The organism is Streptomyces daqingensis (assembly GCF_014645895.1).
Lineage (GTDB): Bacteria > Actinomycetota > Actinomycetes > Streptomycetales > Streptomycetaceae > Streptomyces > Streptomyces daqingensis.
The window spans coordinates 282,081-324,646 of sequence record NZ_BMMP01000007.1; the positions used below are offsets into that span (position 1 = coordinate 282,081).

39 protein-coding genes and 1 tRNA gene are annotated in these 42,566 nt (G+C 70.1%); 11 read left to right on the forward strand and 29 right to left on the reverse strand.

Annotated elements, in window-relative coordinates; translation table 11 throughout:
• The first annotated feature begins 78 nt into the window (after positions 1–78).
• Both IEY56_RS12920 and IEY56_RS12925 read left to right on the forward strand, forming a co-directional pair.
• Positions 79–735 (forward strand): TIGR03086 family metal-binding protein, encoded by a 657-nt coding sequence (locus IEY56_RS12920; RefSeq protein WP_268241327.1) that lies wholly within the window; start codon positions 79–81, stop codon positions 733–735.
• Positions 728–2,107: an FAD-binding oxidoreductase gene (locus IEY56_RS12925; protein WP_189037288.1), complete on the forward strand. Its 1,380-nt coding sequence runs from the start codon at positions 728–730 to the stop codon at positions 2,105–2,107. Before IEY56_RS12920 ends, IEY56_RS12925 begins: the two co-directional genes overlap by 8 nt.
• 226 nt (positions 2,108–2,333) lie before the next feature.
• Here the strand turns inward: IEY56_RS12925 and efeB are convergent, their stop codons facing one another.
• From efeB to IEY56_RS12955, 6 genes are all read right to left on the reverse strand, one after another.
• The gene (gene efeB, locus IEY56_RS12930; protein WP_189037289.1) at positions 2,334–3,602 is read right to left on the reverse strand and encodes an iron uptake transporter deferrochelatase/peroxidase subunit; all 1,269 of its coding nucleotides are present in this window, start codon (positions 3,600–3,602) and stop codon (positions 2,334–2,336) included.
• A 243-nt stretch (positions 3,603–3,845) separates the two neighbouring features.
• On the reverse strand, positions 3,846–6,143 hold the full coding sequence (locus tag IEY56_RS12935; RefSeq protein WP_229711833.1) for a copper resistance CopC/CopD family protein: 2,298 nt from the start codon (positions 6,141–6,143) through the stop codon (positions 3,846–3,848).
• An 11-nt stretch (positions 6,144–6,154) separates the two neighbouring features.
• Positions 6,155–6,634: a copper chaperone PCu(A)C gene (locus IEY56_RS28430; protein WP_373292076.1), complete on the reverse strand. Its 480-nt coding sequence runs from the start codon at positions 6,632–6,634 to the stop codon at positions 6,155–6,157.
• 56 nt (positions 6,635–6,690) lie between these two features.
• Positions 6,691–7,365 (reverse strand): SCO family protein, encoded by a 675-nt coding sequence (locus IEY56_RS12945; RefSeq protein WP_189037290.1) that lies wholly within the window; start codon positions 7,363–7,365, stop codon positions 6,691–6,693.
• Between the two features lie 245 nt (positions 7,366–7,610).
• Positions 7,611–8,333, reverse strand: coding sequence for a YcnI family copper-binding membrane protein (locus IEY56_RS12950; protein WP_189037291.1), 723 nt, complete (start codon positions 8,331–8,333; stop codon positions 7,611–7,613).
• A 112-nt stretch (positions 8,334–8,445) separates the two neighbouring features.
• The gene (locus IEY56_RS12955) at positions 8,446–9,300 is read right to left on the reverse strand and encodes a hypothetical protein (protein WP_229711835.1); all 855 of its coding nucleotides are present in this window, start codon (positions 9,298–9,300) and stop codon (positions 8,446–8,448) included.
• 327 nt (positions 9,301–9,627) lie between these two features.
• Between IEY56_RS12955 and IEY56_RS12960 the strand changes: the two genes are divergently transcribed.
• On the forward strand, positions 9,628–10,128 hold the full coding sequence (locus IEY56_RS12960; protein WP_189037293.1) for an ATP-binding protein: 501 nt from the start codon (positions 9,628–9,630) through the stop codon (positions 10,126–10,128).
• Between the two features lie 67 nt (positions 10,129–10,195).
• Here IEY56_RS12960 and IEY56_RS12965 read toward each other — a convergent pair whose 3' ends face one another.
• The 3 genes from IEY56_RS12965 to IEY56_RS12975 form a co-directional block, all read right to left on the reverse strand.
• The gene (locus IEY56_RS12965; RefSeq protein WP_189037346.1) at positions 10,196–11,197 is read right to left on the reverse strand and encodes a PP2C family protein-serine/threonine phosphatase; all 1,002 of its coding nucleotides are present in this window, start codon (positions 11,195–11,197) and stop codon (positions 10,196–10,198) included.
• Positions 11,198–11,442: 245 nt separating this feature from the next.
• Complete coding sequence (locus IEY56_RS12970; RefSeq protein WP_189037347.1) at positions 11,443–12,918, reverse strand: aminopeptidase P family protein; 1,476 nt, start codon at positions 12,916–12,918, stop codon at positions 11,443–11,445.
• 179 nt (positions 12,919–13,097) lie between these two features.
• Positions 13,098–14,582: a PP2C family protein-serine/threonine phosphatase gene (locus tag IEY56_RS12975; RefSeq protein WP_308424135.1), complete on the reverse strand. Its 1,485-nt coding sequence runs from the start codon at positions 14,580–14,582 to the stop codon at positions 13,098–13,100.
• Between the two features lie 617 nt (positions 14,583–15,199).
• On the opposite strand from IEY56_RS12975, the gene IEY56_RS12980 reads away from it, so the two are divergent.
• Both IEY56_RS12980 and IEY56_RS12985 read left to right on the forward strand, forming a co-directional pair.
• Positions 15,200–15,952, forward strand: a complete 753-nt coding sequence (locus tag IEY56_RS12980) for a bifunctional DNA primase/polymerase (protein WP_189037295.1) — start codon at positions 15,200–15,202, stop codon at positions 15,950–15,952.
• Between the two features lie 198 nt (positions 15,953–16,150).
• Positions 16,151–16,771, forward strand: coding sequence for a hypothetical protein (locus IEY56_RS12985; protein WP_189037296.1), 621 nt, complete (start codon positions 16,151–16,153; stop codon positions 16,769–16,771).
• 248 nt (positions 16,772–17,019) lie between these two features.
• On the opposite strand, the gene IEY56_RS12990 is transcribed toward IEY56_RS12985, so the two are convergent.
• The 3 genes from IEY56_RS12990 to IEY56_RS13000 all read right to left on the reverse strand — a co-directional run bounded on the left by IEY56_RS12990 (position 17,020) and on the right by IEY56_RS13000 (position 19,812).
• Positions 17,020–17,991 carry a DUF5926 family protein gene (locus IEY56_RS12990; RefSeq protein WP_189037297.1) on the reverse strand — a complete coding sequence of 324 codons (972 nt, stop codon included), beginning with the start codon at positions 17,989–17,991 and terminating at the stop codon, positions 17,020–17,022.
• A gap of 287 nt (positions 17,992–18,278) precedes the next feature.
• Positions 18,279–18,725 (reverse strand): ATP-binding protein, encoded by a 447-nt coding sequence (locus IEY56_RS28935; protein WP_308424136.1) that lies wholly within the window; start codon positions 18,723–18,725, stop codon positions 18,279–18,281.
• Between the two features lie 319 nt (positions 18,726–19,044).
• Positions 19,045–19,812: a glycerophosphodiester phosphodiesterase family protein gene (locus IEY56_RS13000; protein WP_189037349.1), complete on the reverse strand. Its 768-nt coding sequence runs from the start codon at positions 19,810–19,812 to the stop codon at positions 19,045–19,047.
• Between the two features lie 260 nt (positions 19,813–20,072).
• Here IEY56_RS13000 and IEY56_RS13005 point away from each other — a divergent pair, with 260 nt between their 5' ends.
• Together IEY56_RS13005 and IEY56_RS13010 are read left to right on the forward strand one after the other, a co-directional pair.
• Positions 20,073–21,710: a S1C family serine protease gene (locus tag IEY56_RS13005; RefSeq protein ID WP_229711836.1), complete on the forward strand. Its 1,638-nt coding sequence runs from the start codon at positions 20,073–20,075 to the stop codon at positions 21,708–21,710.
• A gap of 56 nt (positions 21,711–21,766) precedes the next feature.
• Positions 21,767–21,853 (forward strand) — tRNA-Ser (locus IEY56_RS13010).
• A gap of 136 nt (positions 21,854–21,989) precedes the next feature.
• Here the strand turns inward: IEY56_RS13010 and IEY56_RS13015 are convergent.
• The 15 genes from IEY56_RS13015 to IEY56_RS13085 all read right to left on the reverse strand — a co-directional run bounded on the left by IEY56_RS13015 (position 21,990) and on the right by IEY56_RS13085 (position 34,747).
• Positions 21,990–23,405: a tyrosine-type recombinase/integrase gene (locus IEY56_RS13015; protein WP_189037299.1), complete on the reverse strand. Its 1,416-nt coding sequence runs from the start codon at positions 23,403–23,405 to the stop codon at positions 21,990–21,992.
• A 58-nt stretch (positions 23,406–23,463) separates the two neighbouring features.
• Positions 23,464–23,652 (reverse strand): helix-turn-helix transcriptional regulator, encoded by a 189-nt coding sequence (locus IEY56_RS13020; protein ID WP_189037300.1) that lies wholly within the window; start codon positions 23,650–23,652, stop codon positions 23,464–23,466.
• Positions 23,653–23,802: 150 nt separating this feature from the next.
• Entirely contained in the window at positions 23,803–25,050 is a 1,248-nt protein-coding gene (locus tag IEY56_RS13025) for a DUF3631 domain-containing protein (protein WP_189037301.1), read from the reverse strand.
• Complete coding sequence (locus tag IEY56_RS13030; RefSeq protein WP_229711837.1) at positions 25,047–25,217, reverse strand: hypothetical protein; 171 nt, start codon at positions 25,215–25,217, stop codon at positions 25,047–25,049. The genes IEY56_RS13025 and IEY56_RS13030 overlap by 4 nt, the downstream gene beginning before the upstream one ends.
• Positions 25,218–25,378: 161 nt before the next feature.
• Entirely contained in the window at positions 25,379–26,266 is an 888-nt protein-coding gene (locus tag IEY56_RS13035; protein WP_189037303.1) for a bifunctional DNA primase/polymerase, read from the reverse strand.
• Between the two features lie 91 nt (positions 26,267–26,357).
• Positions 26,358–26,813, reverse strand: coding sequence for a single-stranded DNA-binding protein (gene ssb / locus IEY56_RS13040; protein WP_189037304.1), 456 nt, complete (start codon positions 26,811–26,813; stop codon positions 26,358–26,360).
• A 53-nt stretch (positions 26,814–26,866) separates the two neighbouring features.
• Complete coding sequence (locus IEY56_RS13045; RefSeq protein WP_189037305.1) at positions 26,867–27,658, reverse strand: deazapurine DNA modification protein DpdA family protein; 792 nt, start codon at positions 27,656–27,658, stop codon at positions 26,867–26,869.
• Between the two features lie 10 nt (positions 27,659–27,668).
• A complete protein-coding gene (locus IEY56_RS13050) occupies positions 27,669–28,142 on the reverse strand; it encodes a hypothetical protein (protein WP_373292073.1) in 474 nt (157 codons plus the stop codon).
• 202 nt (positions 28,143–28,344) lie between these two features.
• Entirely contained in the window at positions 28,345–30,489 is a 2,145-nt protein-coding gene (locus tag IEY56_RS13055) for a hypothetical protein (RefSeq protein WP_229711838.1), read from the reverse strand.
• A 1-nt stretch (position 30,490) separates the two neighbouring features.
• Positions 30,491–31,969 (reverse strand): hypothetical protein, encoded by a 1,479-nt coding sequence (locus tag IEY56_RS13060; protein ID WP_189037306.1) that lies wholly within the window; start codon positions 31,967–31,969, stop codon positions 30,491–30,493.
• 95 nt (positions 31,970–32,064) lie between these two features.
• Positions 32,065–32,217 (reverse strand): hypothetical protein, encoded by a 153-nt coding sequence (locus IEY56_RS13065; RefSeq protein WP_189037307.1) that lies wholly within the window; start codon positions 32,215–32,217, stop codon positions 32,065–32,067.
• A gap of 16 nt (positions 32,218–32,233) precedes the next feature.
• Positions 32,234–32,566 carry an RRQRL motif-containing zinc-binding protein gene (locus tag IEY56_RS13070; protein WP_189037352.1) on the reverse strand — a complete coding sequence of 111 codons (333 nt, stop codon included), beginning with the start codon at positions 32,564–32,566 and terminating at the stop codon, positions 32,234–32,236.
• Between the two features lie 44 nt (positions 32,567–32,610).
• Positions 32,611–34,272 carry a DUF2637 domain-containing protein gene (locus IEY56_RS13075; protein WP_189037308.1) on the reverse strand — a complete coding sequence of 554 codons (1,662 nt, stop codon included), beginning with the start codon at positions 34,270–34,272 and terminating at the stop codon, positions 32,611–32,613.
• Between the two features lie 20 nt (positions 34,273–34,292).
• On the reverse strand, positions 34,293–34,484 hold the full coding sequence (locus IEY56_RS13080) for a hypothetical protein (protein ID WP_189037309.1): 192 nt from the start codon (positions 34,482–34,484) through the stop codon (positions 34,293–34,295).
• Positions 34,484–34,747, reverse strand: coding sequence for a DUF6284 family protein (locus IEY56_RS13085; protein ID WP_189037310.1), 264 nt, complete (start codon positions 34,745–34,747; stop codon positions 34,484–34,486). Before IEY56_RS13085 ends, IEY56_RS13080 begins: the two co-directional genes overlap by 1 nt.
• Before the next feature lie 1,333 nt (positions 34,748–36,080).
• Here IEY56_RS13085 and IEY56_RS13090 point away from each other — a divergent pair.
• From IEY56_RS13090 to IEY56_RS13105, 4 genes are all read left to right on the forward strand, one after another.
• The gene (locus IEY56_RS13090) at positions 36,081–36,464 is read left to right on the forward strand and encodes a GntR family transcriptional regulator (protein WP_229711839.1); all 384 of its coding nucleotides are present in this window, start codon (positions 36,081–36,083) and stop codon (positions 36,462–36,464) included.
• A 153-nt stretch (positions 36,465–36,617) separates the two neighbouring features.
• A complete protein-coding gene (locus IEY56_RS13095) occupies positions 36,618–37,403 on the forward strand; it encodes an aminotransferase class IV family protein (protein WP_189037311.1) in 786 nt (261 codons plus the stop codon).
• A 46-nt stretch (positions 37,404–37,449) separates the two neighbouring features.
• A complete protein-coding gene (locus IEY56_RS13100) occupies positions 37,450–38,388 on the forward strand; it encodes an SUMF1/EgtB/PvdO family nonheme iron enzyme (protein WP_229711840.1) in 939 nt (312 codons plus the stop codon).
• 1,657 nt (positions 38,389–40,045) lie between these two features.
• Positions 40,046–40,612, forward strand: coding sequence for a hypothetical protein (locus IEY56_RS13105; protein WP_189037312.1), 567 nt, complete (start codon positions 40,046–40,048; stop codon positions 40,610–40,612).
• A gap of 521 nt (positions 40,613–41,133) precedes the next feature.
• Here IEY56_RS13105 and IEY56_RS13110 read toward each other — a convergent pair.
• Together IEY56_RS13110 and IEY56_RS13115 are read right to left on the reverse strand one after the other, a co-directional pair.
• Complete coding sequence (locus IEY56_RS13110) at positions 41,134–41,976, reverse strand: DUF3800 domain-containing protein (protein WP_189037313.1); 843 nt, start codon at positions 41,974–41,976, stop codon at positions 41,134–41,136.
• Positions 41,977–42,102: 126 nt separating this feature from the next.
• On the reverse strand, positions 42,103–42,447 hold the full coding sequence (locus IEY56_RS13115; RefSeq protein WP_229711841.1) for a site-specific integrase: 345 nt from the start codon (positions 42,445–42,447) through the stop codon (positions 42,103–42,105).
• Positions 42,448–42,566 lie beyond the last annotated feature (119 nt).

Here is a 42,566-nt window from a genome sequence, read left to right on the forward strand (position 1 = left end):
TCAGCACATCCGCAGGCGGGACAGACGCCTCGGAACGACTCGCATCACCGTGAACCGTCACACGAACGGAGAGACCCTGTGAACTCCACCTCCCCGGCCCAGGGCGGGGGCCCGGCTGCGGACCCCCGCCCCGTCTTCGAACGGGCCGCGCGCCAGATGGCCTCGCTGTTCGAGGCGGTACGTCCCGCGCAGCTGGCCGATCCGACGCCCTGCCCGGGCTTCGACGTCGGGGCCCTGCTGAGCCACGTCGTCGGCGGCACGCTGCGCATCGCGCAGGTGGGAGAGGGCGGCGGACCCGGGGAGGTCGATCCGGACGCGGAGGTGGACTCCGGGGTGTCGGGTGTCGCGGACGACGCCTGGCCTGCGGCGTACGAGCGGGCCCGCGAACGCTTCCGCGCGGCGTGGGCGGATGACGCGAAGCTCGATGCCGTGGTGACCGTCCCGTGGGGGACGATGCCCGGCCGGTTCGCGCTCGCGGGCAGCGTGATGGAGGTCGTCACCCACGCGTGGGACCTGGCGCAGGCGCTGGGCAGGCGCGCGGAGCTCGACGCGGGTCTGGCGGAGTTCGCCCTCGCGGTGGCGGAGCGTGCGGTGCCGGCGGAGACGCGCGGCGGGGAGGTCCCTTTCGGTCCGCCGGTGCCGGCACCCGAGGGGGCGGACGCGTACGACGAGCTGGCGGCGTGGCTCGGCCGCAGTTGGACGCCTGCCGGTTCCGCAGGCGGATCGCATGGCTGACCGGGCGGCTGCACGGAGGGTGCCCTTCCCGGCGGACGAGGTCCGCGGCCGGGTCCTGCTGCCGGACGACGGCGCCTGGAGCGGGGAGTGTTCCGGCTTCCAGGCGGGTTACCGGCACCGTCCTGACGTGGTCGTGACCGCTGCCGACGCTGACGACGTGCGTACAGCGGTACGGCACGCGGCCGCACACGAACTGCCGTTCGCCGTGCAGGCCACCGGCCACGGGCTCGGAAGGGCGCTGGACGGCGGGGTGCTGGTGAGCACGCGCCGGATGGCGCACGTCCAGGTGGACGCCGCCGCCCGCACCGCGCGGGTCGGGGCCGGGGCACGCTGGGGTGATGTGGTCGAGGAGGCCGCTCGGTCGGGACTGGCGCCGCTGAGCGGGTCGGGGCCGGGCGTCGGCGCCGTCTCGTACACCCTCAACGGCGGAGTGGGGCTGCTCGCCCGGGAGTTCGGATACGCGGCGGATCACGTGCGCAGCCTCGATGTCGTCACCTCGGACGGCCGGCTCCGGCACGTCGCCCCGGACAGCGAGCCGGACCTGTTCTGGGCGCTGCGCGGCGGCGGTGGCCGGGGAGGGTTCGGCGTGGTGACGGAGCTGGAGATCGGCTTGGTGCCCGTCGAGCGGTTCTACGGCGGTCAGCTGATCTTCGACGGCGCGCTGGCCGGGGACGTGGTCGAGGCGTGGCGTGCGTGGACGGCGACCGTTCCCGAGGAGCTGACGTCGTCGGTGACGATGCTCGACTACCCCGACGTTCCCGCGCTGCCGGAGGGTCTCCGCGGGCGGTACGCGGCGCAGGTGCAGATCGCGTACAACGGCGGCCGGGCGGAGGGTGAACGCCTCGTCGAGCCGCTCCGCGCGGTCGGTCCACGACTGGGGGAGACGTTGCGGACGATGCCGTACACGGAGTCGGCCGGTGTCTACAACGAGCCCGACATGCCCCACGGCTACCAGGGCGCCAACGTCCTGCTGGGCGGCGAGTTGCCTGATCAGGGCGTGCTGGGCTCCGTACTGGAGCTGACGGGGCCGCGTGCTCCCGCGATGACGGTGCTCAGCCTGCGGCACATGGGCGGCGCGCTCGGCCGGGAACCGGAGGTGCCCGGCGCGGTGGGACACAGGGAGGCCGGGTATCTGATGGTGCTCCTGTCGGTGACGGAGGACGCCGCTTCTCCCGAAGCCGACGCGATGCACGAGCGGGTGTTCGAACTGGTGGAGCCCTGGACGGTCGGTGCGAGCAGCAACTTCCTGTACGGACGGGCGTCCCGGGCCGTTGCGGGCGGGGGTCCTGACGCGCACGGTTCCGAGCAGCGGCGGCGTCTGAGGGGGCTCAAAGCGCTGGTCGATCCGGTGAACCTCTTCGGAAGCGTCTGATTCCGACGGCGGAGGAGGGTGACCTGCGGGCGCCAACGCGCTGCTCTGTTCCGGGACTTCGCTCCGACGGCGCGCGGCGCGCGGGGAGAGACGACCGGCGGGTCAGCCGTCTTCGGCGGACCCGCCGGTCACCGTCGCTCACCGCCCCGTTCCGGGCGCCTCCCGCGGGGAGAGCCGGCCCGGCCGCCGGTCAGCGGCGCCCTTTCAGCCGGGCGCCGCGGGCGGGTCATCCCTCCAGCAGCCGCTGCCCCACGTATTCGCCCTTCGCGGGACCGCCCGGCACCGCGAACAGCCCGCTGGCCTCGTGCCGGATGAAGCGGGAGAGGGCGTCCCCGCGGTCGAGCTTGCGCTGTACCGGTACGAAACCGCGCTGCGGGTCCGCCTGCCAGGCGATGAAGAGCAGCCCGGCGTCCGGCGCACCGTCGTCGCGGAAACCGTCGTGGTACGAGAAGGGCCGCCGCAGCATGGCCGCGCCGCCGTTGGTCTCCGGTGCGGAGACCCGTACGTGGGCGTCGGCCGCGATGGAGAGGGAGCCGTCCGAGCTGAGCTTCTCGAGGTCGGGTCCCGTCTCCTCGCTGCCGCCGCTGAGGGGGACGCCGTCGGACTTGCGCCGCCCGATGACCTTCTCCTGCTCGGCGAGCGACTTCCCGTCCCAGTCGTCGAGGAGCATCCGGATGCGGCGCACGACCGCGTAGGAACCGCCCGCCATCCACTCCGGGGACGCGGCGCCCGGCTTCGCGCCCGAACCGGGGACGAAGACCCGCTCGTCGAAGTCGGACTCGGACGGCTTGGGATTCCGGGTGCCGTCGATCTGCCCCATGAGGTTCCGTGTCGTCATCGGACGGGGTGTGGCGCCGGGGGTGCGGTTGAAGCCGTTCATCTGCCAGCGCACGCGCGCCGTGCCCTCGGCGAGGCGCTGCATCTCGCGCAGGGCGTCGAAGGCGACGAGTCCGTCGTCGGCTCCGATCTGCACCCACAGGTCGCCTTCCGAACGGCCCTTCTCCAGGGCGTCGTTGGAGAAGTCCGGGAGGGGCGTCAGCTCCGCGGGCCGCTGCTTCTCGAGCTTGGCGCGGGAGAAGAAGCTGCGTCCGAAGCCGAAGGTCACGGTGAGCGAGCAGGGGCCGGCGTCCAGCGCGATGCCGGTGTTGCGCGAGGGGGACTCGCCCTCCATCAGTTGCCGCGCCGTCGCCGACCAGCGGCGCAGAAGAGCCGCGGCCTGCTTGCGTCCGGCGCCGGAGACGAGGTCGAAGGCGATCAGGTGCCCGAACGCCTGCACGGGTGTCACGATGCCGGCCTGGTGCTTTCCGTAGAAGGCCACCCGGGTCGAGCCGAGGCTGGTGAGGGGGGTGGGGGCCTTCGGTGCCTGCTGTGCCGTCGCCTGTGCGACGGCGCCGCCTGTCGCTCCGAGCGCGATGCCGGCGGCGCCTGCGGCTCCGACCTGGCTGACGAGGCGGCGGCGTGAGATGCGCTGTGGTTCGTGGTCGTGCTGGGTCATGGGAGTCCTAGCGAGTTCCGGGGGCGACGGTTCTCAGCCGCACGGCCACATGTACCTCTGCGCAGGCGCGAGTTCCCGTGCGCGCCCGGATGTGGGGGTGTGCGGTTGGGATGGTTCTGCACATCTTCGCGTTCATCGGTGCGTTCTCATCGGATCTTCGTTTCGGGTGGGTCGCTGGGGGCGAGGGCGTCCGGTGCGGCGGCCGGCCGGCAGTACGGCGGCCGATCCGGGCGGGCCGGGGCGTCAGTCGATCTGCACGGTTACCGTCTCCGTGACCTGGTCGATGTCGGACGTGCGGATGGTCAGCGCGACCTTCCAGCGGCCGGCGAGCGGCACCTGTACGACCTCCGAACGCCAGCGGTCCTCCGCGGAGTTGATCGTCTCGAACGGCACCGCGATCGGCCCGAGGTCCTGGAGGGGGAGCCGGAGCGCGGCCTTCACCTCCGAGACCTCCAGCGGCTTGCCTCCGGGGCCCTTCGTGACCACTCGCAGCGAGTTGCCGCCCGCCTGGCCGGGAGTGATCCACAGTTCCGCCGTGCCCTTGCCGTCCGGCCCGCCGGTGTCGAAGGGGATCTTCTCCTTCACCGGGCCGAGGCGCTTCTGCGCCGCTTCTGCGGCCGCGGCGCTCCCCGCCCGGGCAAGCTCCTCCGTGCGGCCGGGTTCGGTGCTGGTCAGTCCGGTCGTCACGGCCAGCAGCACGACGGCGACGCCGGTCTCGACGAGCACGGAGCGGCGCAGCGCGCCGCGCTCCGGGTCCGCCTCCCGCGACTTCTTCCTGAGGGCGCTCTCGACCGCCGCGCGCTGCCGGGCGAGCTGGGCGGCGCGTACGGGTCCGGTGCCGGTTGCGGCGGTGGAGCCGCCGCTCTTCGCTGCCCCGTCGGCGCCCTTTCCGCCGGTGCCTGTCCCGCCGACGTCGGCTCCGTCCGCTTCCGCCCCGCCGGCGCCCGCAGTGACGGCGGCCGCCCCGACGGGTTCCGCATCGCGTACGCCGGTCTCGGGGTCTTCCGCGCGACCGGCGTCCGTGCGGTCGGCGTCTTCCGTGCGAGGGGCGTCCTCCGCGGGTGCGGGGTCCGCGGCGCTGGTCTCGTCAGCCGTGTCCGGGTTGGACTCGGGCGTCTCACCGAGGCGCCCCACCCAGTGACGCGAGGCCCGGGCGGCGGCCACCAGCACGATGATCAGGGCGATCTTGGCGAGCAGCAGCTTTCCGTACGGCGTGCCCGTGAGCGCACTGACCGACCCGAGCTGACGCCACGACTGGTACACGCCCGTCGCCACCAGCGTCAGCACGCTGTCGAACGCGATCTGCGAGAAGCGCCGCGCGGTGGCCCGGGAGGGCCGCGGACCCCAGTGCAGGCACGTGAGCAGGGCCGCGAGCCCGCCCAGCCACGCCGCCACCGCGAGCATGTGCACGATGTCGACGGGCATGGCCACCGCCGTCTGGAGCCCTGCGGAGGCGTGTTCGGACATGGCCCACGTCGCGGCCAGTCCCACCGACACGACGCCGCCCCCCAGGCACAGCCCGAGGGTGACGTCGCGGCTCGGCCCGCCGGCGGCGCCGCTCCCTTCGGCCGCCGCCGCGTCCGGCTCCGGCGTCCCGTCCGTCGCGCTCGCGTCCGCATCCGCCGCCCCGCCGTTCTCCGAGCCGCCGGTCCCGGTCCCGGTCCCGCCGTTCTCGGTCCCGTCGGTGCCTGCCCCGTCCGTGCGACCCCGCCCGGACGGGCCGAAGAGCACGGCGATGATCACCGCGGAGGTGCCGAGCAGCAGCAGGCGTGCGGCGAGTGCCGCCCCGGGTTTCGTGCCGAAGACGGCCTTCAGCCCGTCCAGGTCGAAGACCTCGCTCAACGCCCCTGTGTTCACGTAGGAGTTGCGCAGCAGGAGCATCAGCAGCGTGGCGGCCGTGAGCGTCATCCAGCCGGTCACCACGAGCCGCTGCAGGCGGCGCACCGACGCAGCCCGGGGCCTGCACGCGATCACGAAGGCAGCGCCGCCGACGAGCAGGATGAAGCCCGCGTAGGCCGCGTACCGTCCCGTCTGGTAGATCGCGTCGATCAGCCGCGTCTCAGAGTCCCCGCCGCTGCCCCCGACGTCCGCCTTCGTCGCGGACGGCGCCCCCACGGAGAAGGTGAAGGCTCCGGCGACGGGATGGCTGTCGGCGGAGACGGCCCGCCACGCGACGGTGTAAGTGCCCTTCGGCAGATCGGACTTGAGACTCACGGCCCGTTCGACGTCGCTGCCCCCGACGGCGCGGACGTTGTTCTTGTCGACGCGTTTGCCGTCCGGCCCGAGCACTCTGATCGCGCCGTCGGACGCCGACACCTCCTCGGACCAGGTCACGCGGACCTCCCGTGGCGCGCTGTCCACCACCGACCCTTCCGTGGGGCTGCTGCCGGTCTGGACCGCGTGGGCCGAAGCGGGAGCGGCGCTGCCCAGTACGGCCGTCAGCGCGCACAGGACGGCGCACAGAGCCATCGACAGGGGACGCAGCAGCGGGCTGAGCGCCATGAGCGGCGTACGCGCCGAGGCCCGGGTGGTGAACAGCACGGGTCAGTCCCTCATTTCTCCGGCACGTGGTTCGTCGCCTTGACCGGCATCGAGACCTTGACGGGGTCGGACTTCTCGAAGTGGAGCGTCACAGGCACCTTCTCGCCCTTCGCCGGCTTCCGCTCCGGATTGAGGAACATGATGTGGTTTCCGCCGCGGCTCAGCCGCAGCTCCCCGTTGGCCGGCACGGACAGCGACTTCACACGCTGCATCTGCTGGTCGACCGTCTCGTGCAGCTGCGCCTCTTCGAACGCGCTGCTCTCGACGGACGTCAGCCTGTCCGCTGTGGCGCCGTCGTTCTTCACGACGAGGAAGCCCCCCGCCATGTCGGACGTCACGGGCTCGGGCAGGTACGCGCCCTCGACGGTGAGGCGCGGCGCCGAATCCGCGCCCTCTCCCTTGCCCTCGCCTTCGGAGCCGGATCCGCCGGATCCGCATGCGGACAGCACGAGCAGCCCGGCGGCTGCCCCCGCCAGCGCGGCGGTGCGCAGAGTGCGCCCCGTGCGGCGGTCGGTGCGGCGGCCCGGGGCCGGGCCGGTGGCGGCGCTCACGGGTTCTCCCCCTTGATGATCTTGGGGAGTTCCTTCTCCAGGATCTGCGGCGACGTGTTGCCCTCCGTGTAGAGGACGTGCGCCTTGTCGTCCTTCGGGGAGAAGGCCAGCAACTGCGCCCCGTGCGTGGAGACGACGTCGCCGTTCTTCTTCTTGTAGGCCGGCTCGATGCTGATGCCGGCCGTCCTCGCTCCCGCCTGGATGGTGTCGAAGTCGCCGGTCAGTCCCACGAAGGAGGGGTCCTGGCCGCGCAGCCAGCTGCCGAGCTCCTTCGGGTTGTCGCGCTCCGGGTCGGAGGTGACGAAGACGACCTTCAGCTTCTTCTTCTCCTCGGCGGTCAGCTTCGACCTGGCGACGGCGATGTTGCTCATCGTGAGCGGGCAGACGTCCGGGCAGTGCGTGTAGCCGAAGTACAGCAGCACCGGCTTGCCCTCGGTCTCGTCGATCAGGTCGTACTCCTCGCCCTTGGTGTCGGTGAGGGTGAGGTCGGGCTTCTCGAAGGGCTTGTCGAGGACGGTCCCGCCCTTCTTCTGCGGTTCGGCGGAGGCGACGGCGGTGCCGTCGTCGCCTGCACCCTTGCCGCTCGCACCGGAGTCCCCGCCGCACGCGGAGAGAGCGAGTGCGGCGGTCGCGGCGAGCGCGACCGCGGAGAGGGTTCTTGTCTTACGCATGAGGCACTTGCCTTCTGACTTCCTGTTCGTCCTGTTGCCGGCGGCGGGCCCGGCGGCCCCCGCCGTTGACTGGTCGTGACTGGTGTTCGGTGCCCCCGGCCCAAGCGCGGTCTTCGCGGCGCCCGGGCCGGGGCGGGAGAGAGAGGCTGCGGATCCCGTGCGCGTGCGCGCGGCACGCACACCGCAGCGGCGCGGTCAGGACTCAGGGCGAGCCCTGGCCGGGCCGCGTCGCGGCTCAGGTCCGGTCAGGCGCCCCTGCGCCGTCCGGCGAGCACGCCGAACGCCACACCGGCGACGCCCACGAGGATGCCCGCGACGCCGAGGACGCGTGCCGTGGTGTCGGTGCCGCTTCCGCCGTCCTTCGCCTGGGCGGAGCCGTCCGCCGACGTCTTCTCGGCGCTCGCACCGTTCTTGGCGTCGGAACCCGATGCCGCGGCCGGTGCGAGCTTCAGGACGGGGGCCGGGTTCTCCGGCTCCGGCTCCCCTTCCTTCGGCTCCTCGATCCAGCGCACGACCTCGTCGTCCTCGTACGTCTGCAGGGCCTTGAAGACGATCTGGTCGGCGTCCTTCGGCAACTCGCCCATGGAGACGGGGAACTGCTGGAACTCACCCTTGCCGATCTTCCCGCCGGTCCAGGTGATCTTGGTGACGGCTTCGTCGATCTTCTCGCCGTGCATCTCGATCGGCTTGTCCAGCTCGGACTTGGTGACCTTCACGTCCCAGCCGGGCACCGGCTGCGGCATGACGGACGCGAGCGGCTGGTCGGCCGGGAGGTTGACCTCGACCTTCGTGGTGGCGGCGTCGTCCCGCTCGTTGGGGACCTTGAAGTTGACGACGCTGTAGCCGCCCTGCTCGGCTTCCTCGGGGTCGACGCTGACGTGCGCGAGCGCGGGCCCGGCGCACAGCACGACAGAGGTGGCGGCGAGGGCGCCGACGGTTGCGAGACGGCGGCGTGGAGTGCTTCGCATATGAGTTGCTCCTGAGATGCCAGGACGGAACGAGGATCTGCTGAACGGATTCAGCACAGGACTGGGTGCGCGGCGAGCGCGCACGCCGTCGTTCCGTCGAGGGCGCCGTGCGTCAGGCCGCGAGTCCGAAGGTCTGCTGCTGCGTGGGCGCCGGAGGCCCGCGCCGATGCACGGAGTGGTCCAGCAGTACGGAGCCCGGCTCGCGCCGGTCGTCCGTCGTGAGGCGGACGGTCCGTCCGGGGAGCTGCGGCAGCGACGTGCCGGCCATCGCCCTCACGCATGCGAACGCCGTTCCCAGCGCCCGTGCGTGCGTGACGGCGGTGCGCGCCGAGCGGGCCGACAGCCGGACCAGTCGCCACAGGGCCGCTTCGCCGCGGTGCAACAGCCAGCCCAGAGCGAGCGCGGCCAGCAGGTGCGCGGCGAGCATCGGCCCGCCGAAGAGGGAGAGCGCGGCGTCGGCCGCGGTGCGCAGGCACTCCAGGGGGCTGTCGGCCGCGGACGCGGCGGCCCCGGCGGACTCGTGGCCGCCGCCCGTCCCCGCGTGGTGCGCGGCGTGCCCGTGCCCCGGTGAGCCCGCGTGTCCGGCGAACTCGTCCGGGTCCAGCCCGGCGTCCGAGACGATGCGGCGGGCCCGCGACTCGCTGATGGTCCCCGCGTTCTGCTCGCCGCAGAGCAACTGGGCGGCGAGGCTCCGCAGGCCGGTGCCGCTTCCGTGCGCGGTGCCGGTCTGCGCGGCGTGTGCGGAGGAGGTGCCGGCGGCGGTCGTGGTGACCCTGCCGCCGCAGGAGAAGAGCGTATGGAGCGCGATCTGCCCGCCGGCGAGAAGCGCGGCGATCCCCGGCAGCGACCGTTCACGGCCGGCGAGCGGTGCGGCGACGAGGAAGACGGCGACGCAGGCGACGCCGATCGTCCACAGCGGTATGCGACCCCCGCCTGTCAGCGAGTGACCGCCCGCGGACAACGTCACGCAGACCGCGGTGAACACCGCGGTCCGCAGGAGTCTGAGATCCGCCCCGGCCGTCATTGCCGCGCCATCATCTCACCGGCACCTGTCCTGCATAAGCCTGGGGCCGGAACATCCGGACGGGGCTCTCCCGGTCCTCTTCGTCCGCGTTCCCCGCGCGGGGCGTCCCCGGGCTGTTTCCGCAGGGCTCAGGCGTCCCCGGCGTCCCCCGAACGGACGGCACGTGCACATCCATGTGCGTACGCCTCGCTCACCCCGGCAATACGTAGGCCATGGCCGGGGCGGTCCTCCGGGGCCGGCCGTCGAGCCTCGGCCTGTGGAGGGTTGAGCATGAGCATGTGGTGGTGTCTCCAACTGAGGCGCGAAGCTGCCAGCGTGCCGCTCGCCCGGCGGCTGCTGGTCAACGCCATGGACAGCGCCGGTGTGGACAGCGAGGTCGCCTACGAACTGTCGCTCGCGCTCTCGGAGGCATGTGCGAACGCCGTGGAGCACGGCACAGGCGAGAGGTCCGACGCGTACTGCGTGACCGCCTACCTGGACGGCGACCGGTGCCGCATCGAAGTCGCCGACTCCGGACCGGGTTTCCGGGCGGCCGCCGCCTCACGGGTACGCGGCGGCCCCCTCGAAGCGGAGACGGGCCGGGGGCTCGTCCTGATCGAATCCCTCGCCGACCACCTGCGCGTGCAGAACAAGCCGGACCACGGCGGGGCGGTCGTCACCTTCGACAAGACCCTCAAGTGGCGGCACGGTCACGGCGGTCCGGGCAACGGCACGACGGGCGGCGCCGAAAGGCCGGAGAGCGGCCCGAGCCCGCTGCTCGCGGCGGGCTGAGCGGCGGGTCGAGCGGCCGGCTGAACGGGCCGTCGAACGGAGCCGCCTGGACGCCGGTGCCCGGGGATCACTGGTCGCGGTACCGCAGCAGGAGCATGGCGGCGTCGTCGTGCGGCGGCGCGCCCACGTGGTCGGCCAGGTCGTGCCGTACGGAGGCGAGGGCCGCGTCCGGGTCGGAGTCCTTGAACAGGTCGCCGCGTTCGTCGAGCGGGTAGAACCGGTTGAACTGGTCGCGGGCCTCGCTGACGCCGTCGGTGTAGAAGAGCAGCTGGTCACCGGGGGCGAACGGCACTACGTGCGGCTCGGGCACGGGGCCGTCCTCGATGTCCAGGCCGAGCGGCATGGCACGTTCGGGCGGTTCCACGTAGGAGACGGAGCCGTCCGGCCGGATCAGCAGCGGAGCGGGGTGGCCGAAGTTGAGCAGGGTGGCGCCGTCCCGCTCGCGCACCTCCGCCAGCACGGCCGTGACGAACTTCTCACCTGTCAGATGGCGCGACAGCGCACGCTCCAGCCGCTCGCCGACGGCCATCAGGTCCTTCTCGTCGTACGCGGCCTCCCGGAACGCGCCCACGACGACAGCCGCCGTCTCGACCGCTTCGAGGCCCTTGCCCTGTACGTCTCCGACGATGAGGCGCACGCCCGTCGGCGAGATCACCACTTCGTACAAGTCGCCGCCGATGCGCGCGTCGGCCATGGCGGACGTGTACGAGACGGCGGCCCGCAGATGCCCCGCGTGGCGCGGAACGGGCCGCAGCAGCACGCGCTGGGCGGCTTCCGCGATGGACCGCACGCTGGCGAGCTCCGCCTCGCGCCGCTGGCGCATGGCCGTCGCCGCGACTCCCGCGACGGCGACTCCCGCCACCGAGAACAGGGTCGTGTAACCGCGGCGCTCGCCGAGCTGGTCGTTGAAGACGCTCAGCATCAGCGACAGCGCGAGCGCCACGACCCCGATCACGACGCTGCGGCGCACGTTCCCGATCAGACCGGCGAACGCGGGCCCCAGCGCCATCATCGGCAGGAACCCGATGCCCGGGCCCGCGAGCACGTCGACCAGCACGACGACGCCCATGGCCACGAAGGGCAGCGCCGCCAGCAGGCCGGGCCGGAACCTTAGCGTGACCACCGTGTGCTCTCTCCTTGGCCGGGACTGGATGCCGGGTTTCGGCAAGGTTATGCACCGTGACTGATTCCGCACGGCAATGTGACGAAAGTAGTCCCGGAACCGGACGTACCGGAATGCCCTTGCTGTAACCCGGTGTCCGGGCGCACAGCACACGCCGGCGGCCGGCCGCTCACCGGCCGCCGGCTGTCGTGTCAGCTGCGGAGAGCCGCCATCCATTCCTCCACGTCGCTGCTGCTGCGCGGCAGCCCGGCGGAGAGATTGCGGTTGCCGTCGGCGGTCACGAGGATGTCGTCCTCGATGCGGACGCCGATGCCCCGGTACTCCTCGGGGACCGTCAGATCGTCGGGCTGGAAGTACAGCCCGGGCTCCACGGTCAGGCACATCCCGGGCTCCAGGGTGCCCTCGGCATACGTCTCGCGGCGGGCGGTCGCACAGTCGTGGACGTCCATGCCCAGCATGTGGCCCGTGCCGTGCAGAGTCCAGCGGCGCTGGAGCCCCAGCTCCAGGACCCGCTCCACGGGCCCGTCCAGCAGGCCCCACTCGACGAGCTTGGCAGCCAGCACGCGCTGGGCGGCGAGATGGAAGTCGAGGTACTTCGCGCCGGGCTTGACCGCCGCGATGCCCGCCTCCTGGGCCTCGTGGACGGCGTCGTAGATCTTCCGCTGGAGGTCCGTGAAGCGGCCGTTGATCGGCAGCGTGCGCGTCACGTCAGCCGTGTAGAGACTGTGCGTCTCCACGCCGGCGTCGAGGAGCAGCAGCTCGCCGGAGCGGACAGCGCCGTCGTTGCGCACCCAGTGGAGCGTCGTGGCGTGCGGACCGGCCGCGCAGATCGAGCCGTAGCCGATGTCGTTGCCCTCGACGCGGGCCCGGAGAAAGAACGTTCCCTCGATGTACCGCTCGGAGGTGGCCTCCGCCTTGTCGAGCACCTTGACGACGTCCTCGAAGCCGCGGACGGTCGACTCGCACGCCCTGGCCAGCTCGCCGATCTCGAAGTCGTCCTTGACCAGGCGCATCTCGGAGAGGAAGACCTGGAGCTCCATGTCGCGCTCCGCGGTGACCTTGTCGCTGAGCGCCTGCTCCACCGCGGCGTCGTGTCCGCGCACCACACGCACGGGGCCGGTGGCGGCCCGCAGCTCCCCGGCGACGGTGCGGACGTCCGCACAGCTCACGCCGTACAGCTGCTGCGCCTCGCTGAGGCTGTTGCGCCGGCCGACCCACAGCTCGCCCTGGCCGTCGAGCCAGAACTCGCCGTTCTCGCGGTTCGAGCGGGGCAGCAGGTAGAGCGTGGCCTCGTGGCCCTCACCCGCGGGGTCGGGCTCCATGACGAGGACGCCGTCCTCCGTCTGGTCGCCGGTGAGGTAGGCGTACTCCACCGAGGCGCGGAAGCTGTACTCGGTGTCGTTGGAGCGGGTCTTGAGGTTGCCCGCCGGGACGACCAGGCGCTCGCCGGGGAAGCGGGCGGAGAGCCGGGCCCGCCTGTCCGCGGTGTGCCCGGCCTGGGCGACGGGCTCCAGCCCGCGCAGCTCGGTGTCGGCCCAGCCGGTCTTCATGTTCTCGGCCAGCTCGTCGGAGACGGCCGGGTACAGGCCGTTCTTCCGTTGCTTGATCGGCTGCTCGTCAGCGGGGTCCGCCACGTCTGCCTCCTCCTGGTGTTCGACCGCCTCCATCGTATGGGCGCCCCCGGGCCCGCGGAAGCTGGTCATGAGGCGGGTGGCAGGGGCGTGCGTGCGCGCAGGAGCCCCCGGCGCGGAAGGCGCGCAGGGGCTCGCATGACGGTACGGACGAGGGGCGCACGCGCCCGCGGCTGCCTGGGAGCCGCCCGCCGGCGTCGGAGGCCTGGCGTAGCTCAGAAGCGCGCCGCCAGCAGCACGACGTCCTCGGAGTCGTGCTGTCCGAAGTCCCGGGGGCGTCCGGCGAGTCCACCGCGGCCGGACTGGCCGGTGTCCCCTTCGGGGAGCGTCGTGCGCAGCACGTGGTCGAGCAGCGCGTCCGGGTCGGCGCGGACCGCCGGCGGCGCGCAGGAGGCGGCGGAGTGCAGCCTGGCGAACGCACGGTCCATCTCCTCGCCGGTGCGGTGCAGCAGCCCGTCGCTGTAGAGCAGCAGCGTCTCGCCCTCGTACAGCGTCAGCTCGACGCTCGGCGCCTCCCAGCAGGCGAGCATGCCGAGCGGCGCGGACAGAGTCGTCTCGACGAACTCGGTGCGGTGCTCGCCGATGATCAGCGGAGGGCAGTGCCCCGCGCCGGCGAGCAGCACGCGGCGCACGGACGGTTCGACGTAGGCGAAGAGCGCCGTGGCCGAGCGTGCCGGTTCGGTCAGCCGCAGCAGCAGTTCGAGGTCGGAGAGGACGGCGACCGGGTCCTCGCCCTCCATCACGGCGTACGCGCGCAGCGAGGCACGCAGGCGGCCCATCGCCGCGACCGTGCCGGGGCCGCTGCCGGTGACGCCGCCGACGGTGAGTCCGAGCGCCGCGTCGGGCAGCGGCAGCGCGTCGTACCAGTCGCCTCCGCCGCCCCTGCCCGTCAGGTGCCGGACGGCGGTCGTGACGCCGGGGACGCGTGGGAGGCGGCTGGGCAGCAGCCCCTCGTGCAGGGCGCTCAGGTCGGCGCGGGCCGTCGCCAGTTCGAGGTGCCGGGCGATCTGCTCGCTGGCGCAGCGGAGGTAGAGGCCGAGCAGGTGGCGCTGGCGCGGGGTCGGTTCGGCGGGCTCGTCGTAGAGCCACACCGCGGCACCGATGCGCGGGGAGTCGGCCGTGGCGATGCGGGTGGCGTGGCTGGCGGCGTAGCCGAGCCGGGCGGCGACCTCGCGGTGCCGCGGGTCGAGGGTGTCGTCGGTGGCGATGTCGGGGTGGGTGATCTCGGGGTATCCGCCGGCCTCCGGGTGCGGGCCCAGACCGTCGTCGGCGACGTCGAGTCCGCGGGAGCCGTCCTGGCCGTCCGGCGCGGGCAGGCCGTCGAGGATGCGCGCGTACGAGGACGAGCTGCGCGGCACCGTCTCCAGCTCGCCGATGTCGGAGCGGCCGAGGCCCAGTCCGATGGTGCGTTCCGGGCTGTCGCTGTCGGCCGGTTCGAGGGCGAGCAGGCCCCGCTGGGCGCCGACGAGCGTGGCGCCGGCGCGGAGCGTCTCGCGGAGTGCCTCGTCGAGGGTGGCGGTCGCCGAGAGGCGTTCGGCGAGCTCCTGAAGGGTGGTCAGGTCCGTGACCCAGCTGGCCAGCCTGTCGTGGATGGCGGCGAACTGCTCCGCCGATGCATCGGAAGCGGGGGGCGCAGTCTGAGGCGGCGGGGAGATCACGGGTTTGAATCCGGCCACTTTCGACCGCTGCGGGGCGCTCACGGGAGCGTTCTCGCGCTCTGGACAGTCTCTCTGCATAGCATCGCAAACCCCCATGGCACGCTGCTCCGCTGGCAATGCACCAGATGTACACGTACCAACAACGGGATGTCCAGCATTGTCCCTGCACTGCGAATGGTGTCCGTGTGCCGATGTTGACTCCGCAGGCCGGTGCGGAGGTTGTGGAACGTTGGCGTAAAATCGTCTCTGCGGGGCGGCATTTGCTGTCGACTGGAGCAACCCCGCACACCCGCTCGCTTCCCCGCCGTTGAGGGAAGCGCAGGCCGGAGGGTCCACTCGGCAGCCGCGGGAACGGAACCCGGCGAGGGGGCGGCGCGTCATATGAGGCAGCTGCCCCTCCCCTCTCCGGCTCGGCGGACAGGCACGGCCGGTATGGCCAGTACGAGCGCAATACCAAGCGTTATCGAGGGCACCAGCACAGAAGGCGGCACGGCGCGCGGGCACCCCGCGTGAGCCCGCACCCGCCGAGGTTCAGGCTCGGCCGTGGGACGAGATGCGCCCCATGTGGCGCACAGTGAGTAATGAGTGACGTGTTGTGATGGGCTGAACGATCTCTGTCGAGACGATCTGTTGGCGTTTACGGAAAGGAACGAGCGCACATGCGCGAGATCCTCGGAAGGCGACGCATGAACCGGTCTTCGCTGCGCAACGCGGCGCTCCACTACGCGACTTGCTGGGGCTGGCCGGTACTCCCCGGAGCAGCGCTGAATCCGGCCTCCGCCGCGACCGCACGCCAGTCCAAACAGCCGCAGGCCGCCGTGTGCTCCTGCCCCGATCCCGACTGCGCGGTGCCGGGAGCACACCCCTTCGACCCCGTGCTGCTCGCCGCGTCGACGGACGCCCGTATGGTCGGCTGGTGGTGGTCCAACCGGCCCACCGCGCCACTGATCCTCGCCACCGGTGGCCGTGGCCCTTCCGCCCTCAGCCTGCCCGCGATCGCCGGTGCACGCGCGCTGGCCGAGTTCGACCGCCTCGGGGAGCGCATCGGGCCGGTGGTCGCCACGCCGACCCGGTTCACGCTGCTCGTCGCGCCGTACGCCCTCGCGGAGCTGGGCGAGAAGCTGTACGCCCATGACTGGGTGCCCAGTTCGCTCCGCTTCCACGGTGAGGGCGGATACGTCGCCCTGCCGCCCTCGCACACCGGCGCCGGCCGGGTGCGCTGGGAACGCGAACCGGTCGCCGCGGACGAGGCGGAGGGTGCCCGCAGGTCCGGACGGTCCGCCGCGCGCCGTGCCAGGCGCGGGGCGCTGCCCCGTACGGTGCCGTGGCTGCCGCGCATGGAGCGCGTCCTCGACGTCCTCGTCGAGGCGAGTACGACCGCGCCGGACTCCGGCACGAGCCTCACCTTCTGACCCCGGCGGCCCCCGGCCGCACCGCGCCCCGGAGTGCCCTCCGGGGCGCGCGCATGAGGCAGGCGCGGCCGCGTCACCCATACGGGTAGGAGCCGGCAGGGGGCGTACGCGAAATGGGCGTCCACGTCGCCGAGTTGGCGCGGTGTGCCGGATATGTTCCCCTCACTGCCCCGCTTCCGCCCCCTCAGTGAGCCGTAGATGGGTTCCCTCATGCCTCAGCAGCCGCAGAACCGCGCGTCTCACCTCCCTCTCGCGGGGCTCGCCTGCACCGTGGTGCTCGCTGCCGCGCTGCCGATCGCCGCCGCCACGGCAGGGAGCGGCGGGTCCCTTGCTGCCGGCGGTGAGCCGCCGCAGATCACGAAGTTCACGGAATCCGGGGCGGAGGGCGGCGAGCGGTCCGGCTCGGAGACCGGGGCAGCCGGGGGCACCCGTGGCGGGCCTGCCGGGGATGCCCCCGTCGGCGCGCTCTCCGCCTCGTACTGCGGGGCCGAACTCGCCGCAGCGGACGGGCTGCGCGCGCAGCCCTGCGTGCTGTCCGACGGGGAGGACGCGTGGGCGCGTGCGTACTACCGGAACGGCACCGCGTCCCCGCTGCGGGGAGCGCTCACGCTCACCCGTCCCGACGGCACGTCGCTGCGCATCGACTGCGCGTTGCCGTCCCGCGGCGGCGAGGGCATGTGCGAGACGCCGCGGGAGCGGGTCCGGGCGGCGGACGGGCGGGCGCCCGGCGGGGTTCGGCGCTACTCGGCGACAGTGGAGATCGGAACTCCCGACGGGGAGCGGCTGTTGCTCCGATCCGTGAGCAACTCGCAAGCCTGAAAGGCGAGTTGGGTGCACGGTGGAGGTGCGCCCCGGATCCGGGCATGAAAGAACCCGGTCGCTGGCGACGGGGGATGCACCAGCGACCGGGCTCCTAGAAAGGTAACAAGAGATCCGCCGTTAGCAAATTCGATCGCGCAGATCCGGACGTTGATTTACCTGCCAGTATGCTCGATTACCCGCCAGGTGTGACGGGAGTCACGGTCACACTTTCTCCGTACGGCCTCTGCGGAATGGTCTGCTCCAGATCAGCTCAGTGTCACCTGGCGGTTCATGAGGCCGCTGCGGGCCCGACGTTCGTCGGCGGTGAGCGGCGTCCCGGCGGCCAGAGCCTCCGCCAGCCGCTCCGCGAACGAGGCCGCGGGCTTCTCGCAGTCCTCGGCGCGCATGCCGCCCGGAAGGTCCCACACGGGCACCGTCAGCCCGTGCGCGCGGAAGGAGCCCACGAGCCTGGTGTCGTCGCCGAGCGACGAGGTGCCGGCGGCGTGCAGGCGGGCCAGCGCGTCGAGCAGCTTCTCCTCGGGGTGCGTCATGACCCAGCGCAGGTGGTTCTTCTCGGGAGTCTCGCACCAGTACGCCCCGTCCGCCCCGGCCAGCCGGGCCGTCGGGATGGCCGCCGAGTTGGCGCGCTCGAGGGAGGCGGCGACCTCGCCCGAGGCGTTCTCCCCCTCCTCGCCCAGCCAGAACTCGAAACCGGTGTGCACCTCGGGTGCGAAGGGCGCGTCGAGGTCCAGCAGGTCCTGCAGCCGGGGCCCGTCGGGGGCGGCGCGGCCCGCGTCCACGGGCGAACCGGGGGCGGTGGTGAAGGCGCGGTTCAGCGTGTCCGCGAGGTCGCGGCTGATGTCGCCCGTGGCGGTGTCGTTCTGCAGGCCGAGGAGGATCTCCCCGTTGTCGCGGCGCAGCGCGGGCCACGCCATCGGCAGCACCGTCGCGAGCGTCACGGACGGCACGCCCTCCGGCAGCCCGGCCTTGAGCGTCAACTGCGCCGTCGCGGCCGGGACGAGCTCCCGCAGCGCCACCCAGTCCGCTTCACCGGGCAGCCCCTCGAAGGGGCGCTGCACGAGCTCTGTCACGGCCTGGGCCGCGGCACGGCCGTGGCACGCCTTGTAGCGGCGTCCGGAGCCACAGGGGCAGGGCTCACGGGCGCCGACGACGGGGATCTCACCGTCGACGGGGCGCGGTGCGGCGGCCTTGGGCTGGGGGCGGCGCTTCTTGGCCATGGCGTGCGGTTCTCCGGTTCTGCGATCGGGTGGTCCAGGAGGATCGCGTCGGGTCGGTCGGCGGTCGATGCGTGAAGTGCGGTGCGCCGCGGCGCCGTTGAGAGCCGGCCGGTGGGCCGGCCGGGAAGCCGGTCACGGCCCGCAGCGGCAGGCGGCCCGGCCGCGCGCACCAACTGTGGGCGTGAGCCTAGCCGCTGAGCCCGTCCGAGTTCGCGCCCCGCGTGTCGTCTCCCCGGACGGAGCCGCCGGACCGCGCTGATTCGACGGCCCGGTGCTCGCCGCACGGTTCAGCGCAGCTCCTCCACCGCCGCGAGGTCCCGGGCGAGGCTGTCCGCCAGGCCCTCGCCGATACCGCCGCTGTCGCCCGCGAGAACGACCCAGACAGTCACTCCGCGGCTCGTCCCGTCATCGTGATGGGGCATTTCTCCCGGGATTTCGCGGAACTCCTCCCGGACTCCCCAATCACGCGCCAGGGCGCCGATGATGGCGAGGCCCCGGCCGCCCCGCGCGCTGACCGACGGAGTGGCGGGCAACGGCCGTGTGGGGCCGCCGCCGTCCGTCACGGAAATGGTCAACTCGCCGTGCCTGTCGCGGTTCCAGGCCGCTCGCACGGATTCGTCGCGGCTCAAGGGCCGTGCGTGCCGGCACGCGTTGCTCAGCAGTTCGGAAAGGATCAGTACGGCGTCGTCGACGACCGTCTCGTCAGCCCCGCTCGCAAGCAGGTCCGCGCGCATTCTGCGCCGCGCAGCCCCTACGCCGGCGGGGCCGTGAGGCACAGCCATCGTCGACGAAGCAGGCACGTTCTGTGCCATAACCAACGCCACCCCCGAGACCTCCTTTGCCCCACGCCAATTCGATGGATGCCCCGGGAACGTCTGGCGGAAACCGGCCACGCAACGCTGCTTGACGCATTCGGAAGGATCGAATACAGAACGAATGCTTCGATGCACTCCTGGTAAGAGGTTTGTTTTCAGGGCGAATTGGGCTCCTGAAGCACCCTCGCGGCCGTGCCGGTTGTGTCGTATCTAACACGGCGGCGGAAAAGCGGCGTTCTCAGCGCAGTTGAGCCAGTACCTGCTGTGGCCGGTTTGTGATCACCGCGTCGACGCCGAGGTGTACGCACAGCTCGACGTCCTCCGGCTCGTTGACTGTCCACACGTGCACCTCGTTGCCGTGACGGTGCGCGCGCTCCACGTACTCGGGGTGGGCCCGCAGGATGCGGATGCTGGGGCCCGCGATCGAAACCCCGGGAGGCAGCCGTCCGTCACGGTGCCGGGGCAGGAGCAGGCTCATCAGGTAGACGGTCGGGATGTGCGGCGCGGCGGCCCGTATGCGGTGCAGCGACCGCGCGGAGAAGCTCATGACCCGTACGGGTGTCACGGGCCGGTACTTCTCCAGGAGCTGCAGCAGCCGCACCTCGACCTGGCCCGCCCACCGCGACGGGTGCTTCGTCTCGACGGCGAGTCCCACGGGGCGCGGGGCGTCCGCCACCAGCTGGAGCAGGCGCTCCAGAGTGAGGACGGAGGTGCGGTCGCTCTCTTCCTGGTCCGGCGACTCGTACGGGTCCTCGTCGGGGCCCTCCTTCTTCCACGAGCCGAAGTCGAGGGCGGCGAGGTCGGCGAGCTCCAGGGCGGACACCGCTCCGCGGCCGTTGGAGGTGCGGTTGACCCTGCGGTCGTGTACACAGACGAGATGGCCGTCGGCAGTGAGCCGTACGTCGCACTCGAGGGCGTCCGCGCCCTCGTCGATCGCTCTGCGGTACGCCGCAAGGGTGTGCTCCGGCGCGGCCTCGGACGCGCCGCGGTGCGCGATGACGGACATCGGGCTCGCGGGGGAGAGGCGCGACCCGGAGCGGATCTCGGAGCTCACCGGGTTATCGTGCCACCGGCGGATGGGGAGGCTGCCGTGGGCCTGCCGCGGACGCGTCGGATATGCCCTGCTATGCCGGAGGTAAAGGTTCCCCCGCTCCGGCCGGGCGGCGGTTTACGTCCGCCTGACGCACCATGGGAAAGGCTGTCCTAGGACATCCGAATACGCGAACGCCCGGTCTGCGATGGCGTGTAGCTGATGAGGAGAAACCTGTGAGCACCGAGAACGAGGGCGCTGCCACCACGCCGGCGGCGGGGCCGAACCCCACGTCCCCCACGGTGCCGACGGCGGGGGCGCACGACGGCGCCCCCGCACCCGAAGCCACCGACTCCCAGGGGCCCAGCATGAGCAAGCCGGAGACCACGCCGTCCTCTTCCGGGGACACCGTGCAGTTCGGTGCGGTCGAGCCCGCTCAGCCGGGGCACCAGCCTGAGCCGCAGCCTCTGGCCGCCCACCCTGCGCAGCCCCCGCACCGGCCGGAGCAGCCGCCCATGGCGGCGGGGCACCAGCAGCAGCCGGCGGGAGCCTTCGGCGACCCGGGATCCTCCGGCGGGCCGGAACACGGCGGCCAGCCCTCCCACGGCGGCCCGTGGGGTCACACCCCGTACGGCGGTCCCGGCGCGGGCGGCCACGGTTCCGGCGGCCCGGGTGCGGGCGGCGGCCCCGAGGGGCCCGCAGGCCCGCAGTACCCGTGGGGAGCGCCGCCGGCGCCTCCCGGTCCCCCGCCCAGAGGAAAGCGGCTGTCGGGGGGGCTGCTCGCAGCCGTCCTCGTGGCCGCGCTGGTCGCCGGCGGCATCGGAGGCGGCATCGGCTTCTGGGCGGCGGAAAGCGGAGACGACAGTTCCACGACGATCACGTCCGGGTCCGACCCCGAAGCGCTCAACCGCTCCCCCAAGTCCGTCGCGGGTATAGCCGCCAAGACACTGCCCAGCGTGGTGACGATCGAGACCAGCGGCGGCGGGGAGGAAGGCACCGGCACCGGCTTCGTCTTCGACAAGCAGGGCCACATCCTGACCAACAACCACGTCGTCGCCAGCGGCGGCGACAGCGGCGGCCTCTCCGCGACCTTCTCGGACGGCAAGAAGTTCGAGGCCGAAGTCGTCGGAAAGGCGCAGGGGTACGACGTCGCGGTCATCAAGCTCAAGGACGCCGACGAGCGCAAGCTCCGGCCGCTGCCGCTCGGCAGGAGCAACGACGTACAGGTCGGCGACGCCACCATCGCGATCGGCGCGCCGTTCGGTCTCTCCGGCACCGTGACGACGGGCATCGTCAGCGCCAAGAACCGCCCGGTGGCCTCCAGCGACGGGCAGGGCAGCAACGCGTCCTACATGAACGCCCTGCAGACCGACGCCTCGATCAACCCCGGCAACTCGGGCGGGCCCCTGCTCAACGCCCAGGGCGCGGTCATCGGCGTCAACTCGGCCATCCAGTCGGCCGGCGGCGAGGGCGGCCTCGGCCAGGGGCAGTCCGGCAGCATCGGCCTCGGCTTCGCGATCCCCGTGAACCAGGCCAAGCGCGTGGCCACCCAGCTGATCAAGACGGGCACGCCCGTCTACCCGGTCATCGGCGCCACGGTCACCATGGACCAGAAGGGCGGCGGCGCCGTCATCGCCGACAGGGGCGAAGGCAGCCAGGACGCGATCACCAAGGACGGGCCCGCGGACAAGGCAGGCCTCAAGCCCGGTGACGTCATCACCAAGCTGGACGACACCACGATCGACAGCGGGCCCACGCTCATCGGCACGATCTGGACGCACAAGCCCGGCGAGAAGGTCAAGATCACCTACGAGCGGGACGGCAAGGAAGCCACGACCGAGGTGACCCTCGGATCCCGCAAGGGCGATCAGTGACCGGCCCGGCCATTCGCTAGGCTGGCCCTCGCGCTGCCCCTGCGGGGGCGGCGCGAGGAGGTGTGCCCGAGCGGCCGAAGGGAACGGTCTTGAAAACCGTCGAGGCAGCGATGTCTCCGTGGGTTCAAATCCCACCGCCTCCGCCGAGGTGAAGGAAACAGCAGGTCAGAGGGGGCGCCCGCCGAGGACGGGCGCCCCCTCTGACGTTCGAGTTGTCTCACCCCATCTCGCCTAGATCCCAGCATTGACCAGTACGTATGGGCCATCTGTGGGCCAGCCTCAATGCCGATCTCCCTCGTCGAGTGCCCGCGCGATCAGGTTGTTGGAGTGCTGTTGACCGCCTTTGAGGATCTTGGCGTAGAAGCGGTACAGCACGGCGATGCTGTGGCCGGCGCGGGCTGCGACCTCCGCAGGGTCAACCCCTGACTTGATCCAGAGTGAAACCCCCGCGTGGCGCAGGGAGTACGGGACTGCCGCGAGCGCGGACTCCACCTCACGAGGGGACAACACAGCCTCGCGTGCTCTCTCCCAGACTTCGCAGTACTCGGTGGAGGCCACTCGCCCGCCCCGGGCAGCCCGGAACAGTCGGCCGTCATCGGCTGTGCCGTAGCGGGCGATGTGTTCCCGCAGCAGGTGCACAAGGACCGGCGGGATGGGCACGGTCCGCGTTGCGCCGCGCTTCCGTCGTTTGAGCCCACGCTTCTCGTACGACGTTCCGTCGTCCGTCCAGCCGCCGCCCACCTCTGGGCGACTCTCTCCGAGTAGCAGTTCGCCCCACTCCTTTACGGACTCGGGCGAGGCCGGCGGCAAGGTGCAGTCCGATGCCTTGAGTGCAACAATTTCGCCTGGTCGCATGGCTCCGTAGTACAGGCAACCGAAGAAGGCGTGCAGGTGCGCGCCGCGCGGTCCGGAGTCGCGGACAGACCCAAGTAGCTTGCGTGCTACGTCCGGCCCCGGCACGTACCGGAAATCGATCTCGTCGTCATTGTCGGGCGGCGTCCAGTCCACGCGAGGCAGAGGGTTCGCCCCCAGTAGACCCTTTTCCTCAACTGTGTAGCGGAGCATGTTGCTCAGCACCATTCGCTTGCGTCTGGCCGTGTTTTCGGCGGCCTTACCCCCGTCCAGTCGGAGTGAGAGCGCCTCCAGAGCGGGGCGCAGAAGCGCGGGGTCCTCCAACTCCCTGACCTTGACAGAGCGGGCGGCAATCCAATCCAGAGCGGCGTGAATTTCGGGCGGCGGTTCCTCGACGACGTAACGCGAGACCCATGCCCCCTCGGAACTGCGGACAGCCCGGAACGCCCACTGGTAGAGGGCGGCACGAGTCACGGCCGCGCGGGGTTCTCCGCGCCTGCTTGTGACTAGTACAGGGGTCACGACGGCGAGCGATTCCGCGATGCTTGCTCGGTGCTTGGCGGCGGCGCGCGGCCACTTCATCAGCACGTATTCCGTGGCGTGCTCGTACCAAGTAGGGGAAGTACGCGCCATCAACTCTCCTGCGGGGAGGCCCGTCTCCTCGTCGAATTGCTGGTGATCGCGAAGCGCTGCCATCAGTTCTGACTGACGGCCTTCCGCCTGCGGCTTGAGCTTGAAACTCCGGGAGTGGGCGCGCTCTCCAACCCGCCATCGGAGTTCCCACGGCTTCGGGCGCCCGGAGCGCTTGCGGATCGACCAGATGTCTACGTCATACGTGAGCATGGCTCTCCAGAAAGAAAGGGGCCCGCGCTCAGCGCGGGCCCCAAGGAAGTGATCGGATCTACGCGGCGTGCTGCTCGCAAGCGGCCCACCAGGCGTCCAAGTCGGCGCGGCGGCAGCGAATTTGGCCGTTGGGGAGCTTCATGAGCCTCGGTGCCTTTCCGCGGGCCCGCATGCGGTAAAAGGCGGCACGGCTCATGTCGATCTCTTCGAGGACTTCGGAGAGTTTGAGCATCTGCGTGCGTGGCAAAGCTGCTTCTCCTTCGCTGTGGGTGCGCTGAAGGGCCGGGGCTCTGTGGCCCCGGCCCTGGGAAGTCGGTTACGTGGGTTACGTGGTTACATCCCAGGTCAGCGAGTGGTTTTCTGTAACCGGAGCTTTGGTGTAACCGGAACAGCTCGGCTACGGAGCGGTGGTGGCGGGTGCCGGTGCAACGGCGCCGTTACGGTTACAGCCCCCTTCGACGGTTACCTCGTCGTCGCTGGTCAGCATGGGTGTGAGGGGGGTTGTAACCGGTGTAACCGACTCCTGTAGGCCGGGTCCGGGAGGTGCGGGGCAGTAGCGGGCCCAGGCGTCCGCGAGGTCTTCGACGTGGTAGCCCTTGGTGGGTTGTCCGCCGATGCGGATGGTGCGGGACCGGATCCGCTTGCCCTTGCCGTTGACGTACTCCCCGAGCATCCGGGAGAGCCCGCGGGCGGTGAGGGGGCGGCCGTCGAGGTCGCCCCAGGGGGCGTCTTCCATGGCGTTGAGCAGGTGCAGAATCTCGACTGTGGAGACGGCGGCTTCGCCTGGGAAGACGTGGTCGCGCAGGTCGGTGAGGAGCTTGACTCCGAGGGAGGCGCGGTCGTCTTCATCGACTGCGGTGACCAGTTCCACGCACGCGGCCCGGGCCCGCTCGGGCCACTGCCCGCCGGCCGCGTCGGCGACGGCGAGCAGCGGCTCCCAGACGTCGGCGGGTCGGTCGGTGATGCCCTCGGGCATCTCGGGCCACGCTCCGTCGACCTTCTCGCTGACCTGCTCGGACCACTGGGCGAGCTGGTCTCGCAGCTCGTTGCCTTCCTTCTCGTGGATACGGGCCCGGTAGGGCTCCACTCGTTCTGTCCGCGCGCGCCGGCGCATGCGGATGACGATGGAGCGCGCGAGGATCGTGTCCGGGAGGGTGCCCAGTCCGGCGAGCGCGACGGCGCAGTAGGAGGGGAAGGGCACCACGGACTGGTTTCCTTGTCCGTCGGCCACACATCGGTAGGAGACTCCGGAGCGGCGGTGCCCGGCGTTCAGCAGTCCGCGCAGGTCCTCGTTGGCGTCTTTGGCCTTGGCGCCGAAGACGGTGTCGATCTCATCGAAGAGGATGACCGGCCGCCCGGTCTCGTCCGCGACCGCGCGGAACAGCGCAGCCGGGGAGGCGTTGACCGCGTGCATCGGCCGGGGCACGAGCGTGGAAGACACCTCCAGAGCGCGGGTCTTGCCCGATCCCGGCTCCGGGGAGAGGAACGCCAGCCGCGGGGTGGAGTCGAAGCAGTCGAGCAGGTGGGTGTGTGCGTCCCAGAGCACGGTGGCGACGTAGGCGGCGTGGGAGGGGAAGGCGTTGAAGCGGCGGTGGAACGCCTCGACTTCGTTGAGCAGCGCGGCGCCGTCGATGGGCTCGGTCATGCGGCGGCCCTTCCTTCTGTGCGGGTGAGCAGGGGGCATGTGGTGCGGTGGGCGTTGTGGTCTTCGACCAGGGCCAGGGCCTTGCGGCGGCCGACGACGAAGCGGTCGCGTCCGCACGCGCACCACGAATGGGCAGTGGGGGTGGCCCGCCAGTCGGGTGGAGCCACGACGTGCAGCCACGCCACGGGACGCCGGCCGTCACCGGCAGCCGGGGAGGCCGGTTGCTGTTGGGCGGGAAGAGCTGAAAGGACGCCCTGACGGGCGGCGCTTTCCGGTGCGACAGCCCCTGTCCGTCCCGGGGGCAGTGCCGCAGTTCGAGGAGAGGCGGTCATACGGTCCTCCCGGTGGCGCTGGTGAGGCCGTTGGCGACGGCGCGGCGTGCATACGGCTCCGGCACCCCGACGCAGACGGCGGTGGCCACGAGCTGCTCGGCGAGTTGCTCGAGACCGCAGGGGCCGGGGCAGTCGGTGTGGCGTGCGGCGAGGAACTGCGCGACCCCGAACGCCTGCGATCCAGCGCCCGTTTCGGTGTGGGCTCGGATCTTGGCGAGACCGCGTTCCAGGCCGGTGCGGACGTAGGTGTCGGTGTGGCGGCAGCCGGTGGCCACCCGCCGCTCCCACGTGACCGCGATCTTGGGGGAAGAGACCACCCCCGCGCCGGGCGGGCGGGTGGTCTCTTCCTTCTCCACCAGCGCGCGGACGGCCTCCGGCAGCTCGACCAGCGGGCCGATGCCGGGGCCGAGCCACCGCGCGTAGGACATGGACGATTTGATGTCCACGCCGTGGCGCACGGCGTTGGCGGAGCGCACCGCACCGCGGTAGATCCAGTGCTCCCCCCGCCCGGTGGCGACCGTCCGCGTGGCCGGGAGAGCCTCGCGGGCCCAGGCGACCGCCTGAGCGTCGTCCAGATCGACCACCGTGAGGCCCGCATCGCCCGGGTGGTAGGCCACGTGAGCTGCTCGCCCCCACGCCGCGGTCCACGCAGGCGAGTTGAGCACGTCGGGGCGGGTGGTGGCGGCGGCCCAGCCGTGGCAGGGAGCTGCACAGTGGCAGGAGCCCGCTCGGAGCATGTTGGGCCGCCCACTGCAGGCGTTGTCGTGGCAGGTGGGGCAGTTGGCGAAGGGCCGTTTGCCGCAGCTGAGCGGCAGGACGGGCACGCCACAAGCGGCCAGGTCGAGGGCCGCGCGCAGGGGCCCAGATCGGCGGAGATGGGTCATGCTGGAGGTACCTCCTGGGTCGTTGATTCAGGGTTGGGAGCCGGGGCGACCGCGGATCTTTGGCGAGATGGGGCGGTCGCCCCGGGCGTACTCAGAACGGCGGCTCGTCGCCCGCCGGCTTGCTGCCGGTGCTCCAGGGGTCACCGGCACCGTTGGAGCCGCTCCCGTTGCCGCCGCTGCTGGTGGCCTTGGTAGTGGTGGCGGTGGCGAACTTCAGTGACGGGCCGATGTCGTCGACTTCGAGGGCGAGCATCGAGCGGTTCTCGCCCTGATCGGTCTGCCAGTCGAATTGCCGCAGACGACCGGAGACGATGACCCGGCTGCCCTTGGTGAGGGATTCGGTGACGTGCTCGGCGAGGCCGCGCCAGGCGGAGCAGCGCATGAACATCGCGGTGCCGTCCTTGTACTGGCCGGATTCGCGGTCGAAGGTGCGGGGTGTGGAGGCGACGGTGAACTTCGCCAGCGCGGCGCCGCCCTGGGTGAACTTCAGCTCGGGGTCGGAGGTGAGGTTGCCGATGACGGTGATGGGGGTGTCTCCCATAGCCATGGATGTGTGCTCCTTCTTGGTGTGGTTGATCGGTTGCGGGTGGTCTGTGGTGGTCAGGCGGCGAGTTCGGGCTGATGCCACGTGGGGAGCCCGGCCAGGACTCGTTGGCGCCACTGGAGGGCGTAGGGCAGGCAGTTGGCGCAGTTCTTGTGGGTGTGGCCGGGCATCGCAGGGCGCCGGCGGGCGTGATAGCTCCATGCGGCGGAGTCCGCTGAGGCGAGCAGGTGGCCGACGCGTTCGAGGCCGAGGGTCTTGAAGCCGAAGCCGTGCAGGCGCAGGCCGTGGGCGGCCATGGCGGTGACGATCGCGGCGCCCTCGAGCGTGGATTGAAGGCGGCATACGGAGCCGAGGCCGACGATCGGCTCCTGGTTCAGGTCGACTCCGGCGTTGTCGTAGAGCTCCAGGCAGCGCTCGTAGTCGGACACCTTGCGGCCTTGTATGGCCGGGGCGATCCGCAGCTCAGGTGCCAGTGAGCGCAGTTCGAGGAAGTTGGCCACAGTGCGTCTCTGGTGCTCTTCCACGGACAGGTGGGTGCCGACGAAGGTGAGAGGACCGGCTGTGCCGCCGTGAATGATGAGGTCCTCGCACATCCAGTCCTGCGGGGCAGCCCAGTCATACGGGCCCACGCACTCCCAGATGCGCCGCAGATCCTGCACGTACTGACGCGGGGTGCGCGTCCACCGGCCATGGTTCTGGAGCTCTGTGAAGCCGCCGGAGTCGATGGCGTATGGCCCGAGTGCCTCGGGCAGTGTGACTGCGCTGGTGAAGTGCTCGGATTTCAGGAACAACGGCACCTTCGTGAGGCGGACCCAGTGCCGTTTGTGGGTCGTCAGGTAGAAGCGCACGGACGGCTCCCTAGTGTTGGATGGTTCCGTTGGCGCGGCCGAAGAGGCCGGTAGCGGTGATGTGTTGGGTGATGTGCGCGGGCGCCGGTCGACGGCAGCGCTTGATGAGTGCGGCGGCGGCCGCGCCGCCGGCGGCGATGAGGGCGACGGCGGCCCACAGGGCGTCGGTCATGGCGATCAGTCCCGGTGCGGCGTAGGAGAGTCCGACACCGGCGACTGCAACACCGGTGCCGACCGTCGGAGCAAGGAGCGCGGTGGTCTTGGCCCACCGCGGGATGGGCTGTGCGATCGGCTGCGCCGGTGCGGCGGGTGCGGGGGGTTGGGTGTAGGCGAGGGTGCTGTGGCCGCCGGGCAGGGTGACCATCTGGACCCCGGCGGGCAGTTCCTCGGGCAGCAGCCGCGACCGCCCAGCGGGGGGTTGGTAGGCCAGCGGGTCCGGGCGCCGGGTCATGGTGGTGATCTCGTATGTGGTGTGGGGATGCAAAAGTTGCTCCCTTCACGAGCGACGGCCAGCACCCCTGTGATGGCGGGTGCTGGCCGTCGTCTGGCTTGTCGTGTCGCTTGTCGTGCGGCTTGTCGCTTGTCTTGTCTTGTCGCTTGTCACCTTCCAGGTCAAAGCCGATTTTCGGCCCTCTGAGAGCCGTACAGGGGTCTTCTCAAACCGGTGGGCGACAAGCGACAAGTGCTCAGTCGTGACCGCCGCTTCCGGGTGTGTGGCGGTGGTGGACGTAGCGGGCTTTGGTGCCGGTGCCGACCCGTACGGCGGTGCCGTCGTCGGTCCAGGACTTCAGCCAGCCGACGACGGTCTGCCGGGTGGTGCCGTACTCCTCCGCCAGCCCGCGGGCGATCGCAGAGGCGCCGGTGCCGTCCGGCCCGGCTGCCAGCAGCAGCGCGAGGGCGGCGTCGCGGGCGGGGTTGTCCTCGTTCGCGGAGAGATTCAACCCACCCGACGACGACGCCCCCGCTGGCGGCTCGTCACCGCGTCCGGGTGTGGTGCCGAACTGGGCGTCGATCTCCTCGCGGAACTGCCTCAGCAGCGCCTCCTCGTCGGCGGCGCTGGGAGACGGCTGAACCTCGTCGCGGAGTGCGGCCAGGTTCAGCCGCTCACGGCTGCTTGTCTCGCCCCGCCCTGCTGAGGACGGGCCTGTGCTGTCGCGCATCCATGCGGTGCGCTCGGGATCCCACCGGCGTGCGTAGGTGTCGCCTGCGGCGCGGGCGGACTTCGCATCGAGGGTGGGGTGTCGGTCGCTGGTGGCGGTGACGATGTCGCGGATTTGGTTGGGCAGGATCCGCCACGCCTTGAACAGGCCGGCCGGGGATTCGGGGGTGCCCATGAACCCGGCGCCCTTGTACGGCGCTTGGTCGACTCGGAGGCCGCGGGAGCCGGGGAACATCTTGGACAGGTCCATGCCCTCGGTCTCCCCGCCGGTGAGGGCGGCGCGGACCTTTGCCTCGCGGCGGATCATGAGGTTGCCCAACACGGAGCCGGTGGCTCCCAGGGCGGTGAGGACGGTGCGTCCGCCCATGGCGCGGGCGATGCGGATGAACTCCAGGATCTTCTCCCCGAGCTTGCGGGTGGCCCGGTCGTTGCTGACCAGGATCTCCGCGCCCTCGTCCACGACCAGCTCGATCTGCGGAATCCTCGAACTGACCGGCAGCAGATCCGTGTTGTGCTTGCTGAGCAGGTCCTGGTAGGCGCGCTTGCGCTCCTTCATCACCGCGATCGCCGTATCGAGCATGCGCACGGCCTCCTCGTGGGTGGAGGCGAGCCAGTCCACACCAGGCCGCATCCCGTCCACGAACGACCCATCGTCGTTCAGTGCCGGGCCTACCCAGGGGAGGCCGGCGGATCCGGCGTTGAGGTCGATGACCCAGGTCAGCACGTCCGTGGCGCGGGCGAATCCGGCCAGGATCGTGTGGACCATGTTCGTCTTGCCCGACCCGGTCGGCCCGACGACAAGCGCGCACTGTTCCCGCAGGTAGACGCGCACCTCCTCACCGTTGGTGCGCAACCCCCACGGCAGCCCCGAGAGGACCGACAGGGGGCTGTAGTCGGTGGGGTAGGTGCGCTCCTCGACCAGCACGTTCACGGTGGTCACGTCGATCAGGACGCGGCCTTGGTGGACGCCGGGGGAGGCGGTGGCGGTGCAGCCGTGCGGCAACTTCGCGTCGCCGGAGAGCCGTGCGGATTCGCGGGCGATCTTGTCGTAGGTGACGCCGCCGGTGGGGAGTTCGGCGTCGATGGTGAAGCCGGTGCCGGTGGGCCACATCTCCACCGCCACCACCCGCACGCTCACGCTGCATACGCGCTGGATGCGGTCCACCCACTCCGCCGCGATGGCCCGTCGCTCTGCGGACAGTTCACGGGCGACCTGCCGTTCCGCGGCGGCCAGGGCCTCCAGCTCCCTCGCTTCCTCGTGCAGCAGCGTCGCCCGCGCGGACGCCCCGATCCCCACGCCCAATGTGGCGAGGGAGCCCAGAGCGGTCCAGGTCAGGGGACCGGTGGTCATGGCCCAGGTCGTCCACCCGGCCCCGAGGAGCCAGGAGGCGGCGCGCATACAGGTGGTGCGGGCGGCGAGCTTGTCTCGCAGGCTGGTGATGGTGTGGCCGATGGCGCCGGCCGCGCCGACGGCCAGGGCCCAGGTGGGGGGCATGCCGGCGGCGGCGCCGGTGGTGGCGATGGCGAAGGCGCCGGTGGTGGCGGACAGGGCGCCGGTCACGGGTCCGTGACCGGCCGCCCAGTCCCACACCGGCCCAACGTCAGCCTTCTTCGACCTGCGCTTGGTGCTGGTCTTCGGCTGTTTGTTGAGGTTCACGGTGGGTGCACTCATCTCAGACGTTCCAGCCCTTCTCGGCATCGGTGCCGTTGCGGGGGTCCTCGTGGCGGGAGATGTCCTGCTCATGCGCCTTGCGGAAGAGCGGGCCCATGTCCTCAGCGACCGCCACCGCGGACATGACCGCGCCGAAGATGTCGTTGAAGCCGTCCGCGACCTGCTTCTCCAGCGGAAACTCGTTGTCGGCGCGCTCTGCGAGGATCTTCATCACGTTCGCCACCGAGGTGAGGGCGGCGGGGAGGCCTTCGACCATGGCGAGGATCTCCATGGCGTCCTCCGGGTCGTAGCTGTTCGCGGCGGATTCCATCTCCGCCGCGTGGTCCTCGAACCTGAAACCGGACATGTGCTCTCCTTCCGTGGTGGGGTCGGGGGTGGCCGGCACGAGACCGGCCGGACGCTCCGCGGTATCGCCGATGCCGTCACTGCCGTCCTGCGCGGCCTCCGCATCTGCGGCGGCCTCTTCACTCTCCTGAGCTGCGCGAATCTGGTCATCGCGCTCCGCACGCTGCTGCAGGGCGGTGCTGGTCAGAGCTGCGTAGAGGCGGCGGCCGGGGTACTGCATCCACCGCCAGCCGAGCTTCCGCCCAAGCGGGGTACTGACCAGCCCGACGACACCGAGCGCGCCGGCCAGCAGCGCGGCCACCAGGCGCCGTCCCTGGAATCGGGCGGCAGAGCGCCACAGCGCCCGCCTTGCACGCTTCCTCGCGGGAGCCTTGCGCACGTTCGCGCGCTGGTCAGCGACCGTCCCCGCGTTGCGCCGGTCCCGTTCCTTCCGCGCCTTGTCCACAGCCGCGCTGCGGGCCTTCCCCGCCCCGCGCAGCCCCTTGCCCAGGCCGCGGCCGATCGGCCCCCGACCGGCCAGGGAGGCGTTCCGGGCGCGGGACTTGGCATCCCGCCGGGCATCCGCTGCCGAGCGTCGGGCGCTGTCGGAGGCCGCGCGGCGCTGAGCACGGGACGGAGTGCTTTTCCGCTGCGCGTCCCGCAGGGCCTTGACCTGCCCCACACGGCTCCGCGGCGTTCCCCAACCCGCCGACGTGCGAGAGGAACTACCCCGCCCACCAGCAGTCTTCCGGGAGTTGGGTTTGCGGCCGGACGTGCCGAGGCTGGAGCCCGTGCGCTGGCGCGGCACCCGGCCACCAGCGCCCTTCCGGGCACCGGCCTGGACGTTGTTGCGGGTGCGGGTCTGCGACTTCGTCTTGTTGCGCCGGGCACGGGCCGCAGCAACGGTGCCGAGGACGGCGGCGCCGGTCGCGGCGACCGCAAGTGCGGCCGGACCGCCGACCAGCGCGGCCGAACCCAGCAGCGAAGCGGTGGCGTTGGTGCCGGTCAGCGCGAGTGGCACGACGGGCCAGCCGCCTGGTGTGTGCCCCACCACCGTCGTGTCAGCGGCGCTGGCCGTGTCGGGAGGCGGCGGCGGGGGGTCGGTTGCCGGCGCGGCCTCGGGGGCCTCTACCGGCTTCATCGTGGTGTCCGTCATGCTGGTGTGCACTCCTTCCGAGGAGTTCGTGAGGAGGCCCGGACGCTGCCGGCCAAAGCAACGCGTCCGGGTCTTCCGTCTTCCGTCACCGCCGGTCAGTCCTGGTGGTGACGGCGGTTCCGCTCTTCCAGCTCGTCCAGGTCCTTCATGTAGTCGGCGTGGTCCATGGCCTCGTAGTGGGCGTCCAGTTCGTCGAGTTCGGCCCTGCGGCGCTCGTATGCGGCCTGGCCCGGCCATTCCTCTGCCATGTCGTCTCCCTTCGGGTTAGGCGGCGAGTGCGTGGCCGTCGTGGCAGGTCACGCACTCACCGAGTGAGGTGGGGATGGTGTAGCCGCGGTCCAGGCCGCAGCCGGGGCAGATGCGGCGTGCGGCAAGGGCCTTGGTCAGCGCCGCCCACTTGCCGGGCGTCATCGGCCGTACAGGCAGCGCTCGTTCGAGGCGGTAGAGGTAGGCCACCCGGACGCCGCCGCGGTTGCGGCGTGAGCGCCACATGACTTGTCCGGCGACCGGCTGACCGCCCGGCCGCAGGTCGCGCGCCCGTAACTGGCGGCGCGTGGCGAGCCCTTCCGGGGCGAATCGCCAGGGGTAGGTGGGCATGCCGTACCGCGCGCCTTCCGGGTCGTAGAACCGCACGACGGCTGTCACGAGACACCCGTCAGGGCGCTGTCAGTGGAGGGGTGCGCGGCAGCGCGCGGCGGGCGCGCGGCAAGCTGCGCGGCGCGCGCGGCACGGAAGTCTCGCAGCCAGTTCCGCGCGTTACCGCCATCGACACCGAACCGCGCAGCGAGGTCGCCGGCGGTCGGCTCGACGGTCCCGTTGGAGTGCTGCAGGGCGTTCTGGTAGTGCTCCCATCCGGCCTGCTTGGCTTCCGAGCGGAACAGCGGCCCCTCACCGTTCACGGCGCCTTCAGGGGCGCCGGCAGCGTGCGGGGCGAGGTCTCCGGCCAGCCGGTCACGCAGCAGCTCAGCCTCACGAACCTGCGCAGAGACCTGCACCAACGCAGCCTCGTGCCGCTGCGCCGCCTGCTTGGCAGTGCGGGCGCGGGAGGTTAGGTCATCCAGCGCCTGCCGTGCGGTATCCGCCTCCTTCCGCAGGTCGATCAGCTGTTGCTCCGCGCGCTTGTGGGCCTCGCTCAGCTCCTGCCGCGCGCCGCCGGTAGCGGCTTCCGCGCGCTGCCGCGCGGTGTTCTCCTCGTCCCGCGCGTCTGCCGCGCGCTGCCACGCGGCCTCCGCCTCGCCCGCTGCCTTCTCGATCTGTTCGCGGAGGTTGTCGAGGTGTTCCTGCGCGGCTTCGGTGGCCTCTTCCGCGCGCTGCCGCGCGGCCTCTGCTTCCTGCCGCGCGCTTTCCGCGCGCTGCCGCGCGCTCTCGGCTTCTGCCGCGCGGGAGGAGGCTTCGGCGTGCTCGGCAGCCTCGGTGACAGCGAGCCCTTCGAGGAGTTCCAGGACCGCCGACGGGTTGCCGTAGTCGAGCTGGGCGACCTCGTCCGCGCGGGTGAGCGCGGTCAGGCGGCGGACCATCGCCAGGGCCTGCCCCCGGTCGGTCGCCACGTCGGCCTTGTCCAGGGCCTTCTGCGACTTCCGGCGGCGACGGGCCACCCGCCGCTGCCCCCGCCCGGCACCGGCGCCCGGGGACTTGAGGGTCAGGCGCAGGCGGTAGACGCGGCGTGCGGCTTTCTGCGCTCGTGCAGCGCGAGCGATGCCGCTTGCGGACTGGCCCGGGTCCAGGCCGAGGGAGGCGAACAGGGCGGCCCAGGCGTGCTGCCAGATCAGCAGCACAAGCCGCATCGGGCCCGGACGGCCACCCTCCTCCACCTCGCGCCCCTTGTCGGTGCGGTGGAGCTTGGAGCGCAGCTGAAGCTCGATCAGCCACGTCGCCAAAGGGGGGATCGCGGCCATGACGGGCCGTGCCCACCAGTTCGGGGCGTGGACGGCGTTCATCAGCGACGAAAACCCGACCAGGGTCCAGGCGGTGCGGTGCATCAGCCGCAGCTCATCCGTCCAGCCCACGGTGGGGTCGGCGGCGCGGTAGAGCATGACCAACAGCGTCATCTCCGCCGCATCGAACACGGCGATGAACGCCACCGCCAGCCACGACGAGAGCTCGGCCGTGTCGCGGGCGAAGCCCCACAGGCCATGCACCGAGACGGCGACGCCGCCCAGGGCGACGACGGCCTGCGGGCCGATCCCCGCCAGCCAAGGCGTCTTCCCACGGCGCCGGGCGATGAGCGCGATCCCGACCGCGAGGATGAGGAAGGTGACCGCTGCGGCAACGAGAAGGGGCAGCCACCCGGGCTGCCCCTCCAAGAACTTGCTGAGTGTGCTGGTCACCGGCGACGCCTCCTTCGGGGGGTGCGGTGCAGACTCCAGCCCGCCCACGCCAGCCCACCGGCCACGAGAGCGCAGCCGAGGCTGTCGAAAGCGACGGAGGCGAGAGCGACGAGGGTGAAGCCCCACCGGAAGAGCGGACTGGCCAGCTCCTTACGGAGGCTGCGGTGACGCCTTCGGGTGGTAGTCATCAGGCCACCTCCGGGGCCACCGTGGCGCGGTTGGCCAGGTGCCGGCGCGTTGTCAGGACCCGGTGCTGGGCCCGGCGGACGCGCCGGGAGTCCAGCTCGGTGGGGAGGCGGTCGAGGGCGGCGATCCGGGCGTCGAGCAGCTCGACTTCCGCGAGGATCAGCGGCATCTCCGCATCGATGGCGTCCAGTTCGGCATCCGAAGGTTCGAGCTCCGAGATGGCAGTGTCATGGACGCTGGTGAGGAGTTTGCGCGAGGTCGTCATGGTCTTCTCCAGGGCGTGTGTCAGAGGGTGCGTGGACGTCGCGGACTTCGTGGCCGACGGCATAGGCGACGGCCGCCGCGCGGGCGGCAGCCGTCAGCAGGTGGCGCGTGGCCGGGTGGTGGAGTCCGCGGATGTGGATGGACCGCGCAGCCGCCTGCTGAGCAGCGCCGGCGCGGTGTATGTCGAGGTCATCAGCCAAGGTGTGGTGACCAGGTCAGGACGGGCCCGCCGATAGCGTCCGGCGGGCCCGTCAGGTGTGAGCGGTCAGATGCCGCAGCGGGGGCAGGCGCTGTCGGGCTGCTTGTGCTCCCCGCAGTTGTTGCAGTTCATCGGCGCCTCACCGCCCGTCCGAGCCGAACAACGCGTCGTCCAGCTCGTCCTCGTTGGCCGTCGGGCCGTCCAGCGGCGGAGCAGTCCGTTCCTCGCTCATCGCCCGCCCCCGGACCGGACGCGGCGCAGGGCCTCGTCCATGTCGGGATCCGAGTCAGTGAGCTGCGCCGGTAAGACGGCGCGTACCATGCTGGTGATCACAGGTTCCTCCAGATCAGGTGCCTGTTCAGCGCCGTCCGGAGGGGCAAACTCCGGACGGCGCGCTGGTGTGTTGGGGCATTCCTGCTGCCCCACGCCGACGACCCTCCAGTCCGGAAGGGCTGGAGGGTGACGACGTGCTTGTCGGTGGGTGCCCTGAGCACGCCCACCCCCTTGCGGGGTGCCCGGGGAGCTCCCCGGGGGCATCGTCACTGCTCTGCCGGTCAGCAGGATGGCCACACCGTGCGCGGTCGTGCGCACCCCCAGAGCCGTGTAGGGGAAGCGGTGTGTGGCTGGCGGCCATGCCATCAACGGCGTAACCCGGCCGTCGCGGAGGCGATCTGTCTCATCTCGCCACATGCGTTGGAACCCTCGCTGGCCTCTCCGCAGGCCGACAGGCACCGCCCAGCCGTGTGCACCGAAGTGCATCACCTGCTGACCAGTCCTCCTGACGGCTTTCCGGTCCTTCCCCACACCCCGAACCTTCTGGGGCGGCGCGCCACCGCGTAGGGGGAGACAACGTGCGTCGACGGCGGTTCGCCCTCGCCCCCGAAGAGGGTTAGACGCCTACCCCGACCGCTGTCCCGCGTCGGCTCCGCATGATCACTATTCAGTTCACAACTAACAGGCGCTGCCTTCCGACCCGTCTCACGGGGCCCTCCGGGCTTTTGCGCAGGTCAAAGACCTGCGCGAGCTAGTGACCTAGGTCGCTTGCTCATGTCGAGAAAGCTACCTAGGTCACTTACGGCTCGTCAAGTGCTTGCGCGCTCTCTTTCGAGCTACCTAGGTCAAGTAGGCTTCTGGGGTGGACTCACAGCCGAAGAGAAAGCCCAACGCTCGCGAGATCGCCGCGCGGATGAGAGACGAGATTGCTGCGGGGACATTCGGCCCTGGGGATCGCCTCCCCGGGGGTCGGGCCTACGCGAAGAAGCTCGGTGTGTCGCTGATGACCGTGCAGAACGCCTATGCGCAGCTCCGGGAAGAGGGTCTGGTCGAAGGCGTAGCGGGCAGCGGCACCTACGTCCGTGACGCCGCTCCCGGTGAACTGGGGCCCCGCGAGTCGGCTCGACGCCTGACGGACCTCCAAGGCGAAGTTGCCCGCCTGTCGACCGAATTGGCCGACGTCGTTGAGCGCATCAAGCAGCTTGAGGCGGTCGTGAGCCCCACCGAGGGTGAGCCCGGCGCCTAGCCTCTCTCGCAGTGCGTCCGTGTTCATGTCTCAAGCGTGTCCCGGTGGGCGCACAGTCGGTACGTACTCCCGCCGCTGCTGTACCGAACTAATCCGAACTTTGGCTCGGGATCGGGGTGTTGGTCGTCCGATCCTGGCTGCGAGACTGGCCACATGGCCGAACTGAACGGGAATCCCGTCACCCTGGAGGACCTCCAGGCCCTCGCCCTGACGAACTACGGGCACTTCACCTCCATGCGGATGGAGAACGGCACCATTCGGGGGTTGTCGCTTCACCTAGACCGCTTGGTGCGGGACTGCCAGATCGTCTTCGGGGTCGACTTGGACCGCGAGCAGACGCTCAACTACATCCGCAAGGCCGCTGACGGAGTCACCGGGGTTGCTGGCCTCCGTGTCACCGTCTTTGATCCGGCGCTCGACATGGGGCGCCCCAGTGACGGCAAGGACCCGCACATCCTGGTGAACCTGCGCCCTGCGGGTGCCATGCCACCTCCGCCGCTAACCGCCAAAACCTTCACATTCACCCGCGACAACGCGGAGGTGAAGCACATCGGTCTTCACCCGCAGCTCCGACTCCGCCGCGACGCTCAACTCGCTGGATTCGACGATGCTGTCTTCGTCGAGCCGGATGGAAGGGTCTCCGAGGGCGGCACCTGGAACCTGGGCTTTGTCGCCCACGACGGGACAGTGATCTGGCCCGACGCCCCTGTGCTTCCCGGTACGACGATGCTCCTGCTGCAAGGCCTCAACGTGCCCAACCAGGTAACCAAGCCGGTGCGGCTTCCAGACCTCCCGGGCATGGCCGCGGCCTTCGCTACGAACACGACGATTGGCGTGCGCGCTGTGAGCGCGCTTGACGGCGTGCACTTTTCGACGGATCACCCCGTACTTGCCGCACTGGGAGACGCCTACGTCGGCATTCCTGGCGACCGACTGTAGGCGCGTGCCACCACCCCAGGTCGGTGATTCATGACTGAGGTAACCCATGCCACTCGTAACGAAATGGACCGGACGTGAAGTTAAGGCGCTGCGTGAAGCCGTACGAATGAGCCTCATGGAGTTCGCCGAGAAGCTGGGGGTGTCCGATCGCATCGTCTCTCGCTGGGAGGGAGATGGCGAACAAGCATCGCTGCGCATGGTGAATCAGGCGGCCTTGGACACTCTGCTCGCCAAGGCCGACCAGGATGCACAAGGCCGCTTCGTGGGCATCCTGGCGGCGGATGACGTTCCCACGCACGCAGTCATCGAGCCCGACGACGACCAGACGAGCAGCGGCGAATACGTGAAGCATCCCGGTGACGGCAAGCTCATGGCCCAGGTCCCGGAAGGGATATTCCTGTCCGGCGAGAACGACGATCCCGTGTGGGTCGACGAGTTCTACATCGACACCTTCCCGACGAGCAATGCCGACTATGCGCGGTTCTGCGCGGCCACGCAGCACTCTGTGCCTGAGCACTGGGAGAACGGCAGGTGTCCTCGTGATCTGTACGACCACCCTGTTGTGCACGTGACCTGGCGAGACGCAGACGCTTACGCCACGTGGGCTGGAAAGTCGCTACCGACAGCCGAACAGTGGGAGAAGGCGGCGCGCGGTACCGCCGGCCGGACCTTCCCGTGGGGAGACCAGAAGACTGCCGCGAAGTGCAATGTCCGAGAGACCGGCGTAGAGCGCACGACCTCCGTATCTCGATACCACAGCGGCGTCTCGCCCTACGGCGTCTACGACATGGTGGGAAACGTGTGGGAATGGCTCGCAACGGCAACTACGCCTGGCCGCTACGAACTTCGGGGCAGCGCCTTCACGAGCCCCCTCTTCCGTGGCGCGCCAGCCGCTTCCAACGACGCGAGCGACATGATGCATGACGACGACACGGGGTTCCGTTGCGTGGCAACGCCTGAGCAGATGATTCCCCCCAAGAATTGAGGGCGGTGTCGGCCCCGAGCGAGACCGGGCTTGCCTGGCGTAAGCCATGGGGGTGGCCTTGCTGTCCTGCTGCACCCGCCCACACGAAAAGCGCTTCACCTCTTTGGAGGTCTCATGAAGACACAAGATTGGTTCACGGCTGGAGTGACCTTCGGTTTAGGCTTGGTGATCATTCCTGGCCTCATCCTGACGGTCTTTCGTCTGATTGACGTTGTGGTGCAGGGGTCGCGATCGTGGCGCCATCCACGCCTCATTCCACTTCTCCCCTTTCCCTTGAAACCCCCATTTCATCGAATCGAGCGGGAGTCAAGGAGAGCGTTAGCGTTGTGCCGCTACTGCGGAAGGAAGGTGGACACGGATATAGCAACCTTCTCTGCGGTTCTAGGAAGATCCCACGCGGCAAGCCGCTGGTTCGCGAGAAATTTGCTTGTGGCACTGACAATTCACGTGGGTACATTTTGTGCCGTTGTGCTTGTGACCCAACTTGCGTGGCCAAAGGCGTCTGGTCCATGGAGACTTTCACTTGAACACCTGGTGGTACTTGCGTTAATGCTTTCCCAGATGGCCTGTGGTGGGCTCGTGCTGCTCTATGGGAGAACGGTAAACCGCAAGTGGGCGAAGATGGCTGCCGATCTGGGTGCGATTCGATGCATAGTCGGAGCACTCTCCGAGCTACGCAGTGTGATTCAGGGCAGCGGTAGCATCCTAATTGCTGTGGATCGGATAGAGAAAATCTGCACGACGCTCGGAAATTTCTCTACATCCAAGATGTTCTCGACCGCGTCGCCAACGAACTTCGAATTGCAACGCCATGTAGGATCGGTTCAACAGGAGCTACGAAAAAGCGCCGACGGCTTGTTGAGAAGGGGAAGATCGGAGGCATCCGCCGTAGTGGTCATGTTGTCCTGGTTGATTGATCGACTAATCGAGGAGCGCTGGCTAAACCTACTAGACGTGCCTCAGACGGCTGATGATGAAGTGCTTCAGACATCGTCACCAGATCCTAATGAGGACCGACGTGATGCCTGGATCGTAATGGGTGGATCGTTGCTGGCAGCCGTCGCACTGTGCATCGTGACGACGTTGGGAGTTCCTCTCACGGCAGGGATTCCCGCTGCGTTCGTCTTCCTGATGGGGCCTGCTGTGCTTATGGGTAGTCGGAAGCTTGGAGCTTCACCTCGGGGGCTGCTTACCTCCGTGCGGTCGTCTGTCGAGGGGGGCGGAGGCTCTGGGGCGGGCGGAGCTGGCAACAACCCGTGACAACCGCGGGACGTCCAAGCAGGGTCAACCCTTTGGCGATGGGTAGACATCACGCTTCAGTCCGTCGTGAGCACCCGGCGGCCCTCCTGATGCGCCTTCTCCGGGTGCGGAGGCGGCTGGAATGAACAGCCTGTGGCACAGTGGCGCAGCGCGGCCAGGGGTGATGATTCAGCGCATGGATACGGAGATCACAGTGGCTCTGATTGGTGCCGCTGGCGTGTGCGGCACCATTGCGGGCACGGTCGTGGGCGCGCGGATTCAAGCTCACGGTGGGCATGCTCAGGCTCAGGCTGCAAGAGATGCTGCCGATACCGCAGCCCAGTCTGTACGGCGACAAGCTTTACATGAGCTTCGTTGGACCACCCTCACAGCACTCCTACGGGCGGCCTCTGAGTGTATGGAGGTGACGGAGCATCTGTTCGTCTCGTCGCAGGCACGGGTCGACGTCGAGCAGGCGGAGGTCGAGAGGGCTATTCACACGTTCCGCCTTGTCTACGCTGAGGCTGAACTTGCCGCACCGCACGGCTTGGACGATTTTCTCAGGCACATGAACAGTGCAGTTATGGGGGCCTATCAAGCGGGGAAGATGCGGGCGCCGACGGAGCGAGCAATTCGCGCGCTGGAGAAGCTGACTCAGGAGGGTGATCCTGCGGCGGTTCGAGTGCAGGAATGCCTAATCCAACTCCGCGCCGCGGGGGCGCCCCTCTGGAACACGCGCCTATCAAGTCCGCCACCCGAGTACGCGGAGGTGATCGAGGCGCTGTATGCGGTGCCCCGACTTGACCGGTCACAAGTGCGGCTGCTTCTGGATAACGCAGCCGTTCCGCACGAGTTCGAGCGCCATCCCTATGGCAACGTGCGCGGTGCGCGGCAGGAGTGGGCCGAGAGGCGTAACGCGTACCGGGATGCGCGGCGGGAGCTGATCGCGGCCGCCCGAGAAACAATGAGCACGGACGAAGCGTAGGCCGGCCGGGGCTCGTCGCCTGACGTTCCTTCGCCTACTGGGGCTGCGAGGCGGCGTAGAGCGGCGGCTTTCACAAGCATGGAGAAGAAGCATCGCGCGCTACCAGTCGAGCCGCCCAGAAGCGGGAGGGGCTTGGTGGACCGGCTACACCGCAGCACCTGGATGTGAGTCGCGACTTCTTCCACGAGGCTCGCCAGGACAAGCAATCGAGGTTCTCCCCGAAGCCCATGGGCCATGTGTGGGCCACCAAGTCCCTGGCGAAGGCCGAAACAGCCCCTGACCAGGTTTTACGTGTCGGCGATTTGACGCTCTTGAAAACCGTCGTGAGGTAACCCCTCACCGTGGGTTCAAATCCCACCGCCTCCGCCGAGGTGAAGGAAGTAGCAGGTCAGAAGGGGTGCCCGGGAAACCGGGCGCCCCTTCTCGTGACTCTGTGTGTCAGCCTGTCCCACTCGATCCCACTGTCGACCAGTGCGTGCGGCCAACCTGTGGCCAGTAGCAGACGGCCGGCACGGCCTCGTTCACTCCGGCATGCCGTCAGAGTTCTGGAAGGGGCGGCCCGGCTGCGCGAACGGCCCGTCGCTAGGTCCTAGGCGGCACTCGTTCGACCCTTTCCACCAGGACTTCTGGCCGAGCACCCAGAAGTAGAGGTCATTCAGATCAGGTGGCCACAGCACGACTCCAGTCCCTCCGATGTCGCCGTAGGCGTTCGTTCGAGCAAGTGGCTTGAGCATGTCCATGAGCTCAAGGCCGCTGGTGTGTCCGGCGAATGCTGCTGTCGTGGCTGCGGTGACAAGATCCGCCAACTGCAGATGCGGGACATGGTGGGAGGGTGCCGTAACGATGGGCATGATGACTCGCTCAGGTTTGGCGTACCGCGTCCCTGCGGTCGTCAGGTCGAGCGCTTGAGCTAACCACTTGCTGTGGTCCGCAGCACCTCCGCCGGGGACGTCAGCGATGACGACGCCTCGTTCGTCATAGGTGCGGAGATGGCGTTCTATGCGCTCGTACAGGTACTTGAGGATCTCCCCGGCGGCTTCGTGCTTGTCCCAGGTGACTTTGCTTCGGTCCCAAATGACCACCGCGGTCCGTACTTCGCAGCGTGCTGCTATCTCCAGCATCTTGCGGCGTTGCTCTTTGACGGTGGGGCCGCCTGCTTTAGCGAGGAAGCTGCCCCGGGGTGAGTTCCATTTGAACTCCTGGTCATCAGGCATGCCGATCTCGGCTCGCAGAAGGTCGATCTCCTTGGTGTACTCAGAGACCTGATGTTCCGGGAATATCACCGCTCCGACGGAAACCAGCTCGCCAAGGTGCTCTCGGCGCGGGTCACTCTGACCGCTGTCATCGATGAAGACTAACTGCATGTGCCGTCCCCTCCCTGTTCTACGGCCCGCCTCGGAGGCGAGGGAAGACGCCCGATGCGGGCGTCTTCCCTCTCGGAGACTGTCGAGATAATGCGAGGGTTGTGCTGATTTCGTGAAGCTGAAGGCTCAGGGAGCTCCCAGTTCCTTGTCGATGAGCTTGTTTGCCTGGTGCTGCTGACCTCGAAGGATCTTCGCGTAGAAGCGCCACAACACAGCTGGGCTATGACCGGCACGTCGTGCGACCTCGACCGGGTCGACTCCGGCTTTGATCCACAGGGAGACGCCGGCGTGACGCAGGGAGTACGGCACCTCTGCCAAGGGGGTCGCCAAGTCCTCCGCAGAGAGAACCTTTTCCCGCGCCGACTGCCATAGGCTCGTGTACTCGTTGGACGCAATACGGCCGCCACGTGCCGCTCGGAAGAGACGACCGTCATCCGCTGTGCCGTATGCCTTCAGGTGGTCACGAAGCATCCCGACGAGTACAGGCGGGATGGGTACGGGGCGTGTGCTCTTAGAGCTCGTCTCATTTGGCGAGTCTGCGGTAGCAGATGAGGGTGCAGGCGATGCTGGTGAAGGCGAGGAAGTGCTCA

Excerpts from the sequence above, each read along its gene's own strand:
- IEY56_RS12925 (WP_189037288.1), top strand. The coding sequence starts at position 728 with ATGGCTGACCGGGCGGCTGCACGGAGGGTGCCCTTCCCGGCGGACGAG.
- efeB (WP_189037289.1), bottom strand. The coding sequence starts at position 3,602 with ATGACCCAGCACGACCACGAACCACAGCGCATCTCACGCCGCCGCCTC.
- IEY56_RS12945 (WP_189037290.1), bottom strand. The coding sequence starts at position 7,365 with ATGCGTAAGACAAGAACCCTCTCCGCGGTCGCGCTCGCCGCGACCGCC.
- IEY56_RS12950 (WP_189037291.1), bottom strand. The coding sequence starts at position 8,333 with ATGCGAAGCACTCCACGCCGCCGTCTCGCAACCGTCGGCGCCCTCGCC.
- IEY56_RS12960 (WP_189037293.1), top strand. The coding sequence starts at position 9,628 with ATGAGCATGTGGTGGTGTCTCCAACTGAGGCGCGAAGCTGCCAGCGTG.
- IEY56_RS12965 (WP_189037346.1), bottom strand. The coding sequence starts at position 11,197 with ATGGGCGTCGTCGTGCTGGTCGACGTGCTCGCGGGCCCGGGCATCGGG.
- IEY56_RS12970 (WP_189037347.1), bottom strand. The coding sequence starts at position 12,918 with ATGGAGGCGGTCGAACACCAGGAGGAGGCAGACGTGGCGGACCCCGCT.
- IEY56_RS12980 (WP_189037295.1), top strand. The coding sequence starts at position 15,200 with ATGCGCGAGATCCTCGGAAGGCGACGCATGAACCGGTCTTCGCTGCGC.
- IEY56_RS12985 (WP_189037296.1), top strand. The coding sequence starts at position 16,151 with ATGGGTTCCCTCATGCCTCAGCAGCCGCAGAACCGCGCGTCTCACCTC.
- IEY56_RS12990 (WP_189037297.1), bottom strand. The coding sequence starts at position 17,991 with ATGGCCAAGAAGCGCCGCCCCCAGCCCAAGGCCGCCGCACCGCGCCCC.
- IEY56_RS28935 (WP_308424136.1), bottom strand. The coding sequence starts at position 18,725 with ATGCGCGCGGACCTGCTTGCGAGCGGGGCTGACGAGACGGTCGTCGAC.
- IEY56_RS13000 (WP_189037349.1), bottom strand. The coding sequence starts at position 19,812 with ATGTCCGTCATCGCGCACCGCGGCGCGTCCGAGGCCGCGCCGGAGCAC.
- IEY56_RS13015 (WP_189037299.1), bottom strand. The coding sequence starts at position 23,405 with ATGCTCACGTATGACGTAGACATCTGGTCGATCCGCAAGCGCTCCGGG.
- IEY56_RS13025 (WP_189037301.1), bottom strand. The coding sequence starts at position 25,050 with ATGACCGAGCCCATCGACGGCGCCGCGCTGCTCAACGAAGTCGAGGCG.
- IEY56_RS13035 (WP_189037303.1), bottom strand. The coding sequence starts at position 26,266 with ATGACCCATCTCCGCCGATCTGGGCCCCTGCGCGCGGCCCTCGACCTG.
- ssb (WP_189037304.1), bottom strand. The coding sequence starts at position 26,813 with ATGGCTATGGGAGACACCCCCATCACCGTCATCGGCAACCTCACCTCC.
- IEY56_RS13055 (WP_229711838.1), bottom strand. The coding sequence starts at position 30,489 with ATGAGTGCACCCACCGTGAACCTCAACAAACAGCCGAAGACCAGCACC.
- IEY56_RS13060 (WP_189037306.1), bottom strand. The coding sequence starts at position 31,969 with ATGACGGACACCACGATGAAGCCGGTAGAGGCCCCCGAGGCCGCGCCG.
- IEY56_RS13065 (WP_189037307.1), bottom strand. The coding sequence starts at position 32,217 with ATGGCAGAGGAATGGCCGGGCCAGGCCGCATACGAGCGCCGCAGGGCC.
- IEY56_RS13070 (WP_189037352.1), bottom strand. The coding sequence starts at position 32,566 with ATGCCCACCTACCCCTGGCGATTCGCCCCGGAAGGGCTCGCCACGCGC.
- IEY56_RS13080 (WP_189037309.1), bottom strand. The coding sequence starts at position 34,484 with ATGACTACCACCCGAAGGCGTCACCGCAGCCTCCGTAAGGAGCTGGCC.
- IEY56_RS13085 (WP_189037310.1), bottom strand. The coding sequence starts at position 34,747 with ATGACGACCTCGCGCAAACTCCTCACCAGCGTCCATGACACTGCCATC.
- IEY56_RS13095 (WP_189037311.1), top strand. The coding sequence starts at position 36,618 with ATGGCCGAACTGAACGGGAATCCCGTCACCCTGGAGGACCTCCAGGCC.
- IEY56_RS13100 (WP_229711840.1), top strand. The coding sequence starts at position 37,450 with ATGCCACTCGTAACGAAATGGACCGGACGTGAAGTTAAGGCGCTGCGT.
- IEY56_RS13105 (WP_189037312.1), top strand. The coding sequence starts at position 40,046 with ATGGAGGTGACGGAGCATCTGTTCGTCTCGTCGCAGGCACGGGTCGAC.
- IEY56_RS13110 (WP_189037313.1), bottom strand. The coding sequence starts at position 41,976 with ATGCAGTTAGTCTTCATCGATGACAGCGGTCAGAGTGACCCGCGCCGA.
- IEY56_RS13115 (WP_229711841.1), bottom strand. The coding sequence starts at position 42,447 with ATGCTTCGTGACCACCTGAAGGCATACGGCACAGCGGATGACGGTCGT.